Annotated in this window: 53 protein-coding genes, 1 tRNA gene, 1 pseudogene and 1 riboswitch; of the genes and pseudogenes, 18 read left to right on the top strand and 37 right to left on the bottom strand. The window is 46.4% G+C overall.

Annotated features, from left to right (window positions below):
* Positions 1-596 precede the first annotated feature (596 nt).
* On the top strand, positions 597-1,052 hold the full coding sequence (locus KIO97_RS22520; RefSeq protein WP_038890960.1) for an RNA-binding protein: 456 nt from the start codon (positions 597-599) through the stop codon (positions 1,050-1,052).
* Here the strand turns inward: KIO97_RS22520 and murI are convergent.
* The 3 genes from murI to KIO97_RS22505 all read right to left on the bottom strand — a co-directional run bounded on the left by murI (position 1,015) and on the right by KIO97_RS22505 (position 4,502).
* On the bottom strand, positions 1,015-1,821 hold the full coding sequence (gene murI / locus KIO97_RS22515) for a glutamate racemase (protein WP_045381901.1): 807 nt from the start codon (positions 1,819-1,821) through the stop codon (positions 1,015-1,017). The genes KIO97_RS22520 and murI overlap by 38 nt on opposite strands.
* Before the next feature lie 40 nt (positions 1,822-1,861).
* Complete coding sequence (locus KIO97_RS22510) at positions 1,862-2,545, bottom strand: adenine nucleotide alpha hydrolase (RefSeq protein ID WP_285383990.1); 684 nt, start codon at positions 2,543-2,545, stop codon at positions 1,862-1,864.
* Between the two features lie 82 nt (positions 2,546-2,627).
* The gene (locus KIO97_RS22505) at positions 2,628-4,502 is read right to left on the bottom strand and encodes a TonB-dependent receptor domain-containing protein (RefSeq protein WP_285383989.1); all 1,875 of its coding nucleotides are present in this window, start codon (positions 4,500-4,502) and stop codon (positions 2,628-2,630) included.
* Positions 4,503-4,559: 57 nt separating this feature from the next.
* Positions 4,560-4,761: riboswitch (cobalamin riboswitch) on the bottom strand.
* Between the two features lie 184 nt (positions 4,762-4,945).
* On the opposite strand from KIO97_RS22505, the gene trmA reads away from it, so the two are divergent.
* Positions 4,946-6,055, top strand: coding sequence for a tRNA (uridine(54)-C5)-methyltransferase TrmA (gene trmA / locus KIO97_RS22500; RefSeq protein WP_005438477.1), 1,110 nt, complete (start codon positions 4,946-4,948; stop codon positions 6,053-6,055).
* 65 nt (positions 6,056-6,120) lie between these two features.
* Here the strand turns inward: trmA and KIO97_RS22495 are convergent, their stop codons facing one another.
* Entirely contained in the window at positions 6,121-6,486 is a 366-nt protein-coding gene (locus KIO97_RS22495; RefSeq protein ID WP_005430908.1) for a YijD family membrane protein, read from the bottom strand.
* A complete protein-coding gene (gene fabR / locus KIO97_RS22490; protein ID WP_005430912.1) occupies positions 6,486-7,127 on the bottom strand; it encodes an HTH-type transcriptional repressor FabR in 642 nt (213 codons plus the stop codon). Before fabR ends, KIO97_RS22495 begins: the two co-directional genes overlap by 1 nt.
* 261 nt (positions 7,128-7,388) lie before the next feature.
* Between fabR and sthA the strand changes: the two genes are divergently transcribed.
* Positions 7,389-8,819, top strand: a complete 1,431-nt coding sequence (gene sthA / locus KIO97_RS22485) for a Si-specific NAD(P)(+) transhydrogenase (RefSeq protein WP_012126563.1) — start codon at positions 7,389-7,391, stop codon at positions 8,817-8,819.
* 68 nt (positions 8,820-8,887) lie between these two features.
* Here sthA and dinF read toward each other — a convergent pair whose 3' ends face one another.
* From dinF to lexA, 3 genes are all read right to left on the bottom strand, one after another.
* Positions 8,888-10,231: an MATE family efflux transporter DinF gene (gene dinF, locus KIO97_RS22480; protein WP_285383988.1), complete on the bottom strand. Its 1,344-nt coding sequence runs from the start codon at positions 10,229-10,231 to the stop codon at positions 8,888-8,890.
* Positions 10,232-10,539: 308 nt separating this feature from the next.
* Positions 10,540-11,334 (bottom strand): class I SAM-dependent methyltransferase, encoded by a 795-nt coding sequence (locus KIO97_RS22475; RefSeq protein WP_009695929.1) that lies wholly within the window; start codon positions 11,332-11,334, stop codon positions 10,540-10,542.
* 232 nt (positions 11,335-11,566) lie between these two features.
* Positions 11,567-12,187 carry a transcriptional repressor LexA gene (lexA, locus tag KIO97_RS22470; protein WP_005438488.1) on the bottom strand — a complete coding sequence of 207 codons (621 nt, stop codon included), beginning with the start codon at positions 12,185-12,187 and terminating at the stop codon, positions 11,567-11,569.
* A gap of 368 nt (positions 12,188-12,555) precedes the next feature.
* Here lexA and plsB point away from each other — a divergent pair, with 368 nt between their 5' ends.
* The gene (gene plsB / locus KIO97_RS22465) at positions 12,556-14,982 is read left to right on the top strand and encodes a glycerol-3-phosphate 1-O-acyltransferase PlsB (protein ID WP_285383987.1); all 2,427 of its coding nucleotides are present in this window, start codon (positions 12,556-12,558) and stop codon (positions 14,980-14,982) included.
* Between the two features lie 88 nt (positions 14,983-15,070).
* On the opposite strand, the gene ubiA is transcribed toward plsB, so the two are convergent.
* Positions 15,071-15,925: a 4-hydroxybenzoate octaprenyltransferase gene (gene ubiA / locus KIO97_RS22460; RefSeq protein ID WP_005438493.1), complete on the bottom strand. Its 855-nt coding sequence runs from the start codon at positions 15,923-15,925 to the stop codon at positions 15,071-15,073.
* Positions 15,926-16,465 carry a chorismate lyase gene (locus KIO97_RS22455; RefSeq protein WP_285383986.1) on the bottom strand — a complete coding sequence of 180 codons (540 nt, stop codon included), beginning with the start codon at positions 16,463-16,465 and terminating at the stop codon, positions 15,926-15,928.
* A gap of 153 nt (positions 16,466-16,618) precedes the next feature.
* On the opposite strand from KIO97_RS22455, the gene KIO97_RS22450 reads away from it, so the two are divergent.
* Positions 16,619-17,029 carry a flagellar basal body-associated protein FliL gene (locus KIO97_RS22450; protein ID WP_005438495.1) on the top strand — a complete coding sequence of 137 codons (411 nt, stop codon included), beginning with the start codon at positions 16,619-16,621 and terminating at the stop codon, positions 17,027-17,029.
* A 106-nt stretch (positions 17,030-17,135) separates the two neighbouring features.
* On the opposite strand, the gene glpG is transcribed toward KIO97_RS22450, so the two are convergent.
* From glpG to ftsY, 6 genes are all read right to left on the bottom strand, one after another.
* Entirely contained in the window at positions 17,136-17,978 is an 843-nt protein-coding gene (gene glpG, locus KIO97_RS22445) for a rhomboid family intramembrane serine protease GlpG (RefSeq protein WP_045421300.1), read from the bottom strand.
* Positions 17,978-18,298 carry a thiosulfate sulfurtransferase GlpE gene (gene glpE / locus KIO97_RS22440; protein WP_010650540.1) on the bottom strand — a complete coding sequence of 107 codons (321 nt, stop codon included), beginning with the start codon at positions 18,296-18,298 and terminating at the stop codon, positions 17,978-17,980. The genes glpG and glpE overlap by 1 nt, the downstream gene beginning before the upstream one ends.
* Before the next feature lie 413 nt (positions 18,299-18,711).
* Entirely contained in the window at positions 18,712-19,569 is an 858-nt protein-coding gene (gene rpoH, locus KIO97_RS22435) for an RNA polymerase sigma factor RpoH (protein WP_005535656.1), read from the bottom strand.
* A gap of 175 nt (positions 19,570-19,744) precedes the next feature.
* A complete protein-coding gene (gene ftsX / locus KIO97_RS22430) occupies positions 19,745-20,713 on the bottom strand; it encodes a permease-like cell division protein FtsX (RefSeq protein ID WP_045381874.1) in 969 nt (322 codons plus the stop codon).
* A complete protein-coding gene (gene ftsE / locus KIO97_RS22425; protein ID WP_005535654.1) occupies positions 20,703-21,377 on the bottom strand; it encodes a cell division ATP-binding protein FtsE in 675 nt (224 codons plus the stop codon). The genes ftsX and ftsE overlap by 11 nt, the downstream gene beginning before the upstream one ends.
* Positions 21,378-21,399: 22 nt before the next feature.
* Positions 21,400-22,626 (bottom strand): signal recognition particle-docking protein FtsY, encoded by a 1,227-nt coding sequence (ftsY, locus tag KIO97_RS22420; RefSeq protein WP_285383985.1) that lies wholly within the window; start codon positions 22,624-22,626, stop codon positions 21,400-21,402.
* A gap of 223 nt (positions 22,627-22,849) precedes the next feature.
* Between ftsY and rsmD the strand changes: the two genes are divergently transcribed.
* Positions 22,850-23,449, top strand: a complete 600-nt coding sequence (gene rsmD, locus KIO97_RS22415; protein ID WP_005430362.1) for a 16S rRNA (guanine(966)-N(2))-methyltransferase RsmD — start codon at positions 22,850-22,852, stop codon at positions 23,447-23,449.
* A gap of 25 nt (positions 23,450-23,474) precedes the next feature.
* The gene (locus KIO97_RS22410) at positions 23,475-23,741 is read left to right on the top strand and encodes a DUF1145 domain-containing protein (RefSeq protein ID WP_005438504.1); all 267 of its coding nucleotides are present in this window, start codon (positions 23,475-23,477) and stop codon (positions 23,739-23,741) included.
* A gap of 63 nt (positions 23,742-23,804) precedes the next feature.
* Here KIO97_RS22410 and KIO97_RS22405 read toward each other — a convergent pair whose 3' ends face one another.
* From KIO97_RS22405 to KIO97_RS22390, 4 genes are all read right to left on the bottom strand, one after another.
* Positions 23,805-24,389 (bottom strand): YhgN family NAAT transporter, encoded by a 585-nt coding sequence (locus tag KIO97_RS22405; RefSeq protein WP_005430358.1) that lies wholly within the window; start codon positions 24,387-24,389, stop codon positions 23,805-23,807.
* 112 nt (positions 24,390-24,501) lie between these two features.
* The gene (locus KIO97_RS22400) at positions 24,502-24,723 is read right to left on the bottom strand and encodes a YecH family metal-binding protein (RefSeq protein ID WP_038890528.1); all 222 of its coding nucleotides are present in this window, start codon (positions 24,721-24,723) and stop codon (positions 24,502-24,504) included.
* Between the two features lie 69 nt (positions 24,724-24,792).
* A complete protein-coding gene (locus KIO97_RS22395; protein ID WP_005430337.1) occupies positions 24,793-25,413 on the bottom strand; it encodes a lysoplasmalogenase in 621 nt (206 codons plus the stop codon).
* A gap of 1,020 nt (positions 25,414-26,433) precedes the next feature.
* The gene (locus tag KIO97_RS22390) at positions 26,434-26,799 is read right to left on the bottom strand and encodes a hypothetical protein (RefSeq protein ID WP_005430355.1); all 366 of its coding nucleotides are present in this window, start codon (positions 26,797-26,799) and stop codon (positions 26,434-26,436) included.
* A gap of 241 nt (positions 26,800-27,040) precedes the next feature.
* Between KIO97_RS22390 and KIO97_RS22385 the strand changes: the two genes are divergently transcribed.
* Positions 27,041-27,370, top strand: a complete 330-nt coding sequence (locus KIO97_RS22385; protein WP_005430363.1) for a DUF2500 domain-containing protein — start codon at positions 27,041-27,043, stop codon at positions 27,368-27,370.
* A gap of 1 nt (position 27,371) precedes the next feature.
* On the opposite strand, the gene KIO97_RS22380 is transcribed toward KIO97_RS22385, so the two are convergent.
* On the bottom strand, positions 27,372-28,385 hold the full coding sequence (locus KIO97_RS22380) for an acyltransferase (protein ID WP_077262087.1): 1,014 nt from the start codon (positions 28,383-28,385) through the stop codon (positions 27,372-27,374).
* A 250-nt stretch (positions 28,386-28,635) separates the two neighbouring features.
* Between KIO97_RS22380 and KIO97_RS22375 the strand changes: the two genes are divergently transcribed.
* Positions 28,636-29,016: a cystatin domain-containing protein gene (locus tag KIO97_RS22375; protein ID WP_038890530.1), complete on the top strand. Its 381-nt coding sequence runs from the start codon at positions 28,636-28,638 to the stop codon at positions 29,014-29,016.
* Between the two features lie 89 nt (positions 29,017-29,105).
* Here the strand turns inward: KIO97_RS22375 and arsJ are convergent, their stop codons facing one another.
* The 6 genes from arsJ to rhtB all read right to left on the bottom strand — a co-directional run bounded on the left by arsJ (position 29,106) and on the right by rhtB (position 34,437).
* Complete coding sequence (arsJ, locus tag KIO97_RS22370) at positions 29,106-30,323, bottom strand: organoarsenical effux MFS transporter ArsJ (RefSeq protein WP_285383984.1); 1,218 nt, start codon at positions 30,321-30,323, stop codon at positions 29,106-29,108.
* Positions 30,324-30,581: 258 nt separating this feature from the next.
* Entirely contained in the window at positions 30,582-31,076 is a 495-nt protein-coding gene (locus KIO97_RS22365; RefSeq protein WP_010444506.1) for a cyclin-dependent kinase inhibitor 3 family protein, read from the bottom strand.
* A gap of 11 nt (positions 31,077-31,087) precedes the next feature.
* Positions 31,088-32,089 (bottom strand): ArsJ-associated glyceraldehyde-3-phosphate dehydrogenase, encoded by a 1,002-nt coding sequence (locus KIO97_RS22360; RefSeq protein WP_045401016.1) that lies wholly within the window; start codon positions 32,087-32,089, stop codon positions 31,088-31,090.
* A gap of 43 nt (positions 32,090-32,132) precedes the next feature.
* Positions 32,133-32,468, bottom strand: a complete 336-nt coding sequence (locus KIO97_RS22355) for a metalloregulator ArsR/SmtB family transcription factor (protein WP_285383983.1) — start codon at positions 32,466-32,468, stop codon at positions 32,133-32,135.
* Between the two features lie 102 nt (positions 32,469-32,570).
* A complete protein-coding gene (locus KIO97_RS22350) occupies positions 32,571-33,794 on the bottom strand; it encodes an EAL and HDOD domain-containing protein (RefSeq protein WP_038890534.1) in 1,224 nt (407 codons plus the stop codon).
* A gap of 28 nt (positions 33,795-33,822) precedes the next feature.
* On the bottom strand, positions 33,823-34,437 hold the full coding sequence (rhtB, locus tag KIO97_RS22345) for a homoserine/homoserine lactone efflux protein (RefSeq protein WP_285383982.1): 615 nt from the start codon (positions 34,435-34,437) through the stop codon (positions 33,823-33,825).
* 65 nt (positions 34,438-34,502) lie between these two features.
* Between rhtB and KIO97_RS22340 the strand changes: the two genes are divergently transcribed.
* Together KIO97_RS22340 and KIO97_RS22335 are read left to right on the top strand one after the other, a co-directional pair.
* Entirely contained in the window at positions 34,503-35,492 is a 990-nt protein-coding gene (locus tag KIO97_RS22340; RefSeq protein WP_050904944.1) for an alpha/beta fold hydrolase, read from the top strand.
* A 171-nt stretch (positions 35,493-35,663) separates the two neighbouring features.
* On the top strand, positions 35,664-36,488 hold the full coding sequence (locus tag KIO97_RS22335; RefSeq protein WP_045372323.1) for a Cof-type HAD-IIB family hydrolase: 825 nt from the start codon (positions 35,664-35,666) through the stop codon (positions 36,486-36,488).
* Between the two features lie 69 nt (positions 36,489-36,557).
* On the opposite strand, the gene KIO97_RS22330 is transcribed toward KIO97_RS22335, so the two are convergent.
* On the bottom strand, positions 36,558-37,028 hold the full coding sequence (locus KIO97_RS22330) for an EVE domain-containing protein (protein ID WP_005452022.1): 471 nt from the start codon (positions 37,026-37,028) through the stop codon (positions 36,558-36,560).
* A 41-nt stretch (positions 37,029-37,069) separates the two neighbouring features.
* Between KIO97_RS22330 and KIO97_RS22325 the strand changes: the two genes are divergently transcribed.
* Positions 37,070-38,620 carry a COG3650 family protein gene (locus tag KIO97_RS22325; RefSeq protein ID WP_285383981.1) on the top strand — a complete coding sequence of 517 codons (1,551 nt, stop codon included), beginning with the start codon at positions 37,070-37,072 and terminating at the stop codon, positions 38,618-38,620.
* Positions 38,620-39,216: a tRNA-uridine aminocarboxypropyltransferase gene (locus KIO97_RS22320; RefSeq protein WP_285383980.1), complete on the top strand. Its 597-nt coding sequence runs from the start codon at positions 38,620-38,622 to the stop codon at positions 39,214-39,216. The genes KIO97_RS22325 and KIO97_RS22320 overlap by 1 nt, the downstream gene beginning before the upstream one ends.
* 107 nt (positions 39,217-39,323) lie before the next feature.
* Here KIO97_RS22320 and KIO97_RS22315 read toward each other — a convergent pair whose 3' ends face one another.
* The 7 genes and pseudogenes from KIO97_RS22315 to KIO97_RS22285 form a co-directional block, all read right to left on the bottom strand.
* Positions 39,324-41,810 carry an EAL domain-containing protein gene (locus KIO97_RS22315; protein WP_285383979.1) on the bottom strand — a complete coding sequence of 829 codons (2,487 nt, stop codon included), beginning with the start codon at positions 41,808-41,810 and terminating at the stop codon, positions 39,324-39,326.
* A gap of 139 nt (positions 41,811-41,949) precedes the next feature.
* Complete coding sequence (gene yigB, locus KIO97_RS22310; RefSeq protein WP_285383978.1) at positions 41,950-42,666, bottom strand: 5-amino-6-(5-phospho-D-ribitylamino)uracil phosphatase YigB; 717 nt, start codon at positions 42,664-42,666, stop codon at positions 41,950-41,952.
* A 13-nt stretch (positions 42,667-42,679) separates the two neighbouring features.
* Positions 42,680-43,621, bottom strand: coding sequence for a tyrosine recombinase XerC (gene xerC, locus KIO97_RS22305; RefSeq protein WP_005533635.1), 942 nt, complete (start codon positions 43,619-43,621; stop codon positions 42,680-42,682).
* A complete protein-coding gene (locus KIO97_RS22300) occupies positions 43,587-44,291 on the bottom strand; it encodes a DUF484 family protein (protein WP_033005832.1) in 705 nt (234 codons plus the stop codon). The genes xerC and KIO97_RS22300 overlap by 35 nt, the downstream gene beginning before the upstream one ends.
* Before the next feature lie 20 nt (positions 44,292-44,311).
* Complete coding sequence (gene dapF / locus KIO97_RS22295; RefSeq protein WP_005430401.1) at positions 44,312-45,142, bottom strand: diaminopimelate epimerase; 831 nt, start codon at positions 45,140-45,142, stop codon at positions 44,312-44,314.
* Between the two features lie 10 nt (positions 45,143-45,152).
* Positions 45,153-46,406 (bottom strand): diaminopimelate decarboxylase, encoded by a 1,254-nt coding sequence (gene lysA, locus KIO97_RS22290; protein ID WP_009705173.1) that lies wholly within the window; start codon positions 46,404-46,406, stop codon positions 45,153-45,155.
* A gap of 60 nt (positions 46,407-46,466) precedes the next feature.
* Positions 46,467-46,678 (bottom strand): annotated as a pseudogene (locus KIO97_RS22285) (lipoprotein).
* Here KIO97_RS22285 and cyaY point away from each other — a divergent pair.
* The gene (gene cyaY, locus KIO97_RS22280; protein WP_038890545.1) at positions 46,658-46,972 is read left to right on the top strand and encodes an iron donor protein CyaY; all 315 of its coding nucleotides are present in this window, start codon (positions 46,658-46,660) and stop codon (positions 46,970-46,972) included. The pseudogene KIO97_RS22285 and the gene cyaY overlap by 21 nt on opposite strands.
* A 73-nt stretch (positions 46,973-47,045) precedes the next feature.
* Here the strand turns inward: cyaY and KIO97_RS22275 are convergent, their stop codons facing one another.
* Positions 47,046-49,574: a class I adenylate cyclase gene (locus tag KIO97_RS22275; RefSeq protein WP_005430389.1), complete on the bottom strand. Its 2,529-nt coding sequence runs from the start codon at positions 49,572-49,574 to the stop codon at positions 47,046-47,048.
* A 348-nt stretch (positions 49,575-49,922) separates the two neighbouring features.
* Between KIO97_RS22275 and hemC the strand changes: the two genes are divergently transcribed.
* The 4 genes from hemC to KIO97_RS22255 are packed head-to-tail and all read left to right on the top strand — an operon-like array spanning position 49,923 to position 54,002.
* Positions 49,923-50,861 (top strand): hydroxymethylbilane synthase, encoded by a 939-nt coding sequence (gene hemC, locus KIO97_RS22270; RefSeq protein WP_005533620.1) that lies wholly within the window; start codon positions 49,923-49,925, stop codon positions 50,859-50,861.
* A 2-nt stretch (positions 50,862-50,863) separates the two neighbouring features.
* Positions 50,864-51,592 (top strand): uroporphyrinogen-III synthase, encoded by a 729-nt coding sequence (locus KIO97_RS22265; RefSeq protein ID WP_038890547.1) that lies wholly within the window; start codon positions 50,864-50,866, stop codon positions 51,590-51,592.
* A 17-nt stretch (positions 51,593-51,609) separates the two neighbouring features.
* A complete protein-coding gene (locus KIO97_RS22260) occupies positions 51,610-52,821 on the top strand; it encodes a uroporphyrinogen-III C-methyltransferase (RefSeq protein ID WP_274792359.1) in 1,212 nt (403 codons plus the stop codon).
* Positions 52,821-54,002, top strand: coding sequence for a heme biosynthesis protein HemY (locus tag KIO97_RS22255; RefSeq protein ID WP_009695955.1), 1,182 nt, complete (start codon positions 52,821-52,823; stop codon positions 54,000-54,002). Before KIO97_RS22260 ends, KIO97_RS22255 begins: the two co-directional genes overlap by 1 nt.
* Positions 54,003-54,851: 849 nt before the next feature.
* On the opposite strand, the gene KIO97_RS22250 is transcribed toward KIO97_RS22255, so the two are convergent.
* Positions 54,852-54,942: transfer RNA gene (locus KIO97_RS22250), tRNA-Ser, on the bottom strand.
* Positions 54,943-55,040 lie beyond the last annotated feature (98 nt).

Here is a 55,040-nt window from a genome sequence, read left to right as displayed (position 1 = left end):
CGCCAGCGTTCAATCTGAGCCATGATCAAACTCTTCAATTTAAGATTTTGTTCGGCTCAATGAATACTGAACATTACATAAAGTAATGTTTGAATTGACTGTGCTGAATCTTTCGATTCAATGGTCACTTCGTTTCATTGAAACCTAATTTGATACCGAGGTATCTAATTGGATTATCATCAACGAGTGCCCACACAGATTGATAGGTCTATATTTTTAAAGAGCTTTTCTAACAAACTTGCCGCTTCAGCGCCTCGTCGTTAGGGGTGCGTATCTTACGCTTTCCGTTTTGAGAGTCAAGCATTTTTTCAAATTCTTTTTTCTCTCTTTCCGACTCGCTGTGTGACTTTCGTCTCACTCCGTGTCGGTGGATGCGCAGTATAGGGAATCCAGAAATGAGCGCAACCCTTTTTTTGAAAAAAACTTACCAAGCGGTCACTAATCCATCAAATGCGTTATATCTGCATATTTCTTCGTCACATTTGAGACATATCACAGCAATTGGTTGGAAAAACACCAACCATATACGTAAGATCCATGTGTCTATTTTGTTAATAGGCAGACAATCTCTTTATCATCTATATGTAGTAATCAAAATGACGTCTAAAAAAAATCTGACTTTGTGTGCTGGGTTGGCGGTCATTGGGGGAATAATCTTCTCTCAGTTACCTGTGCCACCTGCCTTGAGCTTTGTTATCGGTGTTATCGCTACTGCTTTTCTTTTTTCACTTTCTAGCAAAACACCTGTTCTTCAATCTTCGGATTCCGATCCTTCAACTAAAACGCTGTATGTCGGCAACCTTCCTTATAAGGCTAATGAGAGTCACGTTCGTGATTTGTTTGCTGAGTACGGACAGGTTTACGCGGTACGCTTAATGAAAGATAAGCGTACAGGTAAAAGAAGAGGGTTTGGTTTCGTAGTGATGGCAGCGGCAGATGCAAAACCTGCTATCGCTAAACTTAATGAGAAGGAATATATGGAGCGTACGCTTAAAGTGCGTATTGCAAACGACCCTAAACACCCGGAAGGCGGTAAACCTGAACAGGATTAAAGCCTAAGTTCGCCAAACAGGTATTCAGTGCATCTTCTTGCCAAGGAGGTGCACTGGCATAAATCTTCTTACTCCCCTCTTCTCTACTCTCTTGCTTCATGTCATTAAGCAATAATGCTTTCACACGACGCGCAATGGCTTCACCCGAATCAACTAACGTTACTTCACCACCCAATGCTTGATGTATTTCTTCTTTGATTAGAGGGAAGTGAGTACAGCCCAGTACTGCGACATCTACTTTATTACGCAGTGGGAGAAGAATGCTTTCCAGCTCTGAAAGAGAAATACTTTCACCACGCAGCTTTTCTTCTGCCATATCCACTAGTCGAGTCGAGCCTAATAACTCGACAGGTTTACCTTGAGCAAAGTCGCGAATCAGTTCATGGGTATATTGACGAGTCACTGTCGCCGGCGTAGCAATTAAACCAACGCCTTGAGAAGCAAGTAGTGATGCCGGCTTTATCGCAGGAACTACACCAACAACTGGGATAGATAGATTAGCACGCAGTGAAGGCAGCACTATGGTACTTGCGGTATTGCAGGCGATGACCACGATGTCAGCTTGATGCTCTTCGACCAACGCTGCCACCAGCTTATTAACACGAGTAATCAGCACATCTTGATCGAGTTCACCATACGGATAGGCTTCGTTATCGAACAGATACAAGTAATCCATATGTGGCAGAAGTCGGTGGATTTCTTGGAAGACCGATAACCCTCCGACACCGGAATCAAACACTAGGACTTTTTTCTTACTTGATGCTCGCACGAGTCTTACCTGCAAATTAGAGACTCGGCGATCATACTGGTTAGATTTGTTTTGGCAATGCTTTGGCTTGGTATCTTTGATGACTGAATCGCTCCCCTATTTCCACTTCAAGCATAGTCAATTCTATATGTCCTTGAAATGAAGGGGTTGATGTCACCAATGTATGGAATTCGCCATTTTCTCCGCAGGGATCAATATGACCGGGGAATGACTCTATTAGTGCTTTGTCATACCAACGTCCACACCACTCCGACTGCAACACTTCTCCATCGGTCGTTACCAGCATGGTTTGAATGCCACGCTCGACAATTTCAATTGCTAACGCCCTGCTCTCTTCTCCTAGCAAAGGGAAGACACACTCCCAACCAGCAGGCTCAATATAGCTACGTCGATAATCGGCGATACCATTACAAAACATATCGCCAAACGCGACCGCTTCTACATTCAGTCCACTGTTTTGTAATGCATTAACGATAATCGATTGATAAATGTCGTTACTCGGGAAGACTTCTGGCAGCTCAATAGTAATGAGTGGAAGACCAAGTAAGTCTGCCTGCATTTGCACAACCTCTAATGGCGTCGCTTGGAAAGGCACTTCTTTATCAACGTAGGTGGTGTACAAGCCAACCACCTGATAAAGCGGATTCTCGTTTAGTCGCTCCAACGTTAGCGTAGAGTCTTTGCCACTCGACCAGCTGACCACGACACGTTTTGCTTTTGTCATTAACTTTCCTCGTTACCTATTTCCACTCGGACCTGACTCACAATAAGAAAGACCGCCGATGTGGCGGTCTTATTAGATTTGATTAGAAGCGGTAGTCTGCCGAAACAAAGTACTGGCGCCCTGGTGTGGCGTAACCAGTGTACATCTCGTAATCTTTATCAAAAGCGTTGCTTAGCTTCGCGTTGATATCCCAGTTTTGGTTTACTGCGTAAGAAGCCGTAAAGTTCCATAGGCTGTAGCTCGGCAACCTTGTGCTGCCATTAAAGCGTTCACCTTGGTAAAGATATTGCGAGCCCAACGTCCATTGGTCAAACGTCGCGTAAGCGTTCCACTTAGCACCACGCTTAGAGCGGTAAGCGAGTTGCGTATCTTCTGCGCCAGATTTATCGACAGGGTCTTTATAATCTAGGTAGAACTCATGAGATACGATATCTGTATCGAGTTTCACTTCTAGTTCGACACCCTTGATCTCAGCTTCACCAACATTTTGCATGCCAGCGCCTTCCCAAATCAACATGTTCTCAATTTGGTTGTAGTAACCCGTTACCGTCCAATCAACAATCGATACAGCACCAGATAGCGACAGCTCGGTATTTTCTGATTCTTCTGGTTTTAGGTTTGGCATTTCGTAGCCTGGGTAATACAAATCAACAAAGCTCGGCGCACGGAAAGCAGTACCATGGCTCAGGGTTAACTCATAACCTTCGTAAAAACTCCAACCCGCAGCAGTTTGCCACGTGGTGTTGTTACCAAACTGGTTGTTGTCGTCATTACGAACACTTGCTTCTAACGTCCATACGTCATAAGCGTATTGAGCAATGGCGCTTATACCAAAGTTGGTTCTTGGGTTCTTTTCTGGATCGTAACTCTGGGAAGGTCCCCAATCACTTGGCGCAATGTAGCCCTTAGCGAGCTTTTCTGTGCGGTAGTCCAAACCACCACCAACGCTCAACTCTTCGTTTACGCTGTACGAGTTCAACCAAATCGCATTGAACTGTTCAATAGCAACGTGATCGCCGATTGATTTGCTTTGACCTGATTTATGGTCATAGTTGTCTTGTTGGCCGTAAGCCAGTTTAAATTCAGATGAGTAAACGTCTTTGTTGTATTCCAACGACAGATCGGCGCCGACATACTCTACTTCACCGGTTTTCTTCTCGTGCTTATCAACCGTGCCCCATGCAGGATTACCATAGCTACTGTTGTCGTAGTCGTACTCATTGTTGTAAGCACTCACCCCAACGTAACCAGATAAATTGTCAGAAAAGTTTTGTTGGTAGCCTAGTTTTAGGTTGAGCGTTTCAAAGCCGTGCTCATCTCCATCATTTACACCCGGCAACGGTTTCACATTGAAACCATCGGTTTTCTCGTAGCCTAGAACACCTTTAAAGTGTTTACCGTCACCTACCGGCTTAGAGACAACAAACGTCCCTTTCTTATGGTTATCCGACCCATAGCCTGCCGAAACACGGCTCGCGTCATTATCAATGTCTGCACGAGTAATAATGTTGATTACGCCAGAAATCGCTTCTGAGCCATAAATCGAAGCACGCGCACCACGAATGTAGTCGATACGTTCAATAGAATTGATTGGAAACTGATTAAAATCGACGCCGCCCATAATCGCACGAGGCATACGCACCCCATCAACTAAAACGAGTACTTGAGACGAGCTACCACCTCGAACGTAGATAGATGCGGATTGACCACGCCCACCGTACTGGGCAACTTCAACACTCGGTAGTGTACGGAACACATCAAACAGACTGTTTGCTTGCAGGCGCTCAATATCTTCTTTAGTGACCGTAACGGTTTGTGCGAGAACCGCACCATCAATTTGCTGGAATCGGTTTGCGGTAACCACAACCGTTTCGTCTGCAGAGGCTTCTTGGGCCTGTAAATAAAAGGTAGGTGAAAGCAGCGATGCACACGTGATCGCAAGAAGTGTTTTTCTCATTGTATTGTCCTAAATCGCGTAATTCCTACCGAGCCCTACTCATATTGAGCAGTCCAGTGCTGTGGCTCAGTTGCTGGCAGGTATTCGGACTTAAGAGCGAGATTACATCACCTACTTGCTCGACTTCCCACATAAACTAATGCAGTGTCTTGTTGAGCGTTCGTTCTCTTTTACCGCTGCGCGTCAGTTCTGGATTTCCACCAGATTCCCATTTCAGCCATCTAGATTGCTAGATAGCACCAGCTTGGGGCAAATACTATTAAGCTATTGATTATTTGTCCAGCCAATATTACCCCTGACAATTGTAACGATTTGGTTCATTCGTGTATCAACTGACACAGAACACACTATCTTTAAATCAATTGGGGCACAAAACTGGACATCCTATTGAGATTGAATAAAATCTGCGCTCTTAAATTGAATGCACCATAAAAGGTAAGATCATGGCTACTCTTGATGTAAATCCACAACGCTACCAAGAACAACTGGCTGAAAAAGTCGAACGTCTCACTGATATGTTCGCGCCATACAACGTGCCAGAACTGGAAGTGTTTGAATCACCAGAGCAGCACTACCGTATGCGTGCTGAGTTCCGTGTTTGGCATGAGGGTGAAGACCTTTACTACATCATGTTCAACCAAGAAACTCGTGAGAAATACCGCGTTGACCAATTCCCAGCAGCAAGCCGTCTGATCAACGACCTGATGCCACTATTGGTTGAAGCGATGAAAGACAACGAATCGCTACGTCGCAAACTCTTCCAAGTCGATTTCCTATCGACGCTAAGCGGTGAGATTCTGGTTTCACTGCTTTACCATCGCCAACTTGATGAAGAGTGGATTGAAAACGCGAAAGCCCTTAAGCAGCGTTTGAATGATGAAGGCTTCAACCTAAACATCATTGGTCGTGCTCGTAAGATGAAGATTGTCCTAGACCGCGACTACGTGATCGAGAAGCTAGACGTGAATGGTCAAAGCTACATCTACCAACAAGTTGAAAACAGCTTCACTCAGCCAAACGGTAAAGTAGCAGAGAAAATGTTGGAATGGGCAGTCGACTGCACTCAAGAAAGCACTGGCGACCTACTAGAACTTTACTGTGGTAACGGTAACTTCTCTCTGGCGCTGGCACAAAACTTCGATCGCGTTCTCGCAACAGAGCTAGCGAAGCCATCTGTGGTTTCTGCGCAATACAACATTGCAGCAAACGAGATTGATAACGTGCAAATCCTACGTCTATCAGCAGAAGAGTTTACTCAGGCAATCGAAGGTAAGCGTGAATTCCGCCGCCTACAAGATGCGGGTGTGGATCTGAAGAGCTACAACTGCAATACGATTTTTGTCGATCCACCACGCTCTGGTATGGATGTCGACACTTGTAAGATGGTGCAAGGCTACGAGCGCATCATGTACATCTCTTGTAACCCAGAGACACTTAAAGAGAACTTGGACATTCTATGCGAAACCCACAACGTGACACGTTTTGCTCTGTTTGACCAATTCCCTTACACACACCACATGGAAGCAGGTGTACTGTTGGAACGTAAAGCGTAATCCACCAGCATCAGACATAAAAAAAGCGAGCTCAATGGCTCGCTTTTTTGTTGGATTCGTTTTGCTTATTCAGCGGTGGTCTTCTTTTCCATAAAACCCAGTTTCTTACCGATCCACGCTAGGAGAATCATTGAAACCAGAATAGCGAAGAAGTTAGAGCCTGCTTCTGGGTATTGCGCTTTAATAAACGCAGAGTGACCAAATGCACCTACGAAGAAACACGCCAGACCAACAAGTGGGATATCTTCTGATACTGGGTTGTTAAGGTATTCTTGGTACAGCGCCTGTACAGCTAGCACGAGTGCAATCAGAGGGAAGATTGAAAAAGACACTTCGCTCATGGTCAACCATGACAACAAAGCATCACCACACATACCTGCAACCAGTGCCAAAATCAGCGTTTTCTTTTCAGATTTATTTCCATTCGACATTATTCTATCCCGCCTTTTAATCGGTTACGTTCACGTTCTTTGCGATACCAATAGGCCCCTTTGGCTATCATTCGCAATTGCATGATCAATCGCTCGGCGAGTTCATCGCGCTCGCGTCGATCTAAATCTAAAGCTTCCGCACCAGAGCTAAACACCAAAGTAACCGACGCCTCTGCTTGAGTGAACGCCTCTTCTTTGGTCATACCGGTGCTCATTAAGTACTCAGTTAATTCTGCCGCAAAATGCTGAATTTCTCGAGCGACGGCAGTACGAAATTCAGAGGAAGTGCCGGAGCGCTCACGCAACAATAAGCGGAAAACGTTAGGACTACTTTCAATGAATTCCATGAAGGTTTCAACTGAAGTTCGAATCACACTGCCTTCTTTGACAATACGCTGACGCGCTTGACGCATCAGTTGTCGCAACAACAAACCACCTTCATCAACCATGGTTAAGCCCAGCTCGTCCATGTCTTTGAAGTGACGGTAAAAAGAAGTCGGTGCAATTCCTGCCTCTCGGGCAACCTCACGCAAGCTGAGATTGGAAAAGCTGCGATCCGCACTGAGTTGATTAAATGCCGCATCGATCAACGATCGACGTGTTTTTTCTTTTTGCTGCGCGCGGATTCCCATCGATTTCATTCTTTAACTTGCTCTTTTTCTATTGGGTACGAGAGCTTCAATATAACGCATATCGCACCCACGTATAAAGCGACGTTATCTGCCGATAAGCGGCGAGCACGTTACTATTGCCATGCACCCAATTGCAATTGTCTCGCTTCAAATAGTAGACATACAGCATACCAATTAGTTCTTTTGGGCGATTCTGCGTGATCACTTCCACTCTCTAGCAGGCATTACGTGTTCCCAATAGAGTAAATGAGTTAAAATCCCGCTACAGCAATGTTAAGCAAATATAACAAGGAAGACATCATGGCGCATGCTAATCACTATGACGTGATCGTAATTGGTAGTGGCCCGGGCGGTGAAGGGGCGGCAATGGGATTGACCAAAGCCGGACTGAATGTTGCCATCGTAGAAAAGGAAAGCAGTGTTGGTGGCGGTTGTACGCACTGGGGAACCATACCATCCAAGGCATTGCGTCATGCGGTTAGTCGTATCATCGAATTCAATAGCAACCCATTATTCTGCCGTAATAACACCAGCCTTCATGCAACATTTTCTGACATTTTAGGTCATGCGAAATCGGTCATTGATAAGCAAACTCGACTTCGTCAGGGTTTTTATGACCGCAATTCATGCACACTGTTGTTCGGTACTGCGCGCTTTATCGATAACTACTCCATCGCCGTCATGCAAAGTGACGGTACGGAAGAAGTGTACTCAGCGGATAAATTTGTTATCGCGACAGGCTCTCGTCCATACCAACCGAATGATGTCGACTTCTTGCATGAACGCATCTACGATAGTGACTCTATCTTGAGCCTGAAACACGACCCTCGCCACATCATCATTTACGGTGCGGGCGTGATTGGTTGTGAATACGCATCTATTTTCCGCGGTTTAGGCGTGAAGACCGACTTGATCAACACTCGCGACCGTCTGCTCTCTTTCTTAGATAACGAAGTCTCGGATGCATTGTCTTACCACTTCTGGAATAGCGGTGTGGTAATTCGTAACGATGAAACGTTCGAGAAAATCGAAGGCACTGAAGATGGTGTTATCGTGCATCTTCAATCTGGCAAGAAGATGAAAGCCGATTGCCTACTGTATGCGAACGGTCGAACGGGTAACACAGACAAACTCAACTTACCTGCGGTTGGACTTGAAGGTGATTCACGCGGACAGCTCAAAGTAGATGGTAACTACCGTACAGAAGTGGAGCACATTTACGCCGTCGGTGATGTGATTGGTTACCCTAGCCTAGCGAGTGCAGCGTATGACCAAGGTCGTTTCGTGGCACAAGCCATCACCAAAGGACAAGCTGACGGCAATCTGATTGATGACATCCCAACGGGTATCTACACCATTCCAGAAATCAGCTCAGTGGGTAAAACCGAGCAAGAACTGACTGCGGCGAAAGTGCCTTATGAAGTGGGACGCTCTTCGTTTAAGCACTTAGCTCGTGCGCAGATTGCAGGGAAAGACATCGGCAGCTTGAAAATCCTCTTCCATCGCGAAACCAAAGAGATTCTTGGTATTCACTGCTTTGGTGAGCGCGCCGCGGAAATCATCCACATCGGCCAGGCCATCATGGAGCAAAAAGGTGAAGCCAATACGATTGAATACTTCGTCAATACCACCTTTAACTATCCGACGATGGCAGAAGCGTATCGCGTAGCGGCACTGAACGGTTTGAACCGATTATTCTAATTCAATTGGGTTGCCATGATCCAAAAGCAAAAACAGCAGGTTTCGACCTGCTGTTTTTTTATGTGTAACTAGGCAAGAAAGCTTCCCTTGCGCCACTGATAGAAGAAGATAGCGCCAAGTCCAATCCCTCGCATTGCCATGAAACTGGTCATCGCAAACCACAGCGCATGGTTTTGCCAACCAGAGAACAAAAAGAAAATCGCGAAGAAACAGCAAGTCGCTACGAACATACTGTTTCGCATGTCTTTACCTTTAGTGGCACCAACAAATATGCCATCAAACAGGAAACACCACATCGATGCTAATGGCATGACCACCAACCAAGGCAGATACACCAAAGCTTGCTGCTGCACCGCGTCAATCGAAGTGATCATGGCGATCAACTGCGATCCCGCCAAACCAAATACTGCAGTCAAACCTAAGCAGATGATCAGACTCCAGAAGAAAGTACCAATCAACGAAGCACTGAGCTGCGCTCGGTCTTTGGCACCAATCGCTTTGCCAACCATGGCCTCCATGGCATAGGCAAATCCGTCCATGCCATAGGAAATCATCATCAAGAAACTCATCAATACCGCATTAGCCGCAACCACATCATCACCAAAGCTCGCACCTTGGAAAGTCATAAAGCTAAACGTAGCTTGTAAACATAGCGAGCGTAAGAAGATATCGCGATTGAGTTTTACGAACCGCCCTAACCCATGTTGAGTATCGGTTAGCAGGCTCTTAGGTGATGGCAACTGACGCGATCGCCATGTTTTCCACACACACATCAAGCCAAACGCCATGCCTGAGTAATCAGCTATTACCGATGCCAGCGCTGCGCCTTCGACTTTCCAACCTAAGCCAATAACAAACAGTAAATCGAGCGCAATATTGGTCACGTTGGTGATGATCACCATCCACATTGGGGCTTTGGAGTTTTGCGTTCCAAGCAGCCAGCCCAATAACACAAAGTTCATCAGCGCAGCAGGCGCACTCCACACTCGGATAGAAAAATATTGCATGCCGTAGTGCTTCACTTCAGCACTGGCATCACTCCAACCAAATATCAGATCCGCTATCGGGTTATGGGCAATAAGAAAGACTAACGCAAACAACAATGCCATCAGTGAGCCTTGCATAAACACTAAAGCGAGTTGTTTTCGATCTTCACCACCGTAGGACTGTGCTGCTAACCCAGTGGTCGACATACGTAAAAAGCCAAGCAACCAAAACGTCACGCTGATCATGGTGCTGCCCAACGCAACACCACCCAGATACCAAGCGTGTTCAAGGTGACCGATCACCGCAGCGTCAACCAAGCCCAAGAGTGGAACAGTAATATTCGACAGCACCATAGGGATAGCGAGCGCTAACACTTGGCGATGCACTTGAGGATTCGATAAAGGAGAGAAGATAGAGTTTGTCACAGGCACCTCGTTGTTTAGATCAGCGAGTGTACCTGAGTACTAAGGGTCTGTTGACCTTTAGAGCTTATTTTTGCAGCTGTTTGTGGGTTCTCACTATTCAATCAAAAAAAGAAAAAAGTTTGAAATGCAGCCACTCACTACAGGAAGGCCACAAAGCTGCCCAAGGGTTCGGCTAAAAGCGCTTTACTCTTTGTTGATAGGTCATTGCTTAGAGTGACTAAGCGGCTAACCTATCGTCGCGATTAAAACGCTTTTATCTCGAACAAAATTTAACCGCAAAAGGTAAACAGACCCTCGTGCCTAGCCAATTACCACTTGATGTGAACGAGAACTGGCGTGAGACGATGCTTCAACATTGGGATCTTATTCAGCCAGCGCTGCCATGCTTTCCAGCGTGAGCAAAATCGGTCGAATGGCGAGAAGGCTTTGACCCATTGCGCCCATGGCAGCCAATGCAGTACTTGTTGTGCTGGTGCTTCAAAACCATGTGCATACGTATCTGAGCCGAGCTTCTGACCCCATTTACTTTCGGTTAAGTCACCTGCTAGTACCATGCACACTTCTGCCGATACAAAATGACGGCCCAGAGTTTGGATGAAAGTCGCAACGCGCGATTCATCACAATCGAGTAAAGCCATCTCACACAGAATCAATACTGGTGCTTTTTCAGGAATGCGCAGTTCATCTAACCAATTCATGTCTTCTACGCTGCCACAACGATGCTCGTAGCGTTCGTTTTTATGAAACAATCGCTGACGCCAAACTAGATTCTCGGTGACATCCAGTTCAATCCAGTGACAACGACCATTGTCCAAACGGTAGAAGCGCGTATCTAAGCCCGCACCAACGTTAATGATCCAAGCGTCTGAGTGTTGTTGAAGAAAGTGGCTGACCTGCTGATCGCACAGCTGAGTTAAGGTCACGTGCAGCAACTGCTTCTGATCGACGTCGCCACTGATGCAATCTGGTGCCATCTTGCAGCTCAAGCACGCTTTTGCAGCGATCGGATCGTACACCAAGCCGTTATCGACCAAGCTTTCGCGGCTGCGCAAAAACAACGGTTTCAACAGATGATTAGGTACGTGATGTTGAGGCTTGGACATGGGCATTTCCTTGCGCCGAAAAGAAAATGGTTAAATGGAATTAGATGATAATAAATCTCAATATCACTTGCAAGTTTTAATGCAACAACCAAACGCTCTGAATCAGGCCGAGCGTAACTATGCTCGGAAGAAAAGAAATATGCTTTGAAGACAATAAAAATGGAATAGAAAGTGCAGAAAACACAAAGCCCAGCAGAACGCTGGGCTTTATTAGAATGCTTGAGGTAAAAACCTACATCCAGTCGGTGTTACGGATGATGCCAACCGCCAGACCTTCAATCGTCAGATGTTGCGACGTTAGGTCAACTTGGATTGGTGAAAACTCTTCGTTCTCTGCATGCAGCAGAACCGTAGAACCTTTGCGCTCTAGACGCTTCACCGTCACATCATCATCAACACGTGCAACTACAACTTGACCGTCGCGCACATCTTGAGTTTTGTGCACAGCCAGCAAGTCGCCGTCCATAATACCGATGTCTTTCATACTTTCGCCGTTTACGCGAAGTAGGAAGTCTGCTTTTGGTTTGAACATAGCAGGATCCACTTGGTAGTGAGATTCCACATGCTCTTGAGCCAGAATAGGCTCACCAGCAGCAACTTGACCAATCAAAGGCAGACCTTGATCGTCGTTTGCCGCATCTTCGAGTAGGATTCGGATCCCGCGAGATGCGCCTGGAATAATTTCAATCGCTTGTTTACGAGCAAGCGCTTTTAGGTGTTCTTCTGCGGCATTCGCAGAGCGGAAGCCAAGCTCACGCGCAATCTCTGCACGAGTTGGTGGCATTCCGGTGTCTTCGATTTTGCTTTTAATCAAATCGAAGACTTGTTGTTGGCGTGGCGTTAACGGCTTCATATGTCACCTGTCTTTTTATACAGTTAACTGTGAGTATATCCAGTAAATGGACAAATGAAAACCCAATTGGTTGTTTTTTAATTTATTTACGTCAGTTTCAGATCCCATCCACAAACCTCAAGTAAGCATGCGTTTTAAACACGCAATAAGCAATTCGTCTAATGAAAGCAACAACCTAGGGGTTCGACTAATTTCCGCTCAATAAAATTAAAAGGTTTGACCAGTTTCTGGTATCCTTGCAGCGCTTAAATTTTATCGCCTAGGCTTATTTCTATAGCCGTATCTATTACCTTCTCTTTAGAAGAAGGCAAAGCGGACACTGAAATAAGGTTAGGCTTGTTTGAATACCTATTGAGGCTGTGAACTTTATGTCTTCTGGACAATCATTTTCACGTTCATTACTAAAACTACCTTTATCGGTAATGGTAAAGGGCACCACAATCCCATCGAATCCGATTGATGATCTCAACATCGACCTCACTAAACCGATTGTGTATGCCTTGCCGTTCCGTTCGAACGTGGATTTGCTGACACTGCAAAAACAAGCTTTGAGTCTTGGTCTGCCTGACCCGCTCAGTCCATTGGAAATCAATGGAAAGACATTAACTCGTTACGTGTTTATCGCGTCTCGTCCAACCGTGATGAGCAATGATAACGATGTACCAAGCGAGTCTGTTTCTCTGTTTACAGAGTTACTAGAACTGCACAAACTCGACAGCGAGCTAGACGTGCAAATGATCCCAGCAACTGTGCTTTGGGGTCGTAAACCAGGTAAAGAAGAAAACCATAAGCCGTACCTGCAACCAATGAATGGTCCGCAAAAAGCAAAAGCGGTCATGGCAGCTGGTCGTGACTGTTTGATGCGTTTTAGCCCAGTGGTTTCGCTGCGTTACATGGCAGACTCTCACGGTACCGACAGCGCTATCGCACACAAGCTAGCGCGCGTTGCACGTATCCACTTCTCTCGCCAGAAGCTTGCGGCATCCGGTCCAAACCTGCCTCAACGCCAAGTGCTGTTTGCACGCTTAATGAAATCGCCAGCGATTGAAAAAGCAATTGAAGACGAAGCACAAAGCAAAAACATTTCTATCGAGAAAGCACGCAAAGAAGCCCATGACATCATGGACGAGATTGCAGCAGACTTCTCGTATGGCTTGGTGAAAAACGGCGATCGTATTCTTGGCTGGTTGTGGACGAAGCTGTACCAAGGTCTGCACATCAACAACGCTTCGACCGTTCGTCGCCTAGCGCAAGATGGTCATGAGATCGTGTATGTGCCATGTCACCGCAGTCACATGGACTACCTATTGCTTTCTTACGTTCTGTACCATGAAGGTATGGTGCCACCGCACATTGCTGCGGGTATTAACCTGAACTTCTTCCCGGCGGGTCCAATCTTCCGTCGTGGTGGTGCGTTCTTTATTCGTCGTAGCTTTAAAGGCAACAAGCTGTACTCAACTATTTTCCGTGAGTACCTATCAGAGCTGTTTGCTAAAGGTTACTCGGTTGAGTACTTCAGTGAAGGTGGTCGTTCACGTACTGGTCGTCTGCTTCAAGCAAAAACCGGTATGTTGGCAATGACAATTCAAGCCATGCTACGCGGTCTAAACCGTCCAGTAACGTTAGTGCCTGTTTACATCGGTTACGAGCACGTAATGGAAGTGGGTACTTACGCCAAAGAGCTTCGTGGCTCACGCAAAGAGAAAGAAAACGCAGGTCTTGTACTGCGTACTCTGCGTAAGCTGCGCAATTTTGGTCTTGGTTACGTGAACTTCGGTGAGCCAATTCAGCTAAACCAATACCTGAACGAACATGCGCCAGAATGGACGAAAGACATCGATCGCATGGGAGGCAGCAAACCGCAATGGATGAACCCTGTGGTGAACGGTCTGGCAAACAAGATGATGACGCACATTAACGACGCGGCAGCGACTAACGCGCTAACTCTATGTGCGACCGCGCTATTGGCCTCTCGTCAGCGCGCATTATCTCGTGACTCTTTGATCAACCAGATTGAGTGCTACCTGAAGCTACTTAAGAACAACCCATACTCAAACACTTCAACGGTTCCAACAGAAACGGCTGAAGAGTTGGTGGATCACGCTATTTCACTTGATAAGTTTGTGATTGAAACCGACACCATGGGTGACATTATTTCGCTGGATCGTAGCCAGTCGATTCTGATGACTTACTACCGCAACAACATCATTCACTTGTTCGCTCTACCATCATTGATTGCTCAGATGATTATTCGTCAGCGCAACGTGACCGTAGAGAAGATTCAAGAGAACGTCGCTCAAATTTATCCATTCCTGAAAAAAGAGCTGTTCCTAAGCTATAAGGAAGAAGAGTTGAACGAGCTGGTCGTGAAGATTTTGAACGAGTTCATTGAGCAGAAGATGGTTTGCCAAGATGGTGACAAACTGGAAATCAACCAGTCAAACAACCAATCACTGGTTCTGTTAGGTCGTACTATCACAGAAACACTGCAACGCTACTCTATCGCGATGAACCTACTGGTGGCAGACCAAGAGCTTGGTAAATCTGACCTTGAGCAGAAGAGCCAAGATATTGCACAGCGTTTGGGCCGTCTGCACGGCATCAACGCACCAGAGTTCTTCGATAAAGGTGTATTTACTGCAATGTTCAATACGCTGAAAGAGCAACAATACCTAGATAGCGACGGTAACTGTGATCTTGAGAAGACACAGCAATTTGCCAAACTACTGTTTGCTCTGCTTTACCCAGAAGTGAAGTTGACCATCGAAGAGAGTATCCACCAGCTGCAAGCATAGTTCGCTTAAGCTCGATACCCACTCGACAAAAACACAAAAGGCATCCAATCGGATGCCTTTTTTCTATCTGAATGTTTGTACTATGCCGTTACCAGAAAGCGATAACCAGGCCGACCGCAATAACCATTCCCACATAGTTATTGTTAAGGAAGGCTCTGAAGCACAAGTCGCGATCTCGATGGCGAATCAAATGTTGCTGGTACACGAACAATGAAGCAGCCACCAGAATCGTCCAGTAGTAGCTTTGGCCAAGTTCATAGTGCTGACCAAGCAACACCAACATCGCCAAGGTAATCAACTGTAGAACGCCAATCACCAGTTTGTCGTGGCGACCAAACAAGATAGCCGTTGATTTGATGCCAATTTTTAAATCATCATCGCGGTCGACCATTGCGTATTGAGTGTCGTAGGCAATAGTCCACAAAGCATTAATCGCAAACACAAACCACACAATCAAAGGCAATTCGCCTGTTTGCGCTGCCCACGCCATCGGAATCGCCCAACTAAAAGCCAAACCTAAAAACAGCTGCGGCAAATGGGTGTAACGCTTCATAAATGGATAAATAAAAGCCAAAAAGATGCCAGCGAAGGAGAGTTTGATCGTCAGCGGGTTCATGGTCAGCACTAATAAGAAAGAGCTGATACCCAAAACCAAAAACAGACCAATCGCTTCTTTCGAGGTTACTTTACCCGACGGTAGAGGGCGCTGTTTGGTGCGTTTCACATGCCCATCAACTTTACGGTCGGCAAAGTCGTTAATCACACAACCGGCGCTACGCATTAGGAACACGCCTAACACAAACACGATGAGTACATTCCAACTTGGTATGCCTTGGGCGGCAATCACAAGTGCCCAAACCGTCGGCCACAATAACAAGAGTGAGCCAATTGGGCGATCCATTCGCATCAGTTGCCAATATGCTTTGGCTTTGTCTGCGGACATTTACACCTTCTCCTTAGCGTAAACTGGTGAATTTGGTAAGAATAACTCAGCAACCAGCATGGGTTTGTGATTCATCCACAGTCTTGAGCGTCGCGCTAAAAAGCGGCCCTGTGGCAAATTAACCCATCCCATTTGCAGAGCATCGCGTTCAACGTTATCGGCGCTGAACACAGTTAAACCCAGCGGGATATCTCCTTGCTGAGCTAAGTCATATTGTTGATCGACCAAGGTTGAACGAGGAATGAGCGTGCGGCCAATGACCCAATCCGTATTGTCGCCACATAAAATCACCTCTCTCAGTAGGCAATCTTGCTCAGACAATAGCTGGCTCTCATCCTGTTTTAACGTCTTGGCTGTGACGATCTGATTGTGCAGCAATTCCACTGTTAAGCGTTGGCAATGCTGACCTAAACGACGTGACAAAGAGCCCTGTTCTTCAAGCCAATGCTTGGCGAATTCGCTAGGGAATTCAAAATCTTCGGGGTTTTGCCACTCTACTTCCAATAAAGAAGTAAGATAGAGTGATGTCGGCTGATTCATACTAGTATTCAATTGGAGGCTTTATGCGTACAATAAAGCAACAACTTACCGTCTTATTGAAACCGTAAGTTCCGTTATTTGTTTTAGACGGTCTATTGTATCAAGACTGAAGCGATTCGAATATCGCGATCCAGAGAAAGAAAAGTTAGAAATATGTACAAACGTTATGTAGCCCAAATTATTTTCGCGCTAAGTCTGCTTATTTCAGCACCAAGTTGGGCTGAATCAGAAGAAGCTGCACCTAAGTTAGCCTACTTCACGCTAGAACCCGATTTGACCACAAACTTCTACACCAAAGGCAACAAACTGGGTTATGTGCAAGTACGTATCGACATCATGGTCATGAGCCAACAAGACCTTGCGGTTGTAGAACATCATCAACCACTGATCCGCGATGCGGTGATTGAGCTTCTCGGCAAGCAAACAGAAGATACGATTAAGTCTTTGTCTGGCCGTGAAGATCTGCGCAAAACTCTGGTGAAAGAGCTCAACGAGACTTTGCTGCCAGAGACTGGCAAAACCATCATTGCGGATTTGCTGTTTACCAAGTACCTTTACCAGTAGTGTGAACAGCTAAATCTGACGAGCTCCCCCTAAGGCGAGAGAAAGACAGATAAACAAAAGACCGCAGATTGGCGGTCTTTTTTGTTGGTATCCGTGAGTCATCCACTTATGAAGCTTGTTGGTATTTCTGTTTACCAGAATCAAACAGCGCAATCGCCATACCTGAAAGCAAGCCCACCAAGTGCGCCGTGTTGGCAATCGCCATAAATGGCTGAACAAAACCAAGCACTAGCCACACTAACATAAAGCCAATGATAGGTTTCGGTAGGGTCAAACCAAGATGTGGGCAACGGTAACCAAGGATCCACAAGTAACCAAGCAAGGCATAAACCACACCAGATAAACCACCAAAGTTCGCACCTTCCACATAGAACTGACCTGCACCAGATAGCGCGGCAGAAATCAGGAAAATTTGCAGTAACTTGCCAGAGCTTAAACGTCGCTCGATATCACCACCCAATTGCCACCACCACAATAGGTTGAACACGATGTGGGTAACGGAGAAGTGCAGCAATGCATGGCTGAACCAGCGCCAAAGTTGCCACTGTTGCCCTTCGAAAGCTGGGAAATGCAGCAGAGCAAACACGCCATCACCAAAACCGAACATCTGCAAAAAGTAGATAACCGTACAAACAGCCATGATCAGCAAGGTCACTGGCCCAGCTTTGGCCTTCACCATGCCCATGATACTCGGGCTGGAGTAATGAAATTTGCTCTTACGCGAATCGGCAACGTCCCACGAGGCGGCGCTGTATTTCGAAGCAGATGGATTGGCCAAGAACTGTTTAAGCTCAGCTTCGACTTCAATTTCATGCTGCGCGTCCGTCAGCCAAAGAGCAAATTGCCCCTCGCCTTCCGGCATCATTTGAATATCAATGTGGCGTGATGCCATGTAATCAATAAAAGCTTGCGCCATACGTGGATTATTTAACGTTACCAATCTCTTCATTAACTTCTCACTATCGGTAGTTCTGCTCGCTGCCAGGCTTCAAAGCCGCCATCCACACTGTACACCTGTTCGAAGCCTTGGTTAACCAAATATTGTGCCGCACCTTGGCTACTGATGCCGTGATAGCACATCACTAGGATTGGTTGTTCGAATTCCACATCGTTCATGAAAGAAACGATAGAATCGTTGGTCAAATGGAAAGCGGATTCTGCATGCGCGACAGCAAAAGATTGAGGATCACGAATATCTACAAGCTTGGCTTCACTCTGCTCGAGCAATGCTTGAGCACCCTGTACATCGATGTGTTGAAACTGGTCCATTTACTTTCTCTAAGTCGTTTGTCGTTATTGACGCCATTGTAACCTATCCAAAGCCAAACTTAGACACAGAGATAGTCAGGGCATTGAACGCTGTACATATTCGCACCATTTGTGGATAAATCTGTGGATTGCGTTGATAAAGTGTATTTGGATCCTTTGATCCACAATATGTAGTGATGATCTTGATCTAACTGTGTGTATATTCACAACTATCCCCAAGAGTAAAACTGCCTCAAAGCCTTATTTTGTCCGGCTTTCGAACAGTTGATGAATAATTACTTCACAGAGTTATACACAGGTAGCACAGATAAATTAGATCGCAAACGCTATCGATTTTCGATCGAAAATAAAAAAGCCGAGATCACATGATCTCGGCGTTCTATGAAAATCTTACTTTAGATTAGAAGCGAAAGTTAGAACTCACCAACAGCAAGTTTCAGTTTCTTCATTGCATTCTTTTCTAGTTGACGAATACGCTCAGCAGAAACACCAAACTCATCAGCTAAGTCTTGCAGTGTCGCTTTGTCGTCGTCTAACCAACGAGAGCGAACAATACGCTGGCTGCGCTCATCTAGACTTGCTAGCGCATGGCCAAGACGGTTATTGGTGTGCGTTTCCCAGTTTGCCGCTTCAATGTTATCCGCTACATCAGACGATTTGTCTTCTAGGTAAAACATTGGGGCGGTGTACGAGTTTGAATTGTCGTCATCGTCCATTGGCATATCGAACGTAGAGTCCACTGCCGCTAAACGTGATTCCATCTCACGTACTTCTGAAGGCTCAACACCTAACTCACGAGCAACGGTTTCTACTTCACCGTTGTTGAACCAGCCTAGACGCTTCTTCGACTTACGTAGGTTGAAGAACAACTTACGTTGCGCTTTGGTGGTCGCAATCTTAACGATGCGCCAGTTACGCAGTACGTATTCATGGATCTCAGCTTTGATCCAGTGAACAGCGAAAGACACCAAACGTACACCCACTTCAGGGTTGAAACGCTTAACCGCTTTCATTAGACCGATGTTGCCCTCTTGTACTAGGTCTGCCATTGGCAAGCCGTAGCCTGAGTAGCCACGAGCAACGTGAACAACGAATCGTAGGTGTGACAAGATCAGGCCTTTCGCCGCATCTATCTCACCTTTGTAGTGTAATCGTTCTGCCAGCCCACGCTCTTCTTCTGGTGTCAGCATTGGGTAGCTGTTTACAGAACGGATATAGCTATCAAGGCTATCTTGCGTGACTAGAGCCATCGGATACGCTTCTTTTGTCATTCAATTCCTCATCAATCTCTGATCTGGAGCATTACATTGCAATTTAGCTTGGCCATCTTGAACTCAAAATGAACAAGTTTCAAGAAGGGCGAGTAATTATCCATAAACAAATTGTCTAAACAAGAGGTAAAAATTAGCTTGTGCTAATAAATTCCAACTATAAGACCTTTATCACCTAAACTGGTTCAATTTCTTTCAGGTGACGCTGCGCGGATACTCGTGCGGCGATACAGCCCAGTAAACTACCAGTGATAATTAATAGCAGAGATTCATCCCAACTCAGGCCAATCAAACGGAATTGGCTATCGTAAAGCGAGGCTAGCTGCTCCACAGCATTGTTCATCACAACTGTGATTAACGCCGTAACCAGCCATGCGATGCACGCTCCCAACACACCAAACCACATGCCAGTGTAAAGGTAAGGACGCAGAATGAAGCTATCGGTCGCACCAATCAGCTTCATGGTTTGAATCTCTTCTTTGTTCGCCAGCACATTAAAGCGCAATGTATTGCCGACGATTAAAAATACAGCACCTAACATCAGTATTGTCAGGGTGATGACAATAATGCCAGCAAGGGTTTTGATGGCATCAAGGCGTGCTAGCCAGTCTTCATCAAGCCTCACGTCGGTCACATCTTTTTGCTCACGAACTTGCTTGGCAATCGACTGAATGTCGCTCTTCACCTCAGAATCAGGTGTAATTACCAATACACCTGGTAGTGCGTAACCACTCAACAAGCTCAACGCTTGGTCAAAGCCGGCGTATTGGCTTAAATCAGATAGACCTTGTTGCGGCGAAATATATTCCACCTCTTTTACTAAAGGCCAAGTCTCAATTTGGTCTTTTAACACCATCACGCGAGCATCGGGCATGCCTTCTACTAAGTAAGCACTAACTTGCGACGGTGATGCGACATCTTGCGCAGCACTCGCCACGTTCTTCCCCAGCAAGTACAAGCATGCCGGCATAGCTAATGCCACCGAAATCACGGCTAGGGTTAGAATGTTACCGAGAGGACGACGCCATAACGCGCCGAAAGAAGATTTTGCTTGTTTTGCATGGACAGAGAAAAAACCATCGGTATTTGCACGCTTGGCACTGCGACCTTTCCCTTTTTTCTGGGTGCGCTTGTTACCTACCATAGTCTTCTACCTCACTTAGGAAGCCTTGGTTCAATTCAAAATGGCGATATTGTGGGCGAGTGTTCACTAACCCGATATCGTGCGTCGCAAGCAGGATCGTTACGCCAGCACGGTTAAATTCTTCAAACAGTCGTAACACACGGTTAGACAGTTCAGGATCTAGGTTACCAGTCGGCTCATCCGCCACCAGTAAGGTTGGTCGGTTTACGACAGCGCGCGCAATACCAACACGTTGCTGTTCACCACCCGAAAGTTGGCTTGGCAAACAACGGGCTTTATCTAGCAAGCCCGTTTTATCCAACGCCGCAGAAACACGGCGTTTGATTTCGTTTTCAGAAATCGATTCGATGCGCATCGGCAGTGCAACGTTATCGAATACACTGCGATCCATTAAGAGACGGTGATCTTGAAAAACAATCCCGATGTTGCGGCGCAAAAACGGAATGTCTTTGTTTGAGATACGAGTAATGTCATGACCATTGAAGTGGATTTTGCCATCCGTTGGTCGCTCTATCGCGCATATCAGTTTCAACAAGGTACTTTTACCTGCCCCGGAATGCCCGCCTAAAAACGCCATTTCTCCGCGTCGAAGGTGAAAGTCGACTTTCTGTAAGGCTTGTCGACCACCTCGGTAAGCTTTGCTCACTTGCTGAAATTTGATCACCGTTGATTTCCTCTAACTCTTGTTACTCTTCACGACTAAACAGAGCGTCAATGAACTCTTGAGTTTCAAATGGACGCAAGTCTTCGATGCCTTCGCCTACACCAATGTAGCGAATTGGAATTTCGAACTGATCAGCGATAGCGAAGATCACGCCACCTTTCGCTGTACCATCCAGCTTAGTCAATGTAATCCCGGTTAGAGGGGCAACATCACTGAAAAGTTTCGCTTGGCTAATCGCATTTTGGCCTGTGCCTGCATCTAGCGTTAGCATGATCTCGTGTGGCGCAGAGTCATCAATTTTCTTCATCACACGTACAATCTTACGTAGCTCTTCCATTAGGTTGGCTTTGTTTTGTAGACGACCCGCCGTATCGGCAATCACAACATCGACGCCACGCGCTTTTGCCGCTTCAATCGCATCATAGATAACCGAGGCACTGTCTGCGCCAGTGTGCTGAGCAATCACAGGAACGTTGTTACGCTCGCCCCACACTTGTAGCTGCTCAACCGCTGCCGCACGGAAAGTATCGCCCGCAGCAAGCATGACTTTCTTACCTTGGTTTTGGAATTGCTTAGCCAGCTTACCGATTGTGGTGGTTTTACCCACACCGTTCACGCCGACCATCAAGATAACATAAGGGGTTTTGCTGCTGTCGATTTCGAGAGGCTGTTCTACTTTCGCAAGAATTTCTGCCATCTCTTCTTTCAGCAGACCGTAAAGTGCTTCGCCATCTTTAAGATCGCCACGAGAGGCTTTTTCAGTCAGGTTGTTGATGATTTTTGTTGTGGTTTCCATGCCCACATCAGCGATCAACAGTTGTTCTTCTAGCTCTTCGAAAAGGTCATCGTCGATCTTCTTACCGCTGAACAAACCAAAGAAACCCGCACCGATGTTCGCCTTGGTTCGGCTTAGGCTGCGTTTAAGGCGAGCAAAGAAGCTCTCAGTTGGCTTTTCTTGTTCTTGAACTCGAGGCGCAACGGCTACTTGTGGCTCTTCTGCTTCTGCTTCTGCTTCTGCTTCTGCTTCTGCTTCTGCTTCTGCTGGGGCAGCCTCGGCTTTCTCCGGCTCAGCTTCAACTGTTGCTTTTTCTTCTGCTTGCTCGGCAACGTCTTCTGTGAGTTGTTGCTCGGCGGCAGGAGCTTCCGCTGCTTCTTCTTTTACTGACTCTTCAGTTGTCGGTTTTTGGCTTTGCTCTTCATCACCAAAACCTAGCCACGAAAGTAATCCGCGCTTCTTTTTTTCCGTCATCTGGGGCTATCCTAGATTGTCTTCTTATCTATTAATGACTCTTTTCTGACAAGAATATTAACTTTACAGAAAAGGCGAATGACAAAGTTGTGAAAACTTTCCAATTAGGTGAATCTAATCTTATTAGTGTTACACTCTGTCATCTTGAATATTCTGGGCTGTATCCAAGCTCAAAGCTTGGGCGATTGGGTATAGTATCACTTTATTAGCGGTCAAAAAATCTATGGTAAGACGTCGCCAGCAAAACTCATCACAAAAAAAGCCAACAACAGGCTTTGTACGCATTATTAGTGGTTTATGGAGAGGCAGAAAGCTCCCTGTTCATGATGCAGAAGGCCTACGCCCAACCACGGATCGCGTAAAAGAAACCCTGTTTAACTGGTTAGCTCAAGATGTGCCGCAGGCGAAGTGTCTCGACTTGTTCGCCGGCTCAGGAGGTTTAGGCTTTGAATCCGCTTCGCGCCAAGCCGATCAAGTGACGATGATTGAACTAAACCCACAAGCATTTCAGCAACTGCAAAAGAATGTCGCGTCTTTGAATGCCAACAACATTCAAGTCGTGAACACCGATGCGATCAGCTTTTTACAGCAACCGGGTACGCCTCACCACGTAGTATTCATCGATCCGCCGTTTCGCAAAGGATTATTGGATGAAACCGTGACCTTGCTGGAGCAAAACGGCTGGCTTGCTGAAGATGCGATGATTTATATTGAAACTGAAAAAGAGCTGAACATTGCTGGGCTACCAGAAAACTGGCACCTGCACCGCGAGAAAACCGCAGGTCAAGTGAGTTACCGCTTGTACGAACGCTCACCAGCTTAAAGCCTCAATTTAAAAGGATAGTTAAATGAAAGCATTATTGATACTGGCTAAAGCGGCCATCGCCTTTGTCTGGTTCGTATTGATCCTCAACTTCTTTATGCCATTCCCGGGCAAAGCAGCGATTGCGTTGTACATCATGACCGCTTTCTTGTTCATCATGCACGGTTTGCAAATGGCGATCTTCATCGGCGCGTTTGGTGACAAGATTAAGATGAGCGCATGGGAAAAGTACTCAATTTTGATTTTTGGTATTTTCGCTCTGCTCGATATTCGTCGTAAGCACATGATGTAACTGACAGATAAACGAAAGCCGCTCACGAGAGCGGCTTTTTTGTATCATTCGATAGGCAAAGACTTAACCCATGTAGCTCTTCACACCATCTAGGAACATCTGGGTAGAAATCATTACCAACAGCAACCCCATCAAACGCTCAATCGCTTTCAGGCCGCGCTCTCCCAAAATGCGGTGGAAGAAACTGTAAAACATCAAAATGAAGAAAGTGGCGCCCCAAGCAATCAACACCGCGGCAGACAGCTCCATAATCTTGTCTGGATGCTGAGAAGAGAGCAAAAGCAGCGCAGCAATCACCGAAGGCCCGGCAATCATAGGGATGGCCATCGGCACAATAAATGGCTCTTCACCTGCGGCTAACCCGGTAATACTGCCAGCACTTGGGAAAATCATCTTAATCGCGATGATAAACAGAATGATACCGCCAGAAATACTCAAGGTCTCAGGTTGAACATGAAGGAAGCTCATGATGCTCTGCCCTGCGAATAAGAACAGCATCAGAATCATCAAGGCAAATACTAGCTCACGGATCAGTACTTTTCGGCGACGCTTCGCATCTAAGTGTTTGAGAATGGACAACACAATCGGCAAGTTGCCGAGCGGATCCATAATAAGAAACAGCATGGTCGCTGCAGAAAGAATGTCCATGTTCTGACCTCGACGGAAAAGTTGGCGGCCAGTATAGCAAAGTGATTGAGTGAAGATATGACTGAAGGCGAAATGAGTTTATCGCCTTCATAAATAATCAGTTAGCCGCAATTTAGTGATTGCAAACACGCGCCATATTTACGACAAACTGACCTTCCAGTTCGCGTACTTTTTCGCGCTTTAGCAAAAACTCTAGCAATGCATCTAAGTCTAGATCATTCAGCTTACAGGTATGAAAGCGTGCCTCAGAACCAAAATGAGCCGCAAGCTCATCACGATTCATTGGGGTTTCACGAAGTAGGTTCAGTAAGCTATGAGCATGAATTTCAGTCATCATCGACTCCAGTCATCAAATTGAATTCATCCAGTTTACTTAAAACCTGACCGCTTACTTTGACCTGAGTTAGTAAATGATAGAGGCAACAATTAATGCATGAGCCAAAAAGTAACTGCCGCTCACCCAAACATAGGCGCGTTTCATCGGCTTACGGTAACCATGTATCGCATAGGCCAAGGCGGAGTAAATCATCACGACAGTTCCGCTAAACCCAAGCGCATTGGCAAAATTAGGCACTTGTAACCACACTTCCCCTGCAGCCCACGCCAACTGGACCAGCATAATCCCCATGATAACGACCGGGAAGACCATCGAGTCCAATTGCGGCAATAAGAGGAAGAACGCCACAATACTCGCGGCTAGCAGCAGAGCTAATAGCCACCACACAATGTCACCATTGAGCTGAACCCAGAACGATTTGCTATAGCAGATTTGTGCTAGTAGATAACCAGCAAAATAGAGAGGTTTACGAGACTTAAAAGAATGGAGCGTATCAGCAAACATCGATACCACTAGACCACCAACGATCCAATAGGTGTGAGGCGCCGAGGAACCCTCAGTCAGTGCTAAAATCAGCAATAAGAGCAGAGTAAAGATTTTAAATGTCAGAGACTGCGTTGGATTGGACTGTTTTGCCCCCAACACGGAATACATCCCCGATAGCCCTATCGCTAACCAACTCCACATGCCGATACACCTTTCACGTAATCTCGCCGCTAGTCTAGGTAGACCAATCTTGATGTAAAGGCATAATCCATGAAAGTTGGATCTTGATAGCGAATCGCAACATTTTGTAGACGTAACTTAGTCAATTGCTGCTTAGGTTTTTTCTAACAACCATTGAGCTCAGCTATCTCACTCTCGATGTTATCGACAATCTCATCAAAAGCCCCAACCATTATAAATTGAAAAACAATCCGTCAATTTGTTCGACATACAACCACCATGGGCAAATTATCAACACAAAAACCGAATCTACATCCTCAGACCTCTAAAACAGCTAAAACAGGCACCTCATGACAATACAAATGTCTGCTAAGCCAGCGATAAGATAGAGTAAAAATTCAAACAACCAGACATAAGTAACTGATATAGCTAAACATACTGACAAAAAAGCACAAAAACATAAACTTAGATAACTTAGCTAAAATCTAAACCCTTTTGAGACCGAGATTTTCTCATCAGATAGGAAAAGGCGAACTAAATAGACGTCCATCTACGTCAGCCTCATTAGCACAAAACCAACTTTTCTCAACTTTTGAGAAATTCAGCAAAAATAGCCCACCAACCACAACACTTAAACAAGAAACACTATTCCAGCATAAAATTACTCATATTTAACACATCAAAATCAACAACTTAAAACAAAAAAGAAGAGAAAAACGACAAGTCGAACACTTAAAGAACAGCACAAAAAACACAGTTTTATTAGTCAATTTAGGGTTAAAACGCCCAAGTTAAGTTCGAGTTTTGAAAACTTTTCCTCTTTGAAGTTGATCAAAGCTCAAAAACAGTGCTATATTATTTACATCGAGTTCATCAATGATTTTAGGGGTAGTGTTATGATTTCTTCTTCTCAAAAACAAGGGCTGGTAATGATTGCAGTGGTTGTTGGTTTAATGACACTGCCGATGATGTACTAAGTTACTGTTTAAAATAAAAAAGGGACGCTTTCGCGTCCCTTTTTTATTATTCAAATTGTGTGCTCTACAAATGCTTAACCAGAATGTCCCAATGCATGTAGTAGAAGCCAAGTGCAGCAAGCGTAATCAAGGCCATTAACAAAATCGCTGCTCGCCAAATAAAGCGTGAACTCCTCGGCGTCAGTTCCTTTTCGCAGGCATCACATGCCGCCAAGAAACCTTTTCGATCGTCCAACTTGTAATCCTCTTCGTGAACAACCTTATTCCGCACAGTTGCGATAAATCGCAGTTTAGCAACAACATCATGCGGCAAGCGCTCTTCACAACTGGTGATCAGTTGATGTAACCCTTTCCCTTCTGCGTGGTATTGCGTTCGCAGAAGTTTTTCGATCGTTCGGGTACGCATGACTACTTTCTCAATATCTGACATCGTAACCCTCCTTACTTGATCCTTCCTTCGTCCGTTGTTTCATTCTTCTATAAATTTAGAACTTTTTCGAGCCAAAAGGTGCAAATTTCCTTTTAAATTGTGCTCTTGAACGCATATAAAATGTGAAGTGCGCCGAATAAAATCTAAGACACTTTTACTAGATCACGAATAATTTATCTCAACTCATAGTTTAATCAGGGAGTTCTGTAAAATAGGCGCCAATGAAACATTGGAGGTTATCATGCCAATCTCACTTATTTTGGCTCTGTTCGCTCTGATTGCGCTTGGCGCATGGGCATTTTTCCGCTTCTACAGCAAACATTACTTTGGTGAGGATGCACCTGAGCAGAGTGCTCAAGTGACCATCTTGGACAAACAAGCGATAGAAGTACCGGATGCCGAGCCTGGCCAAGACGATCAAGAATATTGGATTTATGTACAACGCGGCTCAATTGGGCCAAAGCGCGAATTTCAAATCGGTGTGCACTATTACCACGCGCTGAACCCAGGTGATAAAGGCACATTGACCTACCGTGGCGATAAGTTTCTGCACTTCGCCCTAAACCGCTAATTTACGGCAACAACCAGCGAGTCTTGGCGGACTTAGAGAACAGATAGCTCATCGCCAAGGCTCCAGCACCACTCACTACAATCCACACCGGAATCACCCATGCTGGATGACCTTGATACCAACCGAACGCTTTCATCGGCCACAAGAAAATTGGGTGAAGAAGATAAATACCCAAACTGTGCTGGCTAATAAAACTCACCACTTTCTGTGCTTTGGGCGCTAGGCCTTCTCCAAAGTAACGACACAACATAAAAATCATCGACGCGGCGAGAATCACGTTCAATGTTTTGTATGAGAACCAACGCCCTACTGTGTACTTGTCCGCTTCCAAACTGTTGCTCACCACCATAGTAAAGGTCACAGCCAGAGCCACCAGCCCTAATGCCGTAAACCCCGTAACGACTGAACGATTAAGTGGGACTTTCTGAAACAATACATAACCGAGTGGTAAATACCCCATATAAAGCCAGTATTGATTGCTCCACGGTCCATCAATTTTGAATAAGAATAAAGTGCTGGTGATTAACCAAACCGCCAAGTACGCATAGAGGACACTGTCGTCACAATTACGGACTACCCATTGAAACAACGGAATCACAAAATAGAGCGGAATAAAGTAATAGAAGAATCCAAGATGGTAGTAAGTTGCATGATGCGGACTGTTGCTCACCACTTCTTCAACGGTGGAAAAATCAAAGCCTTGTGCCGTCCAGCCTGACAAATACGCATAAAACATCGACCAAACCAAAAAAGGCACCAACACTTTACCTAAACGCCGTTTGACGTAGTACTTGGCATCAAAAGGACGTGTATCACTGAGCATCAAAGCTCCCGTGATCAAAATGAATACCGGCACCGCCCAACGGGTCACACTGTTCACACCGACCGCCGTTGCCCATTGGTCAAATGGAATCACGCCCAACTCATTACGATATGGCGCTAACACGTGAATAGCGATCACTGCCACTGCAGCAACACAACGTAATAAGTCGAAAAACAGAACCCTTTCTCTCATACCCTTTCCTAATTTGCGTAACTTCACGTCTATAGCATAGGGCAATTTTCATCCGGTTAAATAGTTAACAATCTGTTTTTGCTTATTTTTAACTCAACGATGACGCACCAATATCATTGATTTGCAAAATGGTTGATGACAAATCCTATTGTACAAATGGGATCACTAGCCCTAAGCTTTCTCGGATATGAAACAGATCTAACCGTTTCATTCCTTTAGGATGCTGGACAGATTATTAAGAGAGGTCTTTATGAAGAAAACATTATTAGCGTCACTGGTTTGTGTAGTGGCTTTAGCTGGATGTAATCAAAAGGAAGAGGCCGTGGCACCAACACAATCGCAACCGGAAGCGAACCCTATCTGTAGCGCTGAAAACCTTGCTGGCGGCTGGTCACAAGGTGAAGTCACACCTGAAGCTCAGCAAGCACTCGACTTTGTACTTGGTCAGATGAATACCGCGGCTAAGCTAAAAGAGATCTTAAGCGTACGCACTCAAGTAGTGAATGGCCTTAACTACGCGATTGAATTCGAAATGGACAATGGTGAAGTTTGGAACACCATCGTTTACCGCTCACTGAAAGGTGATATGGAAATGACGCAGCCAGCACAACAAGGCCGCATTTGCCCATAGGCAAGACTTGCTGATTTGCGATACTGAATCGTAAAAACAAAAATGGCTCCCAAAGCGGAGCCATTTTTTATTCTGAATCGTAAGTCGATTTAAGCCGTCGCCACTTTGGCTTTTGGTAGCTTGATAGAAACTAGCGTTGTTAGCGCTAAGAAAGCAAATGACACCCACAAACATGCCGCTAAACCCGCTTCTTGGTAAATCCAACCGGATAGCACCGTACCAATCAAACGTCCCATCGCATTCGCCATATAGTAGAAGCCGACATCCAATGATACTCCATCGCCTTTCGCATAACTGACGATAAGGTAAGAGTGCAGAGATGAGTTCACCGCAAACACAGCGCCGAAAATCATCAAGCCCACGACAATAACAAGCTCTGGCTGCCAGCCGATTTGCACGCCATAAGCAATCGCACCAGTGATGACAGCAAGGATACCCGCCCAAATCAGAGCCGCGCTGCCATCTGGCACTCGACCTTTAGCTTTGCCAGTAATACGAGGCGCAAAACCTTGAACGAATCCGTAAGCAATCACCCAAGCCGCAAGGAAGCCTCCTACCATCAGATGATCCCAACCAAACACGCTGCCAAGATAAATCGGCAGTGCAACAACAAACCACACATCACGCGCGCCAAATAGGAACATACGTGCAGCGGAAAGAATGTTCACCGATTCTGACTTGGAGAAAATTTGACGGAACTTAGGTTTGCTCTTCGCCTTACCCATATCCGCTTCTAGCCAGATCAAGCTGCATACAAACACAACAGCCAGCACACTTGCCATGATGACCATCGAAGTTTGGAAGCCAAACGCCGATAGCAGCAAACCCCCAACGAAGAAACCCGCACCTTTCAGCGCATTCTTCGAGCCCGTTAAGATCGCAACCCACTTATAAAGTGCACCTTGCTGCTCGTCTGGCACCAAAGTTTTGATTGCGCTCTTGGCACTCATCTTATTTAAGTCTTTGGCAATACCCGAAATTGCCTGCGCCGCCATTACCCAAGGGATGGTCAACCAAGCATTGGGCACTGCCAACATCAGCAAGGCAAAAATCTGCATCCCTAAGCCGATGTTCATGGTTTTGTTCAAACCAAGTCGAGCACCTAGCCAGCCACCAACCAAGTTGGTCACTACGCCAAAAAATTCATAGAAAAGGAAAAGCGAAGCAATGGCTAAGCTTGAGTAGCCTAAATCATGGAAGTAAAGCACCACCAGCATACGGAGTGCACCATCCGTCACAGTGAAGTTCCAATAGTTGAACGTCACCAGCATATACTGACGGATACTTTTGCTTAGTTTTGAAATCATAACGACCTCAGATGTACAGCGTTTAGGGCATTTAGATCATGATGTTCCAAATGCTCTATGACCTGAACACCAGCATTGAGTCATCTTAATACTGGCGCTAAATTGTGAAACAAGAACTGATGAGACACCCAAACATTACTTGTTAACAAACAATAAGTTAAGCATAAGACCAGTAAGCAAAAATCACATAAATTAGTAAGCCATTACGGCATAAATAGAGCTTTTGGATCATGATGTTCCAAAAGCTATATAAGCTGATCAAGCGTTTTGAGCTACACGTTCGATGTACTCAACTTGTACTGGCTTTGTGAAAGCACCAGGGCGCAGCGCTTGCACTTCACGTACGATGTCTTCTAGCGCCCAATCTTTCTCTAGCAGTAGGTGCGCAGCAAACAAACCTGTGCGACCAGAGCCACCCATGCAGTGCATTGCAACCTTGCCACCTTGAGCAAGAATCGCGTGCAGTTCAGGACTCGCTTGTGACCATTTTGCAGCGAACTCTTCGCCCGGAGCACAGTCATCTTCGATCTCAATTTGGAACCATTTCATGCCTAACTGTTGGGTTAATTCGCCCAATGCAGACACGTCTTTGGACGCTAGTTCAGCATTATCAAGGGCAGTAACAATCGCTTCTACGCCTTGCGCTTTTAACTGTTCTAGCGAAGCTTGCAGTTCAACACCTTTGGTACCAGGACATGGAGTCAGTACCAAAGCGCCCGTTTCTAAATCTAATTGCCATGTAGGATGAGACATCTTAAAACTCCTTATGCCATACCAACGTTACGAACCAATTCCGCAGTACGCGTCGCGTAACCCATTTCGTTATCGTACCAAGCGTAAATCTTCACCATACGAGAACCCACTACCATGGTTGATTGTGCATCAACGATAGTTGAACGTTGGTCGCCTTTGTAATCAATAGAAACCAATGGACGCTCTTCAAAACCAAGGATGCCGTTTAGCTCACCTTCAGAAGCTTCTTTCAGTAGTGCGTTAACCTCTTCTGCCGTGGTATCACGTTTCACATCAAAAATGATGTCTGTCAGCGATGCGTTTGCTAGAGGAACACGAACCGCGTGGCCGTTAATCTTGTCTTTTAGGTCCGGGAAGATTTCCACAATTGCAGTCGCACTGCCCGTTGTGGTTGGGATCAGGCTCATGCCACATGCACGTGCACGACGTAGGTCTTTGTGCGGCGCATCCAAAATCGTTTGTGTGTTAGTTAAATCGTGAATCGTTGTGAATGACGATTGTTCAATGCCCAGTTTCTCGTGAATCACTTTCACTACTGGTGCAATACAGTTCGTTGTACAAGACGCTGCGGTTACGATGCGGTGCTGCGCAGGATCGAAGATGTGGTCGTTCACACCCACTACGATGTTAGCTACGCCATCTTCTTTCACTGGTGCACTAACAACAACACGTTTTACGCCTTGTTCTAGGTATTTGTTTAGGAATGAGGTTTTGCGATGAACGCCCGTTGCTTCAATCACAACATCACATTGACCCCAGTTCACAGCATCGATATCACGCTCTTGTGAAGTCGTAATGCGCTTACCGTTGATCACCATATCTGTGCCTTCAACTTGCACTGCATGGTTCCAACGACCTTGAACTGAATCGAACTCAAGTAAGTGGCCAAGCGTCGCTGCATCACCCGCTACATCGTTGATGTGCACGAACTCTAGCTCTGGCCAATCAAACGCTGCGCGTAATGCCAAGCGACCAATACGACCGAAACCGTTAATACCTACTTTAATCGTCATAATCTTCTACCTTTTTAAACCTATAAACTGGTAACACTTACTATTAACAGCAAGCTGCACGAGCTTTATCGTGCAATCGTGAAATGTCTTCTTGGTACTCTTTCTTCAAACAGTTCGAGGCCACCAAGTCATCAATCAATTTTTGCATCCATCCCGGTAATTGATCGGACAGCTCGTAGTACACCCATTGCCCCTGACGTTTATCAACTAAAATACCATTCGATCTTAGCTGGGCCAGATGGCGAGAAATCTTGGGCTGGCTTTGTTGTAATGCATGAGCCAAATCACCAACACAGGTTTGCCCTTCACGAACCACCAACATTAAGCAGCGCACACGAGTCTCGTCGGAAAGAAGTTTGAAGAACTGATGTGGAAGCATAAACACATACCTATATATGGATATTCGTATATGGTTATTTAAAACTGAGATGCCGTCAAGCGATCGCGCTCGACTGTAATAAAAGTTTAATATTTGATCAGATTAGGCGCCAGAAAAGGTCTGGCTCCAGCGAACGGCTTCGCCAAGCTCAGACTTCACATCGTCGACAGAAAGCCCGAGCTGCTGAGAGAATTGCTCCACGCCCGCCCAATCGGCACGCTCGTAGCACTCTTCGATTGCCAGTAACGCGCCGTATTCACCTTGGCGATGCAACAAGGCTTGCTGCACGGAAGGACTCAGCGGTAATTGTCCAACTAAAGATTCGACAGACAAATCGAGCATGGCATCGAGAATCGACAATAAGCCGATCATAAAACCCTGCTCGTTGAGATGCGCAAAAGGTTGATAGCGCGACATGGCTTCACAGAATTGAGCGCGTTGCAGAGATAAGTTGTACAACTCACGTGGCTTGCTACTGGAGATATAAGACGCTACCACTAGTGAGACAAACATTTTGAGCTTTTCTTGCCCAAGGTAAATCAAGGCTTGGCGGAATGACGTGATGGTCACTTCCAAAGTAGTCGATTGCGTGTTCACAAAACGCAGTAACTTGTACGACAGCGTGACATCTTGGGTAATGATGTTTTCAATCCGGCCAAAGTCTGGATCAGGCACGCACACTTCTCTAAATAACTTGAGCGCCAGCACTTGTTCGGGGCTCACATATTTAGTCTGCATCACTTCGGGCTTACTGAAAAAGTAGCCTTGGAAGAATTTAAAGCCCGCCTCTTTGGTCGCTTCAAACTCGGCTTCAGTTTCGACTCGCTCAGCTAAGAAATGATACTTGGTGCGCTTTTTGGTGTGCTGCTTAACCAATTCACATGCTTTCTCAAGCCCCATCGCCATGATATCGAGTTTTACAATGTGGACATAAGGCAAGAAACGACGCCACTCATCAGTCAAAGTGAAGTCATCGAGCGCAATCAAATAGCCTTCACGGTAAAGTTCGCGAATGGCTTCAAGCAGTTCATCGGTCGGTTGGCAGGTTTCGAGTACCTCAACCACGATTTTGTTTTTCGGCAAACTTCTTGGTAGCCGACGCAACAAACTTTGTTGAGGGAAATTGATGAAGCATCGTGACGATGCAATCAGAGGATTGGTTCCGACAGAGAGAAAATTCTCTACAATCAATCGGTATGTCGCCCTGTTTGAATCGATGTGTGCAGGATAGGCATTACTTTCACCATCGCGGAACAACAACTCATATCCCAGCGTCTGTCTTTTACGATTAAAGATAGGCTGGCGGGCGACATACGCATTTTTCATTCGAAATTATTGTGATTTTTATAATTTGTTACTTAGCTGCCGCTAATAATGCACCACATCCCATGAACATTGAACCGAATACTTTATTAATTTTGCCCATGATCTTATCTGAGCGAATAAAGCGACCCATTTGAGCGGCCAAACTGGTGTAACCCAGCATCACAAACGCATCAATGGTCACTGTGGTCACACCCAAAACCAACAGCTGAGTCAGCTGGTCTTTCGCTGGATCGATAAACTGTGGAAACAGTGCCACCAAGAAGACGATCGATTTTGGGTTTGTCAGGTTAATAAGAATGGCTTTGTACAACAGAGAAATGCCTGACATCGCTTTGTGGCTTTCGGTTGCAACTAAACCAGACGTATCACGCCACTTTTGAATGCCAAGCCACACAAGGTAAGCCGCACCCACCCACTTAATCACGGTAAATGCCGTTGCCGATTGCGCCACCAACGCGCCAATGCCAGCACCAACCAGAGCAATATGAATCGCCAAACCGATTTGTAAACCAACGATAGCACCTAATGACTTGCGCGTGCCGTAACTCAAACCATTACTGATCGAGTTGACGGTACCAGATCCCGGAGCCAGACTAAAAACGATTGCTGTTACCACATAGGCTAACCAAACGTGGGTATCCATTGCATTTCCTCAATAATTCTTCGATGATACGTCGCGTAAACAACGTATCTTCAGGTAATCGACTAATGGCTATTAACCATTCACCTTTGACTTATACTCAAGAGACTTTATTTGAGCAAGCAATAGGTGGTCCGATCGCAGCACTTTGGCAAGAACGCCAAGAAGGCTTTGTAAAAGGGACAGAGAAAAAGAAAATCTACTGGTGCAAACTCACCAATCCTGAGCACACAAAAGCCGTGCTGATCGTCAACGGTCGCATTGAAGCTTCCTGGAAATACCAAGAACTGTTCTACGACCTGTACCGACAGGGTTATGACGTGTATTCGTTTGACCACCGAGGACAAGGTTTATCAGATCGCCTAATTCCAGACTCAGACATGGGTCACGTCTATGACTTTAATGATTACATTGAAGATATGGAATTGGTGCTGCAGCAGCTTGATTTAAGCGGATACCAACAGCGTTTTATCATTGCTCACTCAATGGGCGGTGCGATCGCCACACGCTACCTGCAAACACATCCAGAACACAACTTTGATGGTTTGATTCTGAGTTCCCCAATGTTTGGTATCAACCTACCTTGGTATCTCAGCCCTATCGCGATTCCGGTCAGCCAAATCTTAGCGGCAGTTTCGACAAAGCCTAGCTACGCGCCGGGTCATAAAGAATACTACCCAAAACCGTTTGAAGATAATCCTCTTAGCCAAAGCTACGATCGTTATCATTGGTTTCGTGGTTTATACAACGACAAACCCGAACTGCAAGTTGGTGGGCCAAGCACTCGCTGGGTTTGGCAAGGTTTAATGGCTGCCAAGCAATGTATTTTGCTGACACGCCAAATTAAAGTTCCGGTTTTATTGGTTCAGTCAGGCAACGATCGCATCGTGAGTAACGCCGCGCAGCAACGCTTTATCGATAAGCTAAGTAAGACTAACCCCAATGCCAGCCTAGTTTCGATAGCTGGTGCAGAGCACGAAATCTTGTTTGAAAAAGACCAGTATCGTAACCAAGCACTCGATGCGGTCTTTGCCTTCATGCGTAAGCACTGCCAATAAATCAGATTAAAGAGGAAATCCGATCTTAGCGATTTACCCTCTTTTTCCTCCTTATTTTGGCGTAAACTTCATCATGTTCCCCGCACTCGGAGCAGTACGACCTAGTCAATCTACTGCACTCCGTGTGCAATCAACCTGTTCTACTCTATCCGAACCGTTTACGAGGGCTTCATGAGCACATCGCTACCTTGCAAAGAGATCACCAAAATCGTTGCCTCAGATCTGGATGGCACTTTACTCGCACCAAACCACCAGCTAAGCGCTTACTCGAAAGAGACGCTAAAAGCGCTGCATGAACAAGGCTACACATTTGTCTTTGCAACGGGTCGCCACCACGTTGATGTCGCAAGCATTCGTCGCACGGTAGGTATTCCGGCTTACATGATTACTTCGAATGGTGCACGTGTGCACGACCAGAATGATCAAGAGATGTACAGCCAGAACGTACCTGAAGATTTGGTTCAGCCAGTGATCGACACGATCAAAACGGATCCTGAAATACTTATCCACATGTATCAAAACGACGACTGGTTGCTAAACAAAGACGACGAACAACTGCGTGATTTCCACGAAGAGTTCTCTTACAAGTTATACGATCAAGACAACGCACCAACTGACGGCATTGCGAAAATCTTCTTCACCCATCCAGCGCAAGACCATGAACATCTTGTTACCTTCGAAACTAAGCTGCGTGAACAGTTTGGCGATCGACTAAACATCGCATTCTCAACACCTTGGTGTCTGGAAGTGATGAGCGCTGGCGTTTCTAAAGGTGATGCGTTGAAGGCAGTCGCAGAGTCTATTGGTCTAACACTGGAAAACACCATCGCCTTTGGTGACGGCATGAACGATGTAGAAATGCTATCGATGGCGGGTAAAGGTTTGGTGATGGGCACCTCTCACGAGAAAGTGATGAAAGCACTACCAAACAATGAAGTGATCGGCAGCAACGCCGACGATGCGGTTGCACATTACCTGCAAGATCATCTGCTATAACCTGTATTAGCTATTAACAGCGGGTTATCGACAAAATCACAAAGGGCTGCACTATGCAGCCTTTTTCTTTTATCGCTGACTCGGCAGTTTCTCTTTGCCGAGGATTGCTTGCCACTCTTCTTCGCTCACCGGCATGATCGATAAGCGATTGCCGCGTTTCACCAATGGCATGTTTTCTAGCTCTGGCATCGCCTTCATGACTGACAACGGAATCAAGCGCTCAGTCTTACGTACAAACTCGATATCCACCATTATCCAACGCGGATTTTCTGGGTCGGATTTCGGGTCGTAATAATCGCTCTCTAGGTCAAACTGGAAATGATCGGGATACGCTTCACGGGTCACTTTGGCAATACCTGCCACACCCACGTTCTTACAAGAAGAGTGGTAAATCAGTACCAAGTCGCCCAATTTAACTTGGTCACGCATCATATTACGCGCCTGATAATTACGAACTCCCTCCCAACATGAAACCTTTTGGGTTCGAAGCGTGTCAATAGAAAAGGTATCTGGTTCTGTTTTAAATAACCAATATGCCATAATGCCATCCGATGCAGATTGAGTAATGAGGAAGATATAACATGAAGGCTTTGAAAAACCCAGTGGCATTAGCCACAATGCTGGTGCTGCAAGCATGTAGCATTCAACCACAGCAGTCCGATGCAGACACACCAACCACTCCGCCTGCGTCCTTAGATAAGCCAGAAACCATCTTACCTCAAACCTTTATGCTGCGTGGTGAAGTCGTGATTGGGCATGAAAGCCAGTACATCACACCTTGTGGTAGCGACAAACAATACTGGCTGCAACTGTCACCACAACAGGTGCAAAGAGCCATCGCATTAACCAATGAGCCTTATCAGACCATGTATGGAGAAGTGATTGGTCACCTCAATCCACCTGGTGTTGACGGTTTCTCTGCAGATTTCGACGCAAACTTCGTGGTAGAACAAGTAAACTTCCTCACCACAGAAAACCCACAACGCTGCAAACAAACCAGTAAACCAACACGAGTCTTTGGTAACGAGCCATCTTGGTCAGCCAGCTTTGAAGGCAACTCTCTCAAGTTCCAGCAAATGGGCAAATCGACACAAACACTCGAAATTGAAAGCAGCAAACTGCAACCTCGTCAGCGAACATACCAACTGAATGACGGCGAGCTGCGTATGACCGAGAACTTGTGTTCTGACACCATGAGCAACTCTGTCTACGGCTGGAAGGCAACACTGGAGCATGGCGATAAAACCTATCAAGGTTGTGGTATGACAGCCAACGTAGATTCAACATTAGAATGGGTGAACACTTACGTCGCTACGTCGACCCAGTCGCAAGGCTTCGAAGTGCAGATGACACTTAACAGCGACCACAGTGCCATCACCAAATACAGCTACTCAGACGGACAACCCCCATTGATTGAACGCGGCTACTGGCAACAACTAAGCCCATCGCAAGTCCAAGTATTGATGACTCACCACCAGCAACAACGCTTAATGACTGAGCGCCTATTCACTCGCGAAGGCAACCAGCTAAAAGCAGTCAAAGAGAAAGTAGGCAATTTGGTTTATCCCATTGCCGATGGCGGTTTAGTGCTATACCCAGCAACAGTGCGTAACTCAGGCACAGAACAACCAGCAGCCGAGCGCAACCACGATCCAATTGGCGCAGCCGATGTTCCTTCTAGTGCGGACTTCAACTCAAAAGTGGACGCTGCGGTACGTAACTACTTCTTCATTCACCAAACCAACCCTAGTAACAACCAATACCGTTGGCTGACCTACGATCTGAATGGCGATGGTGATGAAGAATTACTGGTGCAACTTGATTGGTGTGGTTCTGGCGGCTGTACTCTGCTGGTATTCGAAAACCACGAGAAAGAATGGCGTTTCAACAGCCGTATGACGCTAGTGCAAAGTCCAATCATGCTTGGTCAACAAACCTCGCATGGCTGGCGTGACCTGATTTTCAATGTCAGCGGCGGTGGTGCAACACCGGAACAACACGTGATGCAATACACGGGTGTGAGCTACCCAATCAACCCAAGCTTGGCGCCAAAAGCGAGCAAAGAACAAGTCAGCGGCGTACGTCTATTCTCAGATGGTATCAGCCCTGTTCGTGATGGAGTGCGCTTGTAATGGCGCAGCCTTGTCCACATTGTAGCTTCCAGTTCAACTGCATCTGTTCACTGCTGCCTAAGTTAAGCAGTGAACACTCGCTGATACTGTTGATGCACCCTAATGAACTGACGCGCGATACCAACACTGGCAAACTGCTCGCCCAGTGCCAACTGAATGTCACTCAAGTCGTTTGGGACCGAAAAACGCCACCAGCAGCGTTTTTAGAAACGCTCGCTAATCCAAGCCTGCTGCCAGTACTGCTATTCCCAAGTGAAGAGAGCCTGACGCTTGAACAGGTACAGCAACAAAGTAACGAGCAAAGCAGACGACCGCTGTACATCATTGTTGATGCAACTTGGCAAGAAGCGCGCAAAATGATCAACAAAAGCCGCTGGCTAGAAGGTGTTGCGATGATGGGCCTAACCACTCAAGCCGATTCCCGGTATCAACTGCGTCGCAACCAACAAGAAGGCAACTTATGTACCTTTGAAGTTGCTGCTCAATTGCTGGGACAACTTGGTGAAGAGCAAAACCAGCAACAGATGCTAGCGTTCTTCGAGCAATACCTTCCTCGTTTCCAAGCCGAGAAAAGTGGTCACGAGCTCAAAGCCTAGTGCCTATCAAAACAAAAAACGCAGCTTTAACGCTGCGTTTTTTATCGGCTGCTGTTTCACGTGAAACAAAACTCCAGAGCACTTAAGCATAATTAGAGCAAAGCACATTAAAACAAACGTGTCGGTTCACCTAAGTAATAACCTTGCAGATAGTCCACACCCATGTCCTGCGCAATGTCGCACACCTCTTTATTGTGCACGAACTCCGCGACAGTCTTAGCATTAAATACCTGACACAAACGCACTAACTGCGAAGCAATCTTGCGCTGTTTTGGGTCTTTGTCGATGTAGCGAATCAAACTGCCATCGAGCTTTATCACTTCCGGCTCCAACTTGAGAATCTCATCAATATTGGAGTAACCCGAGCCAAAGTCGTCAACAATGATGCGTGCGCCTAGGCTTCTAAAGTGGCTGCACACCTCAATCATCCTTCCGTAATCTTTGATTTGCTCTGATTCCAACACTTCTAAACCAATCCGTCTTGGGTCATTAAGTTGACTGATAGCATGCTCAAGCAACATCAAGGTTTTATCACTGAGTAAATCCTGAGGAGACAAATTAATTGAGAAGTCGCCTTGTTTGTCCTTCATGTAATTCAACGTGGAACGGATCATGTGACGACTCAAACGTGTGTACAAATGCGTATCAGAAATGATGGGCAAGAAACGCCCCGGCGCAATGATGCTGCCATCCTCTTCGATGATACGCACCAAACACTCTTGGCTCGCGGGACGATGGTTGTAAGCGTGCACAATTGGCTGACTGTAGGTAATGATGTTCTGTTTGAGGATGGCGCGGCTCACACAGCTTAGCCAACCCAGCTGCTCTTTTCGCACGTCTTCATTGACCTCAATATCTTTAGCATTACAGATATGAGTATTACTTCGCACCCCAGCTCTTCGCGCTTCAATGCCTTTGAGGAGCAATTCATCCGGCGATGCGGTTGGAAAATCACGACGGCTAACTAAGCCACCACACAATGAAATCGAAAGGTAATCAATCTCTCGTAAGCCACTTGGCTCAAAGTTGGTTTGCTCAACCGCATCAGCAAAGCGAGTAAAGTGTTGCTTGATCGCTTCACTGCTGGTGTCGGCTTTAAATAAGAACGCCCACTCACCCACACCAATGCTATAGAGTTGCAGCGCGGCAGGTTTACCAAGACGTTTACGTAGGCGATTGCTAAAGTGCATCGACAAGTCTTTCAACAATTGGTCGCCAACGCGATAGCCGTACTTTTCGTTGATATGGCTGAAGTTAAGCAGTTTAAGTGTGAGTAGATGCTCATCGGCATTAATAGTGACTAAGCGCTCTTGCAGCGCAACGCGATTTTGTAACCCTGTACGGCTATCTCGACGAAAACTCTGTTCTAGCTTCTTCGCTTGGCGGTCGAGCTGATAGCCCATGTGCGTATTCATGTTATTCAGGTCACCAATCGCATTACGTATCAGACTAAACAACGGTGAAATCGAAGTGGTCATTTCCTGTGTGGGCAAGTTGAGCTCATCAACTTCGTCCCCTTCACGCATCGCAAGGTAAGTCAGGCTGTGGTGCAGAATTTCTTGATGATCACTCCCACCATGCAGTTCCCCCATGCAATAACTGCCGGACGTGCTAGAGATATCAGCAAAGGCACGAACTTCATCGCTGCTATCAATATAATCGAGTCGTGATGCGCAGTTATAAATCATCACCGCTTCAGGCTGATGCATAGCAAGCTCTACCACCCCATGGCGCACTTGCTCCAGAGTTAAAGAAGGATGGTTATAGCAAAACTGAACTTCATCACCCAGACACCATGGGCGGTCGAAGCTCATGCTGCCATCGGGATGAATCTCGGTCACCGCACACACCTCTTTGCGCCCAATGGATTCGCGATAAAGTGGGAAATTCAGCAGCTGATTGAGCGTCAAGTCGTGCCCATCAGCAAGGTAGTGCTTGTAAACATCGATTGCTTTACGCTCTCCCAAGCTATACAAGCGCGTCCCTTTGGCATGAGTCACCTTATGAGGCATGCCGATCGGGTTCCACTCGGAATACGCGTTGGTCCACACCTTTAAGCTTTCACTATGTAAAGCAACCGCTACAACCGCTTCATCATAAACTTGGTCTTGATGCAGTACCCAGCAACCATCATCAATGGCTTGAGCCAAACCGCCAGAAACCATTGGGCCTTCAGTATTAAATACGCGATACACGGGGTAGTCACGTCGTTCGATTTGGACAGAAAAGCTGATAATGGCTTTGGAGCTATCTTGCAGTTCTAAGGCTTGTTTAAGGTCGTAACCATCAATATCTGGCGAGAAGGAATAATGCTGAACCGCAGAAGTAAGTGTGGTTTGTTCAAACTCCATCACACATACTAAGCAGCCATGGTTGATGATCTCACCTTCTAGAATAACGTGGCGCGTGCTATGGCCGATGATGTGGGTATCAGGCAACCTTTCTAGAATTGCTCGAGCGAGTGCCGTTGCAGTATCGCGTGATTGTGTGGATAGCAGTTGCACCAGATAACGTTTATCCGCACAACACCGAGAAGTGACTAAAAAGTCATTAAGCTGATCCACATTTTGAACCAGTTGAGAGAATGCTCGCATTTACCCTACCACTGCCGTCATCAAGCCAAAATACATGAAAAGTGCTTTTATTATTTTACTGTTATGAGAGTAATTTACGTGGCTTTACGTGGCTTTGCTAGGGTCAGAATGAAGATTGAATGGATTAATGCGAAAGTGATTACAAAAGCGTAAGCAACGACTGCAAGTTATTGATTTCAACATCAGGTAAGGTTCGTGTTTTTGCCTGATTAATGACATTTTTATTCATATCATTAAACCAGCATGCGGCAAAACCCGAGAGTTTTGCACCTTGAACATCCGTCACCAGATGATCGCCAACATGAAGAATGTGCTCACTTGGTAAGCCCAGAAACTGCTGCGCTTTGGTGAACATATCTGGTGCTGGCTTCGCGCTGCCATCCGGCCCTGCTTTCAGCACTTGTTGGAAATAAGGTGTGAGCCCTATTCTATCTAAATCCACATTACCGTTAGTTATGGCCACCAGCGGGATTTCTTGCCCCAGTTGAGCAAGTACATCGAGGCTTTGCTGTGGTACTTCAAAGCGGTTACGCCAATCTAAAGCAACCTCTACCGCGGCTTGCGCGGCAGAATGTGCTGCATCGTCATCGTAACCAACTTGGGAGAAGGCTTGCTTAAGTTGCACTAAGCGCCACACAGTGACATCACTCTTCAGCTCAGGTTGTTGCTGTAGAACACGTTGCTTGAGTGCAAACCAATCGGCTTTATCCATGTGAGCGATCGCCGGATGATGGTGTTTAAGCCAAGATAGCAACTCACGCTCCATACGAACTATCACTGGGTAGTTGTCATAGAGAGTGTCATCAAGGTCAAACGTCATCGCCTTTACAGGCGCGATACGGCGGTAGAATTTCATGGGATTCCTTGGGTTAGTCCGACTTGTCGTCGTTTCTCTTACGCGCTCTCGGGTGTGCCTGATCATAAGCTTGCGCTAAATGTTGGAAATCCAAGTGGGTGTAGATTTGGGTGGTCGAGATATTTTCGTGCCCCAATAGCTCTTGCACTGCACGTAGGTTGTTGCTCGATTCCAACATATGGGTCGCAAACGAGTGACGCAGTTTATGCGGGCTGATGTGGCTCGCGACGGACTGTTTCTGCCCCCACTCCGCCATGCGCTTTTGCACACTGCGATGTGAGATTCGTGTACCCAGCTTAGATACAAACAATGCAGGTTCTCCCGGCGCGGCTAGATCACCACGCACACGCAGCCACTTGCCAACCCATTCGGTTGCCATACCAGAGAATGGCACTTTACGTTCTTTATCGCCTTTACCAATCACTCGTAGTTCACCACTGCGCAGCTGAACATCGCGCACATCGACACTCACCAGCTCTGCCAAACGCAGACCAGCGCCGTACATCAGCTCCATCATGGCGCGATCGCGCACCGCTAGCGGGTCGTCTTCGTTCACTTCGAGCAGTTGGTTTACTTCATCCACATCGAGGTTTTTCGGCAGTGGGCGTTGCTTACGTGGCGCCGAAACCCCTTTGGCTGGATTCGCTGACATTTCTCCACGTAGGATCAAGAAATCGAAAAAGCTGCGTAGGGAAGATAAGCGCGTCGCTAGGCTGCTGGCCTTCATGCCTTCACGCATGCCTTTACCTGCAAGTTGACGCACCCACCCCGCATCGACTTGCGACCAATCTTTCAACCCCATCTCAGCCAAGTGGTGAGCCATGGTTTCCAATTGTTGTTTGTAGTTGCGTTGGGTGTGCAGGCTAAGCCCCTTTTCGCTTCGCAGGAATTCGTAGAAGCGTTCAAGAGGCTTTTGAAGACTATTTGGCAGAGGAGTGTTGGGAGTTGTCGTCATCGTGACTTTGCCATACCAGTGTTTGAGCGAGATGTGCCACTACTAAGGATAGGTGACGCAAAAACAAGGTATCCATATCTGGTTGGAAATGACCGCCATCCTCGCTAGAAAATGCCAGTACGCCAAGCGTCTGTTTTTTCACAAGCGGTAACACCACATAGGAACCCATTTCTGGAACGTCCATATCCCCAAACAACGCTTCGCGATCCACTTTACGCAGACGACCTAAGTACGCCTCTTTGCCGTTTAAGTGGTTGGTAGCAAAACGTTGGTAGCTTTCCTTACTCAATTGAGTCGCAGCATCACACTGGCTCAATAGACGCACATACGCCTTCAAACCAAGGTCTTTGGCTTTGAGTTCAATGGCGTTGATGACTTGCTTGAAGTCACCACACTTAAGGATTTGCCCTTGCAGATCCATGAACTCGTAGAAGGTGCGATCGTTGTTCGCCGCCAAAGACATCAGAGTCGTGATTTCTTCTTCTAGCTCTTCTATACGCTGGCGCTGGCGGTTCATTTGAATGTGAACCAAAGAAACCGTACCTAAATCTGTGTGTGGCAAAGATAGGCGATCGACCAATTCTGGACGCTGAACAAAGAAGTCTGGGTGGTCTTTTAAATATTGCGCCACCACTTCTGCAGTCAGCGCATCCGCTTCAACTTCTGAGATTTGGTTTTCTTGCTCTTCAACTAGCACGACAATTGACCATCAAATACGTGAGTTGCAGGACCAGTCATAAACAGCGGTTTGCCTGGACCTTGCCAAGAGATGCGTAGGTCACCACCAGGAAGTGAAACTTTCACATTCTCATCCAGTAAACCTTGCAGGATGCCCACCGCAACTGCACCACAGGCACCGCTGCCGCAAGCTTGCGTTTCACCCGCGCCACGCTCATACACGCGCAGACGAATGTGATTGCGATTCACAACTTGCATAAAGCCCGCATTCACACGCTCAGGGAAGCGCTCATGTGATTCTAATAGCGGGCCAAGTGTTTCCACTTCTGCCGTATCCACATCGTCAACCACGGTCACCACGTGCGGGTTACCCATGCTCACTGCGCCACAAAACAGGGTCTTATCGCCTGCACGCATGATGTAGGTTTTCTCTTTCTGCTTCGCTTTGAAAGGGATCTTGTTCGGCTCGAACTCAGGTACGCCCATGTTCACCGTAACTTCACCATCGTCTTCAACATCAAGAATCATCTTACCTTTCTTGGTGCTCACGCTGATGCTGTACTTGTTAGTCAAACCTTTCAAACGGACGAAACGCGCGAAACAGCGAGCGCCATTACCACACTGCTCAACTTCACTGCCATCGGCATTAAAAATGCGGTAGTGGAAGTCGGTTTCTGGATCATAAGGCGCTTCAACCACGAGCAATTGGTCAAAACCAACGCCCGTGTGACGATCCGCCAAACGACGGATCAAATCTTGCGAGAAAAACACGTTCTGGGTAATGCAGTCGACGACCATAAAGTCGTTGCCCAAACCGTGCATTTTGGAAAAGTGGAAATGCATTTGTTGTGTGTTACTCCGGTAGAATCTGTTCCAGCTGCCACAAACTGGTCAGCTCCTCACGCTGGCGAACAAGGTGGCTTTGGTTGCCATCCACCATTACTTCCGCCGCTCGGGTACGAGTATTGTAGTTCGAAGACATCACAAAACCATAGGCGCCTGCAGAGCGAACCGCGAGTAGATCACCTTCTTGCAGCACTAGTGCTCGATCTTTGCCCAAGAAATCGCCCGTTTCACAGATAGGGCCGACTAAGTCATAAGTCTGTGCTTCACCTTCACGTGGTGCTACAGGAACAATATCTTGCCACGCTTGGTAAAGCGCAGGACGCATTAAATCGTTCATCGCCGCATCGATAATCGCAAAGTTCTTGTGCTCAGTGTGTTTTAGGAATTCCACACGCGTTAGCAAGATACCGGCGTTGGCTGCAATCGCACGGCCTGGTTCGAAAATCAGTTCAAGGTCTTGATGGTTCTCAAGACGACCTAACAGTGCTTTCGCGTAATCAGAAGGCTGTGGTGGCAATTCATCACGATATACCACGCCCAGACCACCACCAACGTCCAAGTGACGAATGTTGATGCCTTGCGCTTTTAAGTCATCAATCAGTGCTAACAGACGGTCTGTAGCGTCGATAAAAGGTTCAATCTCAGTCAACTGAGAGCCAATGTGGCAGTCGATGCCTTGCACGTTTAGGTTTGGTAAGCTCTGAGCAAATTTATATACCGCCGGTGCACGGTCAAAAGCGATACCAAATTTGTTGTCACGCAGGCCAGTCGAAATGTAAGGGTGAGTCTTAGCATCTACGTCAGGGTTAATTCGTAAAGAAATCGGGGCAACCACACCTAGCTCGCCCGCGACTTTGTTCAAGCGCTCAAGCTCAGGCTCTGATTCCACGTTGAAGCATTTAATGCCCAGTTCCAGTGCGCGTTTCATCTCTGCAGGTGTTTTGCCAACACCCGAGAACACCACCTTCTTCGCATCACCGCCAGCCGCGATAACACGCTCAAGCTCACCACCTGATACGATATCAAAGCCTGAGCCCAAACGAGCCAGTGCATTCAATACGCCAAGGTTTGAGTTTGCTTTTACTGCATAACAAACAAGATGAGGATGCTGACCCACTGCGCTGTCAAACGCATTCCAGTGACGCTCTAGCGTTGCACGTGAGTAAACATAAAGAGGAGTGCCATGTTGCTCGGCAAGAGCTTGGAGTGAGACGTCTTCGGCCCAAAGCTGGCCATCATCCTGATAGTTGAAGTAATCCAAAATTTGCTTCCCTTAATTAATTCGACTGCTAAACCCTGATTTCACCCTAAGGGTGGCTAATTATTGTGACTGCTCGTTTTGTTGAGCGTCATCTGGGATGTAAAGTGAACCTGATTGACCGCAACCAGCAAGTGTCGCTGCAACCATCACAAACAACACCGTAAGTAATTTTTTCATTTTGCATATCGTGATTATTAAACCAATGCCCCCTATAATCGCACCACACTCAGGAAAAGCAATAGGATAGACGGATGAACGATACTGAATTTCATCAACTCGTGGATGCGCAGATGCAAAACATCGAAGAATCCATCGATGAATCAGGCGCAGACATTGATTACGAAGTCACTGGCAACGTAATGACATTAGAGTTTGAAGACCGCAGCCAAATCATCATTAACCGCCAAGAGCCAATGCATGAAATCTGGTTGGCGTCGAAGTCTGGTGGCTTCCACTTCAAGCTGGTTGATGACAAATGGACTTGCTCTAAAACGGGCATGGAACTGTTTGAAATGGTGAAAGAAGAGTGCGAAAAGCACGCTGGTGAAGCGATCGATTGGGTATAAGCCAAAGAGTGTCGTGACGACCAGTCACCTAAACGAAAAAAGAGCACCTCAGTGCTCTTTTTTGTTGGTCGTTTTATGCATTCACCGCTTTGGTTGGGCGGGTTGGCGTACAACCATCGTTGCGATAAGGGATAATGTAGGTATTCCCTTCTTCCGGATGAATAATTTGATAGTACTGCGGCAAGTTAAAGTTAATAAACTTCGACGATACACGACTATCGTCTTTCACCGAGGTGTAGAAGCTGTTCACTGACGCAATCATTTCATCTTTAGAGCCACTAAACTGGTGGTAAACCTCAACTTGGTTTGATTCATCCAATACGTAGATGTTAAAACCATCGTCGGTGTCTTCAAAGAAGAACTGCACCAAACCTTCACTGGCAAAGCCATCCACTACTTCTGGTAGTTGATACTCTTGCTCACGATCCAACATCAACAACGGTGAGCCTTTCAGCTTATTGGTTGAAATGCTGCGGTAGAAGTCGACCGAGTTTTCCAGCTTCTGAACCGATACACCACGACGCTCAAAGAACAAACCGTAAGTTTGATTAGCAAGACGCATGGCTTTAAAGCGACGGCGTTTCTCTTGTTCAACTGGCTTCAAACGTAAGTCGATACACTCAGCTAACAGCTGGTAAACCATATTGCGCATCACGCCACGCATGTTCTTCGCGTAGCAGAACACATCCACCGACTCTGGCGGAATCGCATCTTGGTGCATTTTGCCAAGGATGGTCTTCAACGCATCTAGCATCGCGGTTTCGCCTTTGAAGTGCAGGGTACGCACTTCGTGCCATGAGTTGCGATAAACCAAATCAACACTGCCGACCAAATTAATTTGCTCAGGACCAAAACTGAAGATATCGGTGTTCTTCACATCCACTTTGAGTGAGCGACCTGACAGCTCTGCCGTTGGGTCATTTTCAAAGTTGATGAACATCGCCATCTGACTAATTTCACACGGACTGCCCAACGCTTGCATCGATGGACGACGCTTACGTAACGAGAAGGTGTTACGTAGATCACTCACCATTTGGTAGAACTTATCGATATCTAACTGCGCTTCACGCACCACCGCGTGCAAACGCGTCGACTCGGTAATCAAACCGTTGAAGAACGCCCAAGAAACCAACTTACTCAAGTACTCATGGTGCTCAAGACAAGGTTGACCAAGAATGCGGTGTGCAATCAGTGGTTGCTTGTACAAGTACCAACCTGATTTGTTCACCCCACCTTCTTTTACTTCAATGAAGCTCAAGTCGGGTTCGTGCAAATCTGGCGAGATCTGAGGGTTAAGCAAGGTAACTTTCCCCGGCAGCACTTCGAATGCCGCGTACAGCTTACGGGCAAGAATGCTAATATCTTGCGGGCTGATCGCCGAGGTAATGTCATTACGACGCGCAAACTGAATCAAGTTACGGTAGCTTTGCATCAAAGCATCCAGCAGTGCATGGTGCACTACTTTCACTTGTTCTACTTTCCAGTTACGGCGATCGTCGAGCTCCGCCAATACCGCTTCATCCCAATCCCATTTCGCAATCATGTCGCTCAAAGCTTCACGACGCCAAGCTACAGAGCCTACATCAGGTTCACGAGACAGCTTTTCATGGGTTTTAAGGTAGAAACAACGACGAACTAAATCCAAACGCGTGTCGTCTTGGATTCGCTCTAGGTAACGCGTTACTTTCTCTAGCATCAAGTAGTACGCATCCATGCCGTACAAGTCCGGCTCGTGGGCAAAGAAACGACGCTTGGTGTCGATACTAAGAAGTTGTGTGTGCGGGTATTCCCACGAGTAAGCTTCAAGCAAGATCGCTTTCAACACGGATTTGTAAGGGGAATCGATACTCTTGTACAGCTGCCACAAGTTCGAGCCGAAGTACTCTTCAGCAGGAATGCGGTTAAGCTGACCAAAGTTGATCCACTCATCACAGTTGATGTAGCCATCTTTACAAAGCTGCGCAACGTACTCGTCGTAACACTCTTCCATTTCTGGTGGCACGATTTGCCACAACAAACGCTGTCCAGCTAGACGTACCGCAGAACGGTAGAACTCATCCAGCAATAATAAATGCTGAGAAGAACCACAGTTATCGCCGGTCATCTCTTCTGAACGGTTGCTACGAAAACGCTCTTCATCCATTAAGAAGAAGTTCGCTTCTACACCTTGGCTTTGTGCCCAGTCGGTGATCAGCAAGCATTTATTGGTCAGCAGTTCACGTTGGTCGTTATCCATCTCTGGTGAGATACACACCCAAATATCCAAATCACTTGAGGTACTTTGACCAATAGAAGAGGTACTGCCCATGGTGTACAAACCTAAGATCGCAGGTTGCTCTGCTGTCTTAAGCGCTTGACCAATCGTCAGTTGAGTATCATCAAGGAATCGTTGTTGGAGTTCGTTCAGCTCTAGACCAAACACACCATAAGGGACGTCTGCATCGTAGTAGCCGGGAATAACAGGATGGTTGTAGTTCAACAAGGCAGGTATCAAGTGGAAGACTTGCTGGCTTTGCGAATCCATAAGCGCCAGCGCACGGTCGATCCGTTGCTGGTTCAGGTTATCTAATCGCTGAATAAGTTTTTGGGTGTAAGCCTGCAAGGGAAGTTCCTTGGTTGAACAATCACGAAAATCTGCTGATGTTTTAAACCAAAACGGCTTAAAAACGTGATCAATTTAACACTTTCATCAGGGTTGGTAAAGATTTCCACCTGCAAATAGTTGTGGTCTAAAAACCCCACACTAGTCGCAAAAATTGATAGCGCAGTAGTGTCGCTTGTATTCGCCTATAAATAATAATAGTCCTTAGTCTAAATGAGAATCCAGTCACACTATTTCCATAACGTTATGTAATTCCATTCATGACGCTCAGAGAAGACTAACTAACATTAAGATTTTCACGCGTTGAGTGGTAGGATTAGGCAAAACTAAAACAGCATTGAGAAGACCATGACACAATCTACGCCAATTCGCATTGCAACTCGAAAAAGCCCTCTCGCCCTATGGCAAGCACACTTTGTAAAAGACGCACTTCAAGCCGCTCACCCAGGTTTGGAAGTAGAACTCGTCACTATGGTGACCAAAGGCGACATCATTTTGGATACGCCGCTAGCCAAAGTTGGTGGTAAAGGCTTGTTCGTTAAAGAGCTAGAAGTGGCAATGCTTGAAGGTCGTGCAGACCTTGCGGTGCACTCAATGAAAGATGTACCAGTAGACTTCCCTGAAGGTCTCGGCTTGGTGACGATTTGTGAGCGTGAAGACCCACGCGATGCCTTCGTTTCTAACACTTACAACAACATTGATGAGCTGCCACAAGGCGCAGTTGTAGGTACTTGTAGCCTGCGTCGTCAGTGTCAGTTAAAAGAATACCGCCCAGACCTAGTTATCAAAGAGTTGCGTGGCAACGTAGGTACTCGTCTGGGTAAGCTAGATGCAGGTGAATACGACGCGATCATTCTTGCTGCAGCAGGTCTGAAACGCCTTGAGCTAGAAGAACGCATCCGTAGCTTTATCGAGCCAGAGCAATCGCTACCAGCAGTAGGCCAAGGTGCGGTGGGTATTGAGTGTCGTGTGGATGACGAGCGTCTACTTAAGCTGCTTGAGCCACTAAACCACCAAGATACGGCAGATCGCGTACGCTGTGAGCGCGCGATGAACCTCACCCTTGAAGGCGGCTGTCAGGTGCCAATCGGTAGCTACTCACTACTTGATGGTGACAGCATTTGGCTACGCGCACTGGTTGGTGAACCAGACGGCAGCCTAATTGTGCGTGGTGAAATTCGTGGTCACCGCAACGATGCCGAAGCACTCGGTGTTCAACTGGCTAACGAGCTACTTGAAAACGGTGCGCGCGACATCCTAACCAAACTGTACGCAGACCACGAATAATCATGGCAGTGTTGGTCACTCGTCCGGGAGAGCAAGGCATGGCGCTTTGCTCTCTGCTCGAAAGGCACGGCAAAACTGCAATTCATCACCCTCTGATCGACATCGTCGCCGATCTCAGCGACACGCAACTCTCCAAATACATTGAAACCGCTCAAATCATCATTGCTGTTAGCCAACATGCGGTGCAATGCGCGGAGCAAATCTTGCAGAACCACGCTAAATCATGGTCTAAGCAGGCTGTATACCTTGCCGTTGGTCAAAAAACAGCACACTATTTAAGCAAATGTACCCAACAAAAAGTACACTATCCACAAGTCAGTGATAGTGAGCACTTGTTGCAGCTACCCGAGCTAAACAATGTAGAAAAACAAACAGTTCTGATCCTCCGTGGCAACGGTGGTAGAGAGCTGATAAAAGATGCATTGGTGAGACGTGGAGCAAAAGTTCACTATAGTGAGACTTATAAGAGAGAATTTATCCCTTTCGATCCAGTAAGCTGTGTCTCACTATGGAAAACCCAACAAATCGACCAGATTATCGTCACCAGTGGTGAACAACTGGATTATTTGTGCAGCCAATTGACGTCAGAGCAATTGACTTGGCTTAATCAACAAGAGTTGTATATCCCCAGTCAGCGAATCGCTGACATCGCAATTCAACGGGGCTTCACTCAGGTCAGGTGCACAGGAAGCGCATCCAACCAAGAATTACTGGCTGCTCTCCAGCCCTAGCTACACAGGATATAGGCATGACAAGTAAAAATAACGACCAAAAGAATAACGATAAAAACCTTTCCGAAGAAACTACATCGGCACCGCTAGCTGAAAAAGACACGCCTAAGAAGGAACCTGAGCCAAGCAAGGCAGAATCAAAGCCTGCTGAGCCAACCAAACCTGCAGAACCAAACAAAGTTGAATTTGAGGAGAAGCAAGGTAAACGCGGCGTGAAGCTGGGTACTGTCGCTATCGTCTTATCACTGATTTTTGGTGGTGGTCTCACTTACAAAATGCTTGAGCAGCAATCTGAATACCAAACTCAGATCGCTCAGCTTCAAAGCCAACTGGAACAAGCTCAATCAGCAATGAAGCAAGAGCTTAGCCAAGTAAAAGAAGAAACCATTGAAAAAGCGACCACCGTCACTCACAAAGCAGAAGTGGTACTGGGTCAGCAACAAAAGAGCATCGAAAGCCTGCAACTGGCAGTCGCTGATGTGAAAGGTCGTCGTCCAAACGACTGGTTACTGGCAGAAGCTGACTACCTAGTAAAACTGGCAGGTCGTAAATTGTTCCTAGAGCACGACGTAGAAAGTGCTACTCAATTGATGGAAAGCGCGGACCAACGTATCGCAGCGCTGAACGACCCAAGCTTGGTCGGGCTGCGTAAAGCCATGGCAAACGACATTACTAAGCTGCGTGTTGTTCCTTTAGTAGACCGTGATGGCTTGGTATTGCGCCTCACTGCACTACAACAGCAAGTAGACAAACTGCCACTTGCGAATGCTTTACTACCAGAAGCGGCTGCGGTAGAGAAACAACAAGTGTCTGAAGACATTGCAAACTGGCAAGATAACCTGATGACGTCACTAAAAGACTTCTCAGAAAACTTCATCACTTTCCGCACTCGTGACGGCAACGTAATCCCTCTATTGTCACCACAACAACACTTCTACTTGAAAGAAAACATCAAAGCGAAGTTAGAGACGGCAATTAAAGCGGTTTACCAAGAGCAAGGTGAAATCTACACCACCTCTTTAGAAACAGCAGACAAATGGGCAATGGCATTCTTCAACCAAGACGACAACTCGGTGAAAGAATTCAACAAAACACTGAGCCAACTGAGCAAGCAAGACATTCAAGTTGAATACCCTGCGAAGCTAGAAAGCCAAAACCAACTCTCTGACGTGATTCGTGAGCGCCTACGTCGTGAAGTGACCACAATGACAGGTACGGAGGATAAGTAATGGTTCGTCTTATTTTCCTATTTGTTGTTCTTGGTGCCGGTCTGTTCGTTGGCACTCAATTCTCAGGTCAGCAAGGTTATGTCCTGATCTCAATTGCCAACAAAACCATTGAGATGAGTGTAACCACTCTAGTGATCTTCGTGATTGCTGCCTTGGCGGCGCTGTTCTTCCTAGAATACGTGGTCAAGAAAGTGGTTTACGCAAGCTCAAGCACATGGAATTACTTTAGTGTGCGCAAAATGCGTCGCTCTCGTCGCTACACCAACGAAGGCATCATCAAGCTACTTGAAGGTGACTGGAAAGGCGCAGAGAAGAAAGTAACACGCTGGGCAAACCACCACGATATGCCTCTTCTGTGTTACTTAGTGGCTTCAGAAGCTGCGCAAGGTCAAGGTGACAAAGCCAAGCGTGACCAGTACCTAGAACTGGCAAGCCAGCAAGAAAACGCGCACCTAGCGGTAGAGTTGACTCGCGCGAAACAGTTCATTCGTGATAACGAATTCGAATCTGCATTCGATACACTGCAAGCACTGAAAGGTCAGTACGCGAATAACTCGATCGTTCTTAACCTGCTGAAAACCACTTACATGCAGCTTAAGCTATGGCAACCGCTGATCGATCTGATGCCTCAGCTAAGCAAAGCAAAACTGGTAACAGAAGAAGAGCAAGCGGAACTGATTCAGAAAGCACAATGCGGCTTGCTACACGAAGTGGCTCAGCAGCAAGGCAGTGAAGGTCTTATCTCACACTGGAATGGGCTGCCACGTAAGGTAAAACAAGACGCTCATTTGATCGGCTGTTTTGCTCACGAGCTCATCTCACGTAAAGCAGATAACGAGGCATTCACAGTAATCAAAGAAGCACTGAAGAAGAGCCCAACACCAGAGCTGTACCAGTTACTGCCAGAGCTAAACTTACCGGATAGCCACCCAGTCATCGTATTCTTGGAAGGTGTCTTGAAGCGTGAACCAGAAAACGCAGCGGCGCAAAGTGCATTAGCGCACTTCTTCTTCCGCCAAGAAAAATGGCAAGAAGCACAAGAGCACTTCGAGGTTGCGCTAAAACTTCGTTCAGACGTTTCTGACTATGCTTACCTAGCAGACACACTAGAGAAGCAAAACCTAACAAAAGCGGCTCACGAGGTCTCTCGTAAAGCGCTAACGCTAGTTCAAAACAACTAAGCGACCCAGAAAGCAGAAAGCCGACAGTTTACTGTCGGCTTTTTTATTGCCTGCAATTTTTCATGCCCTATCATCGTACGACTGACTCCCCCCCCCCAAGAGCAGAGTTCCCTCTACTGACTGCACCTGATTAGAAATAATCATCAAAGCTTATGTCGTTCATTCCAAGCTGCTCTTCTTAGTGTCACTAAGAACCACGTGAAGCAACCGCGATCACTTTCTGCAAGACATAGCGATTGGTTTTAAATTGTTAGGAGGGAAAATCTCCTTCAGAGCACAGTAAAGCGTAGTGATGGCCAAAAAAGTACCTAGGAGTAATGTTATGCACTTATTCGATGTGAAAGCCCCATACAGCGCTTGGGTAGCGTTTGTTAATAAAAGATAAAGCAAAGCGACAGCAAGTATCAGAAGGTGCTCAGACGCTCTAATACACATGAATGCTACAGTGAGTAGAAACGCTCTTTTGTTAAAAGAAACACTGCTTCGATATAGAGAGGAATAATAAGGGGAAAGCTCAATCACTTTCGCTAGAGGGCAGTTTCTATAACCCTACAAGGCAAAGAAAGTAGAAAGCCTCAAGGTACGGCTAAACGCTGGGCAGCTTATTGAGTGGAGAGCAGAAGCGCTAGTTTGGAACTGCACTCGGTTAGGAAGTCACTTCATTTATTTGCCAGCACTATAAACGACGAAAGCCCATTGGTTTCTCAACAGGCTTTCTTTGTAGTGACTGAGTTCGAGGACGACTAATCCTAAGTCGCGACTGACTTAGGACTTGATGCAAATCCCTTCTAATTCTCAAACATCAGAAATGAAAAAAGCCTCGCTATTTCTAGCGAGGCTTCTTAATAGTGGCGGAGAGATAGGGATTTGAACCCTAGATACGCTATTAACGTATGCCGGTTTTCAAGACCGGTGCTTTCAACCACTCAGCCATCTCTCCACAAATTGTTACTAAAATTTAGTCTTACTTAAATAATGCTAAATCTCAGTTTTGCCTTTAGATTTTTTAAAATCTAAAAACAGCAAGCAAGCCTGGCG

This window comes from Vibrio sp. B181a, from assembly GCF_030248375.1.
GTDB classification, from domain to species: Bacteria; Pseudomonadota; Gammaproteobacteria; order Enterobacterales; family Vibrionaceae; genus Vibrio; species Vibrio campbellii.
Note: the sequence above shows the minus strand (reverse complement) of the source record. Positions and strands in the feature narration are given on the sequence as shown.

Coding starts and splice junctions, on each gene's coding strand:
- ftsY (WP_285383985.1), bottom strand. CDS start 22,626: ATGACGGAAAAAAAGAAGCGCGGATTACTTTCGTGGCTAGGTTTTGGT.
- plsB (WP_285383987.1), top strand. CDS start 12,556: ATGTCTTCTGGACAATCATTTTCACGTTCATTACTAAAACTACCTTTA.
- yigB (WP_285383978.1), bottom strand. CDS start 42,666: ATGAAATTCTACCGCCGTATCGCGCCTGTAAAGGCGATGACGTTTGAC.
- rsmD (WP_005430362.1), top strand. CDS start 22,850: ATGGTAAGACGTCGCCAGCAAAACTCATCACAAAAAAAGCCAACAACA.
- ftsX (WP_045381874.1), bottom strand. CDS start 20,713: ATGGTAGGTAACAAGCGCACCCAGAAAAAAGGGAAAGGTCGCAGTGCC.
- rhtB (WP_285383982.1), bottom strand. CDS start 34,437: ATGGATACCCACGTTTGGTTAGCCTATGTGGTAACAGCAATCGTTTTT.
- KIO97_RS22475 (WP_009695929.1), bottom strand. CDS start 11,334: ATGTCCAAGCCTCAACATCACGTACCTAATCATCTGTTGAAACCGTTG.
- KIO97_RS22400 (WP_038890528.1), bottom strand. CDS start 24,723: ATGACTGAAATTCATGCTCATAGCTTACTGAACCTACTTCGTGAAACC.
- glpE (WP_010650540.1), bottom strand. CDS start 18,298: ATGGACCAGTTTCAACACATCGATGTACAGGGTGCTCAAGCATTGCTC.
- hemC (WP_005533620.1), top strand. CDS start 49,923: ATGACACAATCTACGCCAATTCGCATTGCAACTCGAAAAAGCCCTCTC.
- KIO97_RS22495 (WP_005430908.1), bottom strand. CDS start 6,486: ATGTCGAATGGAAATAAATCTGAAAAGAAAACGCTGATTTTGGCACTG.
- KIO97_RS22505 (WP_285383989.1), bottom strand. CDS start 4,502: ATGAGAAAAACACTTCTTGCGATCACGTGTGCATCGCTGCTTTCACCT.
- arsJ (WP_285383984.1), bottom strand. CDS start 30,323: ATGATTTCAAAACTAAGCAAAAGTATCCGTCAGTATATGCTGGTGACG.
- rpoH (WP_005535656.1), bottom strand. CDS start 19,569: ATGACAAAAGAAGCGTATCCGATGGCTCTAGTCACGCAAGATAGCCTT.
- KIO97_RS22350 (WP_038890534.1), bottom strand. CDS start 33,794: ATGAAAAATGCGTATGTCGCCCGCCAGCCTATCTTTAATCGTAAAAGA.
- KIO97_RS22255 (WP_009695955.1), top strand. CDS start 52,821: ATGGTTCGTCTTATTTTCCTATTTGTTGTTCTTGGTGCCGGTCTGTTC.
- trmA (WP_005438477.1), top strand. CDS start 4,946: ATGGCTACTCTTGATGTAAATCCACAACGCTACCAAGAACAACTGGCT.
- xerC (WP_005533635.1), bottom strand. CDS start 43,621: ATGACGACAACTCCCAACACTCCTCTGCCAAATAGTCTTCAAAAGCCT.
- KIO97_RS22365 (WP_010444506.1), bottom strand. CDS start 31,076: ATGTCTCATCCTACATGGCAATTAGATTTAGAAACGGGCGCTTTGGTA.
- sthA (WP_012126563.1), top strand. CDS start 7,389: ATGTTAAGCAAATATAACAAGGAAGACATCATGGCGCATGCTAATCAC.
- KIO97_RS22315 (WP_285383979.1), bottom strand. CDS start 41,810: ATGCGAGCATTCTCTCAACTGGTTCAAAATGTGGATCAGCTTAATGAC.
- KIO97_RS22360 (WP_045401016.1), bottom strand. CDS start 32,089: ATGACGATTAAAGTAGGTATTAACGGTTTCGGTCGTATTGGTCGCTTG.
- lexA (WP_005438488.1), bottom strand. CDS start 12,187: ATGAAGCCGTTAACGCCACGCCAACAACAAGTCTTCGATTTGATTAAA.
- KIO97_RS22340 (WP_050904944.1), top strand. CDS start 34,503: ATGGCTATTAACCATTCACCTTTGACTTATACTCAAGAGACTTTATTT.
- KIO97_RS22265 (WP_038890547.1), top strand. CDS start 50,864: ATGGCAGTGTTGGTCACTCGTCCGGGAGAGCAAGGCATGGCGCTTTGC.
- KIO97_RS22330 (WP_005452022.1), bottom strand. CDS start 37,028: ATGGCATATTGGTTATTTAAAACAGAACCAGATACCTTTTCTATTGAC.
- fabR (WP_005430912.1), bottom strand. CDS start 7,127: ATGAAATCGATGGGAATCCGCGCGCAGCAAAAAGAAAAAACACGTCGA.
- KIO97_RS22510 (WP_285383990.1), bottom strand. CDS start 2,545: ATGACAAAAGCAAAACGTGTCGTGGTCAGCTGGTCGAGTGGCAAAGAC.
- KIO97_RS22450 (WP_005438495.1), top strand. CDS start 16,619: ATGTACAAACGTTATGTAGCCCAAATTATTTTCGCGCTAAGTCTGCTT.
- KIO97_RS22380 (WP_077262087.1), bottom strand. CDS start 28,385: ATGAGAGAAAGGGTTCTGTTTTTCGACTTATTACGTTGTGTTGCTGCA.
- glpG (WP_045421300.1), bottom strand. CDS start 17,978: ATGAAGAGATTGGTAACGTTAAATAATCCACGTATGGCGCAAGCTTTT.
- KIO97_RS22410 (WP_005438504.1), top strand. CDS start 23,475: ATGAAAGCATTATTGATACTGGCTAAAGCGGCCATCGCCTTTGTCTGG.
- KIO97_RS22385 (WP_005430363.1), top strand. CDS start 27,041: ATGCCAATCTCACTTATTTTGGCTCTGTTCGCTCTGATTGCGCTTGGC.
- KIO97_RS22395 (WP_005430337.1), bottom strand. CDS start 25,413: ATGTGGAGTTGGTTAGCGATAGGGCTATCGGGGATGTATTCCGTGTTG.
- KIO97_RS22375 (WP_038890530.1), top strand. CDS start 28,636: ATGAAGAAAACATTATTAGCGTCACTGGTTTGTGTAGTGGCTTTAGCT.
- ubiA (WP_005438493.1), bottom strand. CDS start 15,925: ATGTCCGCAGACAAAGCCAAAGCATATTGGCAACTGATGCGAATGGAT.
- KIO97_RS22335 (WP_045372323.1), top strand. CDS start 35,664: ATGAGCACATCGCTACCTTGCAAAGAGATCACCAAAATCGTTGCCTCA.
- KIO97_RS22320 (WP_285383980.1), top strand. CDS start 38,620: ATGGCGCAGCCTTGTCCACATTGTAGCTTCCAGTTCAACTGCATCTGT.
- KIO97_RS22325 (WP_285383981.1), top strand. CDS start 37,070: ATGAAGGCTTTGAAAAACCCAGTGGCATTAGCCACAATGCTGGTGCTG.
- dapF (WP_005430401.1), bottom strand. CDS start 45,142: ATGCATTTCCACTTTTCCAAAATGCACGGTTTGGGCAACGACTTTATG.
- KIO97_RS22260 (WP_274792359.1), top strand. CDS start 51,610: ATGACAAGTAAAAATAACGACCAAAAGAATAACGATAAAAACCTTTCC.
- KIO97_RS22405 (WP_005430358.1), bottom strand. CDS start 24,389: ATGGACATTCTTTCTGCAGCGACCATGCTGTTTCTTATTATGGATCCG.
- KIO97_RS22520 (WP_038890960.1), top strand. CDS start 597: ATGACGTCTAAAAAAAATCTGACTTTGTGTGCTGGGTTGGCGGTCATT.
- KIO97_RS22455 (WP_285383986.1), bottom strand. CDS start 16,465: ATGAATCAGCCGACATCACTCTATCTTACTTCTTTATTGGAAGTAGAG.
- cyaY (WP_038890545.1), top strand. CDS start 46,658: ATGAACGATACTGAATTTCATCAACTCGTGGATGCGCAGATGCAAAAC.
- KIO97_RS22390 (WP_005430355.1), bottom strand. CDS start 26,799: ATGTCAGATATTGAGAAAGTAGTCATGCGTACCCGAACGATCGAAAAA.
- KIO97_RS22355 (WP_285383983.1), bottom strand. CDS start 32,468: ATGCTTCCACATCAGTTCTTCAAACTTCTTTCCGACGAGACTCGTGTG.